The organism is Paenibacillus bovis (genome assembly GCF_001421015.2).
Classification (GTDB): Bacteria; Bacillota; Bacilli; order Paenibacillales; family Paenibacillaceae; genus Saccharibacillus; species Saccharibacillus bovis.
Genome location: NZ_CP013023.1, coordinates 1,266,028 through 1,323,698, shown reverse-complemented (window position 1 = coordinate 1,323,698; position 57,671 = coordinate 1,266,028). Strand labels below are relative to the sequence as shown.

Here is a 57,671-nt window from a genome sequence, read left to right as displayed (position 1 = left end):
CAGGCCCAGGATACCGATGGCGAGCAGTTCGCTTCCTTCTTCCGCCATATGCTGGATCGCGGTATCTGTCTCGCCGCTTCCAAGTACGAAGCGTGGTTCCTGACAACCGCCCATACGGATATGGATATTGATCTAACGCTGCAGGCGGCGGACGAGTCCCTCAAGCTGGTAGCAGAAGGCAAGTAAAATCAGCCTATTCACCGGCCAGTGTATGAATCAGCATAATTCTGTCTTTACCTAAAAAAGATCGTTCGTTATCAGCTATCTAGCCAGTTTGCCAGATAGCAAGTGTGTCTTGAATGGTCAAAATCCCCTTTTGCATCCGGTCTCGATGTTCAGAGACAGATAGCAAAAGGGGATTTTGGTTTGGGACAAAATAAGAGGTCCTGCCAAAGCAAGGCATCTGGACGCATCATCAAATTTAGTTGAATAACCTTTTTAGCACTTTTAAGAGCGGCTGATCTGTATTTCCAAATACATAAATAAGGAAGTACCATAAAAAGTTCGCATTAAATCTGTAAGTTCTGCCGGGTCAACCTCTTTGTCTCCATGGACCATAACTTCATACACATCAAACCGATCCCTAAAAAAGAGTCCCGAGCTCGCATAGCCATTTCGTACATAAAACTTTTTACGGGTTACCCTTTGTCCATAATTACCGGTATTTGCATCAACCACTTCGATATTGAGTACGATTTGATAATCGCCATATTCTTCTTTGATTCGGGAAAGAATGGCGCCTCCGTAGCCTTTTGATCGAAAACGACTGTCTACCGCCAAGTACTGGACATACATCAGCTTTTTATACGTGACTACATAAGTAAAACCTATAAAAATACCTTCATCATAAATGGCCAACAAATCTATACCTTCGAAATTGGATCGATACAATAACAAATCCAGTGGTAACCGTTCTATTTTAGGAAATGTCTCGTACAATAAATTACTGACCTGTTGAAGATCGGGCGAGTTACCGGTCAATGACTTCATTGTTAAACGCATGGTATAGCCTCCTGCTTATAGTAGATTCCGCATCAAACGGAACGATTTCTTGGTAAAGTCAAACAATGTGCTGCCGAATCCTCGGTCTTATTTCAAAACTACGCCAGCATCATCGTTTGCCGGTATCGACTGTTTTTGGGCGGCTGCGCTCGTTTTGGCCATACAGCCGGTAATACAAAAGGGTAGAGACCAGCACCAGCCATCCGAGTATGGCATATAGCCCTTTATAGCCTGTAACGGGAATCAACAAGCCTGTTATAAAAGGACCAAACCCGTTGCCCAGATCGTAAAATATAAAGAATGTAGCGGTGGCCAGGCCAATTCTGTGCGGCTGGGAGAGGCGAATGGCGATAGATTGAGATATGGATGAAATGTTCCCAAATCCCAAAGCGACCAATGCTCCTGCTGTTAACAGAAACATACTCGTCGTCGCGGAGCTTAAAAGAAACATCCCTGCACTGAATAGCAGCAGAGCCGGATAGACAATAATATTGGCGCCTCTTTTGTCCATGATCCGCCCGGTGAAGGGTCTGGAGATTAACACAAATAGGGTATACACCATAAAGAAAAAACTGGCCGTATCCAGCAATCCGATTTCTGAGGCATACACATTCAAATACGAAACGATACCGGAGAAAGAAAAAGTCATAATCAATATTAAAATGGAAATCGGCACTGCTTGGGGCTCGATAAAATCCGATATTCTCCATCCTGTTTTTTTATTTAACCCGGCTGTACCGGAAGCCGGAAATCGAAGAAATAAAGCAAGGATCAAATTAATGATTCCCAGAAGAAAAGAAAACAAAAACAGCAGATCAAAATTGGCATTTTGGCTTATTCTCAATCCGATAAAAGGTCCTATTCCTGTCGCCAGAGCCGTACTGATTGCAAAATAGCTGATTCCTTCCCCTTTACGCGCAGCAGGAAGTCCAAGCACTGCCCCTGTACTTACAATAGTAGTGACCACGCCTACGGTGATTCCGTTCAAAAATCGACTGATCATCAAAAATCCGGTATTAAAATGAAGAAAATAAAGCAACGTGGTGAATATAAAGAGAATCAGCCAGATGACCAGTAGTTTTTTGGTTTGCAGGAGTCGCCCTACAAGTAACCGCCCTAATAATGAACCAATAATAAAAATTCCGGCAATTACACCGGCCTCGCCGGTAGAAGCATGATATTCATGGATGGCATACAGGGTGATCGTAGCATTTAACAAGAAAAAAACTAACGTCATGGTAAAATTGACCGCGGAAAAAGAAATAAAATTTCGCGTCCACAATTGGGATTTGGCTAAATTCATCATTGTTCTCCTGTTCCAATCCTATACTTTATTAAAAAGTATAGGATTGGCCATCTTCAGGAATGAACAAACTGGAGGAGAAGCCTTTTTCCTCTGCATAACGTTTCAGTTCGGCTCGGGATAACGTCCAGTGGTTCACGGCCTCCATATGGACAGCTATAATTTTTGCCTGTGGAGCGGCTTTGTATACTTCGTGAACATCTTCTTTTCCCATAATCAGAGAGCCGAATTCCTGCCATACGTTATCGCCTGCATTGACAACAATAACGTGCGGGTTATGGGCATCCATTTCATGTTGAATCCCTTCATACCAGACAGTGTCCCCGGCTACATATAATTTCTTTTCATTCGGATGGTTGAAGACAATTCCGCAGACTTGGCCTGTGATATCGAGCAGCTCTTTTCCTCGTCCATGCTCCCCCTGTGTTTTCACTAACTGAATCCCTTCAAAAAGGGTATTCTCCGTCAGCAGCTCTACCTGCTCAAAACCATCATTCCTCACTTGTTCTGCGTCATTCTCATTTTGAACAAAAATCTTCATGTTTTTGGGAATGGCTTTTTTGGCGGCATCATCATAATGATCTTCATGCAAGTGAGTCAAAATCACTGCATCCACATCCCTCATAATATCTTCTATCGACATAGGCAAATCAACGATTGGATTACGCAGTTCTTCTCTGATCCCTGCAAGGAATGGAGCATATGCCCCTTGATCGGCGAGCATTGGATCTATCAGAAATTTTCTCCCTGCAAATTGTACAGTGATGGTGGCATTTCGAATTTGTTGAATATTCATTATATAGACTCCCTTTTTCTTTTTGTGTACAAGATTAATTTTATGCCATGTACAGGATGCTTATACACCGATTAAATAAAGTGTTTTGCCCCATTCACTTTACTTTTGAAAATGTTTTGTTTCATTCTGAAAAAAAGAGGATTTTTGCAGCTACTGTGGACTTTATTGATTTGCTGCACTACCGATGTGCTGGATATGTATAATAGTCAAACGACTATCAAATGACAAAATATAATATTTGTCATCAAATAGCCAATATGATATGCTGTTGCCATTAGAACTACAACCCAGATCGACATCCATTCCTCAGGAAAGCAGGGAATTATCCATGTCAAAAGAACTTCATCACAAAGTCGCTATTGTGACCGGTTCCTCACGCGGAATCGGACGCATGATTGCTCTACAGCTCGGTGCCATGGGCGCACGCGTAATCGTGAATTATGCAAACAGCCCGGCCAAAGCCGAGCAGGTGGTACAGCAGATTATCGAAGCAGGCGGGGAAGCAGCCGCCGTGCAGGCCGATCTCAGCCATATCGACGGCGTGAACTCCCTGTTTGATCGCACTCTCGAACGATGGGGACAACTGGATATTCTGGTCAACAATGCAGGTGTGAATATTTACAAACCGCTGGGTGAAGTGACGGAAGAGGACTTTGACCTGCAGTTCAATCTCAATGTCAAAGGAACCTTTTTCGCCTGTCAACAGGCCATGAAGCATATGAATGAATATGGGCGAATCATCAACTTCTCCACCTCGGTCGTCGGCCAGATGTTCCCGACCTACAGCGTATACGCAGGGACCAAGGGCGCTGTCGAACAGTTCACCCGCCAGCTCGCCAAGGAAGTAGCCGTGAAGCAGATTACGATCAATGCCATCGCTCCGGGACCGGTAAATACCGAGCTGTTCAATGAAGGCAAAACCGGGCAGCAGATTGAGGCCCTTCGCAAAAGTGCCGCTCTGGGCCGCATCGGTGAGCCGGAGGATATCGCAAATGTGATCGAGTTTCTCGTAAGCGGGAAATCGCAGTGGATTACCGGACAGACCATTCGTGTAAACGGTGGATTCATCTGATTCCATAGAATGAATGGTTCGTTCGCTGTCTATATTTCTTTGCGTTCATTGCGGGGATCGATATCCTGATACAACCGGCTAGTGCCGGGGGCTTATCAGCAGACGTCCGATTTCGTGTGCGACGGTGCGCAGAGCCGGGTCAATCTGTGACGCCGGTACATTCGATACGTTGATTCGCAGTTGATTGGAGCGGTACGAACTGCCGCTCAGGAAATAGCGATCTGTGGAATCGACCGTAATCTGCTGTTCGGCGAGCCGCCGGATCAGGGTGCCAGTCGGAAAGTTGACAGGAAGTGGCAGAATCGTATGAATCGTATCGGTCCGTTTGGCGCCGGCAAATACCGGATGGTCGGCTGCCAGTTCCTTCAGACTGTGACGAAGCTGCTGGATTCGTTCCCGGTACGCCTCCAGGACAAGCCGGCGGTAATGGGCAAACATGCCATTTTGGATATAGACATGCAGTGCCGCCTGGGACAAGACCGAGCTGTCCACATCCAGCATGCTTTTGTACCTGGCAAATGTATCGATCAGTGCGTCAGGTAGTACAGCAGCCCCGATGCGCAGACCAGGGAACAGGATTTTGGAATAGCTTTTGAGATAAATGACGTGACCCGACATATCGTAGGCATACAGCGGATCATTGGACGACTGCGGCTCCAGATCGGACAGATAGTCATCCTCGACCAGATAGACGTCGTACCTGTGCGCAAGCGCAACGAGCTTTTTCTTTTGCCGCTTCGTAAGCGAGGTGCCGAGCGGATTGTGAAACCGTGGCATAACGTAGAAAAACTTGATCGCTCCCTGTTGAAATAATTCTTCCACCCGCTCCAGATCGAGTCCTTCGGAGGTGCGCTCTACTTCTTGTACCGGTACCTTGAGCGTCTCCAGCATCTCGATCAGCAGATGATAGCCGGGCTGCTCGATCAGGATCGTCTCCCTACCGGACGGAAATGGCATCATCGTCAGAATGGACAGCGCCCGGTGTACACCGGATGTAATATGCAGCTGTGACGAACGGGCGAATACCTGCACTTCTTCCAGCTGCTGACGGATCTCTTCCAGCAGCGGCGGCAATCCCTGCGGCATCCCATAGGTAAACAGCTGATCCCGGTAAATATGCATCGCTCCCTGAAGCGAACTCTGAAAATCCTCAAACGGGAAAATCTCCGCAGCAGGCGCAGCCGAAGCCAGATCGATCCGCTGTGTAGACTGGTCATGCTGTATATCCAGCTGCTGCCGGGCTACATAATAACCGCTGCGATTCATAACGTAGACCCACTGGTCTCGCGCCAGCTGTTCATAGGCACGTACAACGGTAGCCGGACTGCAGCCATAGGCTATCGACATTTTACGGATCGAAGGCAGCTTCTGTCCGGCTGCGAGTGAACCATCACGTATCTGCTGTTCCAGTGCAGTTACAAGCTGCTGATGCTTGGTCATACTCCCCTTCCTCCCCGTTCTCTGTTCTCTGTTCTCTGTTCTCTGTTCTCTGTTCTCTGTTCAAGTATAAATGATTCTCTGAACGATTACGTGATACTCTCCAACGAATTGTACTGGTACAGTTGACTGGTAAATGCGTTGTCGCTTCACCTGATAGAACTCTATATTGAAGAGGCGGTCATCATTAGGATGCAGCCGGTAGATCATCTGCTGGCATACTCCTTGGTAGATGATCCGCTTCATTCTGATATGGAGGTATATTATGACCACTCAACATCCAATAGCATCTTCTTCCTCATCGACTGCTTCAGCCGCTCCTTCCGGAACTTCGCTTCAGCCAGAATCTGCACAGAAACAGCACCGAAGCGATAGCCGAATGCCTGCCTACTTTGCTGCTATGGGCTATGCGTTGATTATTGGATTCTCCTTTTTATTCGTGAAAATGACTGTCAATATCGCCAGTCCGCTCGATGTGCTGGGGCACCGGTTCCTTATTTCTGTAATCGGTCTGGGTATCCCTATTCTGCTCGGCTGGGTACGTATTCGGATCAGCTGGAAGGATGTATGGCGAATTTTACCGCTGGCTCTGCTATCGCCGATATTATTTTTCACACTGCAAGCCTACGGGCTGCTCAGTGCTTCCTCTTCGGAAGCAGGTATTATCCAGGCGATGACGCCGGTGTTCACATTGCTGCTGGCTGCTTATTTTCTCAAAGAAAAAACATCTCTCCTGCAAAAACTTTCCCTGCTGCTATCTGTAGCAGGTGTCATCTTCATGTTCACGATGAAAGGGGGAGCCAGCTTCTCTGCAGCCAGTCTCACTGGCATTGCCTTGCTCGCAGGGTCGGCACTGAGCTTTGCCGGATATGGCGTATTGGCTCGTCCGCTGACCTGCAAATACAATCCGCTGGAGCTGACCTGGGTAACCATGGTTATTGCCTGCATCGTCTTCAATGCGCTGACGCTGGGCAGACATGTACTGCAGGGTGATCTGACTGCCTATGTTGTTCCCTTGCAGCAACCGAGCTATATTCTGGCTCTGCTTTATCTGGGTATCCTGTCGTCTCTCGTCACAACGCTATTATCCAGCTATGCCCTGTCCCGGCTCAAAGCGACACAAATGAGCGTATTTAGCAACTTTGCCACGGTCACTTCCATGATCGCCGGTACGGTCTTTTTGCAGGAACAGCTCTATTCCTACCATATTATTGGGGCCATACTTATTATCGTTGGCGTGCTTGGTACCAACTGGGGAGGTAAGCGGTCCCTTGCTTCCGCTCCACCAGCCCGCATCAGTAACAATTCAATAGACTCCTCGAAAAGCAGGCCATAAATGATCCTGCAGAATGGATTACTTTTTCGCTGCTCAATAGAGTATAGTTAGAGTACAATTACATTGCCTACCTAACTAACTATCTGGCTAGCTATACACCTATTGACCCGAAAGAAGGAATTCATCATGAAAAAAGCCGCTTTACTGCTTCTTGCTCTGACGCTTGTGCTTCCTCTATCTGTTCAGGCTGCGCAAGTGCCAGCCACGGATAAAAGCAGCCTGTCGACAGAACACAGCAGACTGCCTGCGGATCTGCAGTCCTTTCCGGAAGATTTCTATATCCATACGGATATTATCAGTCTGACCCATGGACAGGCTCTGTTTATCGATACAGACCGTCAGCACATCTATATGGCGGATACCGGAGCATCTACAGAACAATGGAATCAGTCCTACGATCATATCTACAGCTGCAAAGTTATGCCTGGTAATGCCAAAATTGTACTACTGGTGCAAAACAACAACAAATTGCAAAAGATCGTCCTGTCTATCACCGGCAAAATACTGTCCCAATCCAGCTATCCGGATGCTCTGCTCAAGCTGCTAAAAAGCGACCCATCCGCCCAAATCGGCTGGTCCGCTCCGAACAAATCCGGACAAAAGGAAAAAGTAGCGCTTCAAGCAGGCGACCGGATTTACATTTACCAGTCTCCATGGAAAAAGCCGATTCAGACATTCACTTCACCAACCCGCCAAAACCGTGATTACGACCATGCAACCAGCATCCAGGTGGAATATCAGGGTAATGATCTGGTAATTGCCTATCAGGCAGACCGCCTGATGCAGACGCAATCTGTATTTGAGCTGTTCGATACGTCAAAAGCGGGCAGCAAGCCGCATATCATCAAGACACCATGGAATCTGAAAGCGCAGCTGCAGCTGGAAAATGGCCAAGCCGTTATTTACACCAGCAATATTTTGCGAAATTCACTCGGACTGAATACCGAAGTGCCGTATCCCCTATATGTCAGATACAATGTAAAAACAGGCAAGCTGCTGGCAGAGGTAACCCGTACCCTGGCCGATCAGAACAGCAAGTGGGAGACCGATTACAGTCATGGTCAGCTATTCCTCGCCGACAAGGCTGCCAACATGCTGTATCTGTATGACAGCAGTGGCAAAAAAATATGGGAAACCGCCGAGCCTTCCCAGCGGATCAGCTACCGGTATATCAATTACGAGCAGGGTATATTGTATCTGCTAGTTGAAAATATAAATCGGGAGTTCACTATCGCCAAAGTACCGTTGATGTGACGGAGAAGCTGCTACATAGCGAGGAGTTTGGTAGCCGACCCGAATATAGCCTTGGCCGCCTCTGGGCAACACGCTGGTTGCTGTAGATCAAGCTCCATTGATAAAGCGCCTGCTCTATTCATATTGCAAGGCACCTATGATATGGTCTGTAACTGCAAACGAAAATCCCCCTTTTCACTAACGATACCGCTATACTGCGGATCATCTGTGCGAAGGGGGATTTATTTTCAGTAGAATCTGTCAGCGTACTGATTGATGCATGATGAATAGACTGCCTGTAGTAGTCAACGGTTATACTTTGAACAAAATAATGGGTTCTGGTGTAAAGCTTCTCTACAACGCTTGTGGCTTAGAGCGTTTCTACACCGCTTCTCGCTTCGGACGACTCTGATGCCTGCTCCGTCGAAGCAGACATCTCCGGAGCAGTGGAACGAGACACTTCGGGAGCAGCCGACTTGGTCATCGTTTGTCCGTACAGGTCTTCTTTGGTACGCAGAATCTGTGCCAGGAAAGCCAGCGTGAGTCCCTGTCCCCAGCCCTGAATACGCTTCTCCGGTACCTGACGGTAACCGTCGATATCGTTCATGACTGCTGTACCTGCCGATACGCCAGTCACTGTGCCATCATCCTTGATCCGGGCGAGAATACCGTCGATCGATTTCTGTGTATATTTGTTATACATGCGTCCCTGGGTCAGCAGAGCAGCAGCGATACCTGCCGAACCCGACGTCTCCAGATACGAGGATTCGTCGTCCAGCACTGTATGCCATAGTCCCTCCGGTGATTGCAGGCGTACCAGTGTACTGAGCTGATCCCGCATCGAACCGTCGATAATCATATAGGACGGGTGCTGCACCGGAATATACTTGAGTGCTTTGGACATGGTGAGAGCCGCCCAGGAGTTGCCACGCGCCCAGTAGATCGAGGACATATGATTCTGGTTCATATGATCCCAGCCATGATAGTACAGGTTGGTATCCGGGTCCTGCAGCAGCTCCTCGTGACCATGATACTGCCGTAGCCCATCGTCAAAGTAGCGCTGGTTGCCCAGCAGATGTCCGATACGCAGCAGATAATAACCGGCCATGAACATCGTATCTACCCACGCCTGCTGCGGAAATACATCTGTCACCGAATTGACCGTATGCTGGAAAATGCCTTCGGCAAAACGTTCGGCCTTTGTATCGAGGAATTCGGCCATTTCCTTGGCTATCTGCAAATACTGCTCTTCGCCGGTCGCTTCATATAACGTGAGCAGGCAGTGACCGATCGATACGCCGTTTACCGACAGCGGCGGCAGCCCATCAGCAATATTCTCGTCGACCCAGACACGCAGCCGGTCCAGATATTCACGCTTGCCGGTTGCTTCATAGGCTTCACATACTCCATAAAAGGCTACGCCTCCCGGCCAATCCCAATGAAAGTCCATATTAAATGTACGGTCTACCACACGATCGATTACTTGCTTGATATGCTGTTCATCAAATTGCAATGCTGGCACACAAATCATCCTCCTTGGTGAATGAAGTAGTTTCGAGCTTTTATCTGAGATACATAGTCAGTGGCTGCAGATTCAATTCGCGGATACCCTGGATAACCAGATCCGCTACCCGGTTCGCGCCGTATTCCTGGAAATGGGTATTATCCTGCGACCCCGCCGGGAAGTTCATATATTCGCCGGGATGCAGCCAGACAAACAGCTCCTTGCTAGCCTCGGGCCCCAGCTGTTCGAGCAGCTCACGGGTTCGCTCGGCAAGGTCAATCAGTGGAACTTGCTGTTCATCCGCCAGTTCGCGCATGGCTATCAGGTAATCGCCATGCGTATCTGCCAGTCGTCCCTCATTATCAAAAGAACGGCGGCTAACCGGAGTGAGCAGCACAGGAATTGCCTGCTTGTCCCGGGCAGCATTAATGTACTCGGTCAGGTACTGCTTATAGGTGGTAAAGGGATCGGTATGACGCGCCGCATCTGTTTTCTCATCGTTATGACCGAACTGGATGAACAGAAAATCACCGGCATGCAGCACTTCACGGATACGATCCAATCGCCCCTCCTGAATAAAGCTCATGGAGCTGCGTCCGGATACCGCATGATTATCGACACAGACATCATGTCTGAACCGAGCAGGCAGCAGCTGCCCCCAGCCAGCATAGGGATATCCGTCTGCTGGCTGATCGGTCACCGTGGAATCACCTGCCAGCACCAGCTTCAGCGTGTCCGGTACCGCTGTAATCTGCAGATGATTCAGCCTTGGCGCTCTGCCGCCAAATGACAAACGCAGCTGTCCGCTGCGCACGGCCACCGTACACAGCATTTCGATCAGCTGTCCGGCCTGTGTATAGATCGGCGGCAGCAGTAATCGCGAGCTGTCAAACCGGATAACGGTATGAGTCGCTGCCAGCAGATCGCCTACTGTCAGCTTCACCTGATAATAGCCATCTGGTACATCCAGCGCAAAAACCGCTCCCAGCAGAATGCAAAAGCTGGTCTGTACATGACTGACCAGCTCTGCCTGCCCGCTGTCCAGCATCCCTGACCGGTCGCGACCGTACACTTCGCCACCAGGCAGGAATCCATACCCGTATTCCGGTGTATACAGGCTGTCCGGCGAGATGCCGATGCAGCCTGCTGCCGGTTCACCGGGCCCGATATCAAAATGCCATTCCTGCGGAACGACCGGAGTAACAATGGGATCTGCAGTGGTATCTTCTTTTGCCTGCATAGGCGGTGATCCTCCTGAGATTAGAGACTATATCTGATACATCGTGCGATATAAGCATCATGCCATATCAATAGGCTGTTAGCCCTTGATACCGCTGCTGCTGATACCTTCTACAATATGCTTTTGGAACAAGAAGAATACCAGAATAACCGGCAGCAGACTCACCATCGACATCGCGAACATGCCGCCCCAGTTGGAGGCTGATTCGCTATCGAGGAACATTTTCAGACCCATGGATACGGTGTACTTATCCGGTGAATTCAGATACAGTACCGGACCGAGCAGATCTTCCCATCTCCAGTAAAAGGAGAAGATCGCTGCCGTCGCCAGTGAAGCTTTGATCAGCGGCATAATAATCTGGATGAACAAGCGGAATTTGCCGCAGCCATCGATTGTCGCTGCTTCATCCAGCTCTTTGGGAATCGTGCGGATAAACTGCACCATTAGGAAAATAAAGAACGGTGCGCCGAAGAACTGCGGAATCACGATTGGATTGATCGTATTCAGCCAGCCCAGCTTGGTGAAAATGATGTACTGAGGTACCAGTACGACATCATGCGGCAGCATCAGCGTCACCATCATCACGCCAAACCAGAAGTTGCGTCCGACAAAATTCAAACGGGCAAATCCAAAAGCGATCAGCGCAGACGAGATGACCACACCCAGCGTCGACAGTACGACGATCACCAAGGAATTCCACATATAATGACCGAACGAGTAACCGCCAATCCCCTGCCAGCCGGTCACATAGTTGGACCAGACCCAATCTGCAGGCAGCAGTGTCGTCGCGGTAGTGAATATTGTACGGCTCTCCTTGAACGAGCTGAAAAACATCCAGATGATCGGATAGAGCATGAGCAGTGCCAGCGCACCGACGAGGATATGATAGACCGGCCATTTGACCTTGCGCCAGACTGCCCCTTTTTGCAGCCGGGCACCGGCCATAGCGCCGTATTCGCTAACAGGAGCTTTGGGTTCAGCCATCACTTAGCGCCCTCCTTCCGATTCGTAGAACACCCACATCTTGGACGTTTTGAACAAAATAAGTGTCAGTACACCGATAAAGATCAGCATGACCCATGCCATCGCCGAGGCATAACCCATATTGTTGAACATGAAGGCCTGACGGAACAGATACAGGGAATACAGCATTGTACCATCCATCGGACCGCCTTCGCCTTTGGAGATGATATAGGCTGGAACGAATGTCATAAAGGCACTGATCGTCTGCATAATCAGGTTGAACAGGATAATTGGACTGAGCAGCGGCAGCGTAATACTGAAAAATTTGCGTACAGGATGTGCGCCATCCACGCTTGCGGCTTCATACATTTCCGGGGAAATATTTTTGAGACCGGCGAGGAAGATCAGCATCGACGATCCGAACTGCCATACCGACAGGGTAATCAGCATGCTGAGTGCAGCACCCGGATCACCGAACCACTGCACTGGAGCAGCTCCCAGCGCCATCAGTAGTCCGTTCACAATCCCCTGCTCACTGAAAATGTTACGCCACATGATCGATACAGCTACACTGCCGCCAATGATGGATGGCAGGTAGTAGATCGTACGATACGTGCCGATCATTTTGGAGCCGGTATTCAGGATCATCGCTACGAACAACGCAAAGGTCAGACGCAGCGGTACGCCGATAAACACGTAATAGAGCGTAACTTTGACCGAGTTCCAGTACTTGGGATCACCGGTAAACATCTTCTCAAAATTATCGAGTCCTACCCAGCGCGGCGGACTGAACAGATTGTAGCTCGTAAAGGACAGATACAGCGAGATGAACATCGGGATCAGCGTAAACGCCAGAAATCCGATAATAAACGGACTGATAAAGGCATAACCGGTCAGGTTGGCTTTGAGGGAATGATTCCGCATGAATCTGTACACCTCCTTCAGGGGATACGTGCGTGACAGTCTCGGATAGATGGACGACTATAGACATGATGAACATGCCGGGAAAAGGAGAACCCTGCCGCCTGGCGATCACTCCGCCCTGCTGCCGCTTCTCCTTCCTCCCTGATCATCTTTGCATGTTTGGTTCCTGCTTGGTCTGGCGGTGATTTTCTGCTACGAATCCTAGCTGGTTAGGTCTATTCAGCAATTCCTGTCGATAGATAGCGCATGGAATTGTGTTTATTCGTTAGAGGCAGGTGATGGCACGTTACGGTTGATTGTTGGACAGGATTGCATTGGCATCTGCACGGAACTTCGGTGCGGCTTCGGCGGCTGTCGTCTGTCCAAAATTGATCTGCTCCACATAGTCGGCCAGTGTCGCAATGACTTCTGCCGAACCTACTGGTGGCGGCGGGCTCATTGGCGACGCTTTTGGTTCCATTTCGCTTACGAAATCAAACACCTGCTTTTCCGCTTCGGTCAGATCCGGTGTAACGGATTCCTTGATTTTGGCGGAGATCGGTACACCGCGCTCACCTTTGATCAGCTTGTTGGCTTCTTCGTTATTCACCCAGAAGTCGATAAATTTGGCGGCTTCATCTTTGGACTTGGAGCTGCTGGCAATCGACCAGTACATACTTGGCTGCATGTAGATTCCTTTTTCCATATCCGGTCCGAGCATTGGAGCGAGTGCCATCGGACGATCGGCTACTTTTTGCAGGGCAACGAACTGGTTGGACCACTGCCATGTACCAATACCGGTACCTTTGACCACTGTGGATTCCTCCAGGATTCCTTTGTTCTGGCTCAGTGTTTCCTGGGAAGGAACCGCACCTTCTTTGATCAGCTCGGCCAGTGTACCGAAGAACTCGGTAAATAGTGCATCGTCTTCATAACCGAGTGCAGTACCCTCTGCATTGTACAGGGAGTGTCCTTTGGTTCTCAGGAAGTAGTTGAAGAAAATATCGGCTGCCATGGATTCGTCAAAGTACACGCCTTTTGCTTTGGCTTGCATGGCCATTTTTTTGTAATCATCCCATGTCCAGTTGGCAGGGATTTCGTTAATACCTGCTTTTTTGAGCAGCTCCGGGTTGTACTGGTAACCGAGTACGTTAACCCCTGTCGGGATACCGTACTGCGTGCCGCCGATCAGGCCGGTGCTGAGTACATTCTCGCTGACATCGTCCAGCTTGATTTTGCTGCCGATGTAGGGCTTGAGATCTTCCAGCTGACCGTTTTTGGCATACTGGCTAATGTAGGAGATATCCATCTGCATAATGTCAGGCAGCTGGTTGGCAGCAGCTTGCGGAGCGAGCTTTTTCCAGTAATCGTCAAAGGAAGCATATTCGATATCGATATTCACGCCGGGATTCTGCTTCTTGTAGAGATCGATAACTTTCTGCGTATATTCATGACGCGCATCCGATCCCCACCAGGCGATCCGCAGCGTCTTGCCATCCTGGGCGCCACTGCTGGCATTGCCTCCGCCGGAATTGCCGCATGCTGTAATCAGGAGTAAAATCGCGACCATCGTCGCCAGTGCTATTGTCTTTCTCATCTTCATTTCAGTCTCCCCTTTCGTAGTTAGGCAGCTGTGCAAGTGTGAACATTCAATCTGGAATCAAGTATAAACAGTGTTATGTAGCATTTTGTTAACGCTTTCATATTGGGTACGCCTTTATTCTCTCAAATGCTGGAAAGCAAATGAATACACAAATCCGATGTTTTGGTTTAAAAAACAGAGTGTTCTAAAACTTCAAATGTATGATATTAGAATGTAGAACCTATTAACTTGGCTATTCCGGACTCAAATTTCTTCTGAATTCCAAAGGAAAAATAGTAATATAATCACGTTGTTATGCGTATTTTTATGTTTACTTTTCCATAATGAAAGTGTAAATTAATTCATGAAGTTACAATAAAGAGAAAGAGTTTCACTTGCCAATTTTTAAAAAATAGTACCAATCATAACTTATGATAAGAGTACATATGATTTTATTACTCGGATTTGAATATAATTCGGGTGCTACAGATGGTATAAGATTATGCACAGCTGCTATTGAGACTCTCTTATTCCAATAATTTAGGATGTAGTCAAAACTGTTGGAATGGAAACCTATCATTGTCATAATCGATGTTCGTTAATAAGTTTAGCTGCTTATTATAGCAGTCGATTAACAATAAAATGATGGAGGTTGAAAAATGAAGTACCTAAAAGTTCTATGTACTCTTATGATGTCAGTAATACTGCTTCTCCCAATTTTCAATGTTGCTGATGCTTCTCGTGATTATCCTGGAATCTATGTGAATAATGAGAAAATGGATATTTATGCTGCGGTTTCGGCAATAGGTGTTACCTATGTTCCATTCAGACCAATCTTCAGTAAATTCAATATGACTGTCAATTGGGATAACACTAAGAAATCAGTAACGGCTACGGATGGCAAGACAACGATCGTATTAACTAATAATTCCTACACAGCATATGTCAATGGTAAAGCCGTGCAATTAATCAACCCTCCAGTCTACAATCCAGACACCAAACTATTTTATGTGAATTTGCGTTTTGTTGCTGAATCCACAGGTGCAGTTGTGAACTGGTCTAAAAATGAAACAGATGCCAACATTTACATCACAAATCCTAATTTGAAATAATGAGCAATATGAGCTAAATAAAAAATCACATCATACTATCAACGATATATTGGTCATTTTGACATCAAAATAGGATGAAATACTTTTTGATTGCACTATGTAACGTTTCATTATTAAAAAAACTGTGGAGGTTCTAATGAAATCGCCCAAATTATTTTTTGTTCTTATCCTATCCGTTATACTGCTTATCCCATCTTTAAATGTTGTCCATGCCTCGCGCGAAAAACCAACGGTTTATGTAAACAATCAACAACTCAATATCTTTGCTGGAATAGGCTCAAAAGGCGTAACTTATGTTCCTTTCAGACCCATTTTTGAAAAACTTAATATGACCGTAAATTGGGATAGCAATAAAAAATCAGTAACTGCCAAAAATGATAAAACAACGGTTACATTAACCAACAATTCTTATACAGCTTATGTAAATGGTGAAAAATTGGATTTGTTGGCTCCGCCATTTATTGATCCTAATGATAATACTCTTAATGTAAATTTACGCTTTGTAGCTGAATCTTCGGGAGCCAAAGTCACTTGGGTGAAAAAAGGAAATGATGCTAGTATCTATATCACAGATCCTAATCTGAACAAAAATTAAATACTCCTATAATTGCCATGTCATCTCCAGCAGCTACATTTGGAGATGACATGTTTTTATTTCATCATATAAAGTTCTTCTGGAGAGACAGACATTGCGAAATTTAAAATGATAATACTTCCTCTTCCCTCTATCTACTCCCCGCACTTCCTGTACTCCGTCGGTGTCATGCCGGTCACCTTTTTGAACACCTGGCTAAAATACTGCGAATTCCCACCAAAGCCGAACAGCTCCGCCAATTCAAACACCTTCACATCCCCGCTGCGACGAATATGCTCGGTGGCACGCTCGATCCGGTAGCGGTTGACGTACTGGGAGAAGTTGTCGCCGGTCACTTTTTTAAAAATTTTGCCCAGATAATCGGGGTTCATGTACAGCATCTGATGAGCCACACCATTCAATGACAGCTCGGCATTCACATAGTTCTCCTCGATAATCTGCAGCATCTTGTTCACCACCGAGGACTGGCGATTGATATTGCTGCGGTAATAACCCGCTGCCAGCTCCGAAGCAGCCTGCCGGATAAAGTCATGCAGTCCGGTAAGTGTCTCCAGCACCGACAGATCGGCGAGACGGCTGGTGAACCGGGAGCGCTCCTCGGCCGGATAGAGACGGATCATGACCGCATACAGCTGTAGCACATACGAGCGGGTTACCCCGATATCCAGACGCATCGCCGACAGTTCAGCGAACAACCGGTCAATCTCGGTCTCTACCTCCTGCACCTGTCCCGATTTCATGAGCAGGATAAAGCTTTCCTCGTCCAGCTCAAAGCCTGTACTTTCCCGTGAATCCGCCAGTGCCACATCCTGTCTCGTGATCACGCTGCCCTCGCCCACATAGAAGCGGTGATTCATATATTGCTGGGTATCCCGGTACATCCGGCGCAGATCGACCATACGGTCTGGCTCGCTGAGAGCGATCGTGACTTCCAGCTTGTAGAATCCACCGAATACTTCTTTGACCTTTTGCAGTCCATCGATAAGCCCGGTCAATGTCTGCGGATCATCCAGCAATAGCAGCAGTTCATCCTGCATCTGGATCGTCGTGCCCATCAGCACGCCTTCGAGAATATCTTCGGCGATATTTTTCAGGGCAAATAAATGCTCGTATTCGTGAGAGTCCTCGACCCGCATCAAGACCATGCGAACCGGGCGGTTCTGCAGATTGATATGGAACAGCCGTTCATAATAGTCGAGATCCCGGCTGCCGTACATTTTGTTGGAGATGAATTCCTTGAGGAACTGTTCCTTGACCTGCGGAAGCATCCGGTTGAACTGCTCGCGCATGCTGGTGACGAACTGTTCGCGTTCTTCCTCGGCGGCGCGCTCCGACAATAGCTCGCAGATCGCTTCCTGAATCTGATGCTCGTTGCACGGTTTGACCAGATAATGCTTGACGCCGTATTGCATGGCGCGGCGTGCATAGTCAAAGTCCTTGTAGCCCGACAGCATAATAAACCGGATATCCGGGAAATGCTCATACGTCTTGGCGACCAATCCGATCCCGTCGAGACCCGGCATGGAGATATCGCTGATTACAATATCCGGACGCTTCTCGGCAATCCGTTCATACGCTTCGATCCCGTTACGGGCAGTACCGACCAGTTCGGTTCCGCTGCCCTGCCAATCCACCACCTGGGAAATGCCCTCCAGGATCATCCGCTCATCATCCACCAACAGCACTTTGTACATCGCACAGCTCCCCTTTCTCATATGGAATACGAATATGAAATGCAGTGACCACGTCCGGCTCGCTCTCAATACTCAGTCCATATTCGGGACCATAGGTCAGCCGGATTCGCTCCATAATGTTGTTAAGTCCAATGCCTTTACCCCGTGTGCGGATCTGTCCCTGATGCAATCGCTCCAGAAATTCCGGTGTCATACCGGGACCGTCATCCTCTACCGTAATCTGCACCACATCCTGCTCCAGTCGTGCCGTAATGCGGATATGGCAGACCTCGATCTTGGGTTCCAGGGCATAATGAATCGCATTCTCGACCAGCGGCTGCAGCGTCAGCTTGGGAATCGGTGTATCCAGCAGTTCATCTGGCACCTCAATTGTAAAATCCAGCCGTTCTTCGAACCTCATCCGCTGAATCGTCACATAGCTACGGACAATATCCAGTTCATCCCCAAGCCGGATCAGCTTGTCCGACATATTGACTGAGCTGCGCAGCAGGAATCCCAGCGCCTCTACCATACGGGAGATCTCGGTCTGCTTGTTGACCTTGGCCATCCAGTTGATCGACTCCAGCGTGTTATACAGAAAATGCGGATCAATCTGTGCCTGCAGTGCTTTGAGTTCGGTCTCGCGGATAATCAGCTGCTTGGCATAATTCTCGTCGATCAGCTCCCGAATCCGCCGCAGCATCCGGTTAAAGGTACGATGCAGCAGTCCGACCTCATTCTGCGCACTGGCTGTTACCGGATCGGTCGTCAGCTCACCCAGCTGATCGAGATTCCCGGTCTCCACGGTACGCATCTTCTGCAGCAATCGCTCCATCGGCCGGGTAATACTGCGTGACAGCTTGGTACCGAAGATCAGCGCCAGCAGGAAAATACCGATAAATACAATCGTCACCATGCGTTTGATCCACACCATTCGCTGGAACATCTCGTCAAACGGTGTAATATGCAAATACGTCCAGCCTGTATAGGCCGACTGAATCCGCGCAGAGAAGTAGCTCTCTTCCGGCAAAGTCACTACACCATACGGCTGACTGCGCTGCAGTTCCTGACTGATCGCCTCTTTATCCAGCGGCGGTGCCAGTTCGGCCGGATAGACAATCTCCTGGCCATTCGAGATAATCAGCTGACTGCCGGAGCTGCTCTCCATCTGCTGCTGTACGATCCGGTCGATGCGGATGCGGACAATAATCGTCCCCAGATCGTTCAGGGTAAAGGTAGATCCACTGAATTCCTTGAACTGCCGCACTGCGAGCAGCGATCCCTGTTCACCTACATACCACGAGTTGGAACCGGCTTTGTCTTTGGCCAGCTTGATCAGATCGGTACGCAGTACAGCCGGAATACCTTCACGATTCCCCGCTGACATCACTTCACCCTCACGATCTATTGCCATCATCGAGTAGACGAATTTCTCCGAACCAGCAAAAGCGATCAACCGATTCGTAATCTTTTTACGGATAACATTTTTCTCGTATACAGATGATTCCTGCTGCAGCTGGGACAGATAGCGCTGCAGCTGCTCATCCGTCACGACCCGAAAAGACAGATTCTCGATATCTTTGAGCTGATTCTCAATCTCGACCGAGGACATATTTAGCAGCTCTGACGTCTTCTCGTACATCTGACTGTCATAGGTGTTATAGACGGTATTGAGTACCAGCAAATACGAAGCAAAACTGCCCAGCATCAGTACGGAAATAAGCAGCAGCATCTGTCGATGAATCCCGAGATTAATGTAAGCGCTTTTAAAACGGGTGAGCATAGTACCTTCCTCCATTACCGTAATGCAGTACGTGGTAGTTGTTACTTGCTGGTGCAAAAGTTGGTCAGGGAATCATTAGACGCGATGATAGGTTTATATAAGCAGCGAAAATCATTATCCTTTACAAATATATAAATTAAATGTAATTAACTGTATATTATTATAGCTTGGATTTTATATGAAAAACAGCAGATTTCCTGCAAACAGGGCTAATTAACCAGAAAAAACAGCCGAACTCAACGTACGGCTGTTTTTGTTTTCCACTATGAATAAATAATGAATAGATCATCATTTAGCTTTTTATTAGGCTTGCTGCCAAAGGATAGTATTTTAGTTACGGATAAAAACAGCTTTCCAGCGATTGACGTAATGAACCTCGTAACCGAGACTGTCCGCCAGCAGACTGAGCGGCACATAGACTTTGCTTTTGCTGCCGGTGCCATTCATAAAAGCAGCTGCATCTGTGCTCACCTGTTTGCTGTTGATCTGAATCTTCTTGCTGTTCAGCGGGATCGTGATCTGCTTGTCCTCGCTGCTAATGACTGCCGAGCGATTGGACGCAGACCAGCTGACCTGTGCGCCCAGTGCAGCAGTTACATCACGCAGAACCACGTACGTACGGCCATTTCGCACGATTGGCTGATCCGCTGTTTTCAACTGGCTACCATTGGTATAAATAACTGATTCACCTGTCCCGCTCGTAGCTGGAGTCATATAACCGCGATCTCCCCAGATCGCCTTGCTAAAAGCGACAGCCATAGACTCGTAACCGGCTGCATTCGGGTGAATATCGCCTTCGGAGATATGAGTCATCGCCAGCTCCTGACCTTGAAAAGCAGCGGCCACATGGGCGACACGTACATCTATCCCCTGCTGCTTGTAATGATCTGCCGTCTCTTCTACGATCTGGCTGAAGCTGGCGGCAGCCTTGTTCAGATCGCGATATAACCCGGCTCCTGCCAGCATTGGAACCGGCTGATACTGATCGGCAATTACGATCACTGCCTTGGGATTGAGTGTGGTCAGTTGATCTACAATCGAGGTAATATGAGTGCGGTAGCCCTGGGTGATCGGTGTCAGATCAATCGATGACAAATCCTGCGGCAGAGCGGTCAGCGACCCCAGTGCATTCAGAAAATCATTGCCGCCAATGGTGATCGTGATCAGATCAGCACTACGAATATCACGTGCAGTCTGCGCACCGTCAAGTGTACGACTGCTGCCTGGCAGACCGGTCTGGATATTGGCTGTGCTGATCGAGCGGCCCGCTGTGATTGCATTCATATAATTGTTCAGCCCTTCACTGGTTAGACCGAGTATGCCATTATTGACTGCCTGACTGCGACCGCGAAACAGCTCCTGTTCTGCCAGTCGGGTTGTGAATCCATCATACTCGCTGTACTCTACGTCCGGCTCATAGCCAGCAGTCAGTGAATCTCCAAGAAAGACCATATGTTCATACGCCTGCTGGTGTCCGGTATCTCCAGCTGCCGCTCCATATACCGTCGAAGCCGCACCTCCACTTCCGGAACCGAGCAGCAGCAGTATCATCATATATTGAATAAAAATAAATTTCCCCTCCCTCGCTGGTTGATGACTCCGATTGTCGGAAGCATCGGCTGATAAATAAGATAATGCCGTATTTTTAACGTTCCTGATGTAGGATGATAATAAAATGGATATTCCGAACCTGCTGGACATCGAGGCTTCTCCTTTTCCGTTTCCCTATTTCTTCTTTCTTTCCTTTTGGTTTATTAGGCAGAGTCTCTTATATAAAAAAGCTGCTGCAGTCCGGGTGGACTACAACAGCCTTTCATTCCTGTCGGTGCTGAAGATTACTCTTCGCCCTCGGGGTCCGGACGCTTGGCCTTGTTCAGGTAATCATCATAACGTCCATCCAGCTCCTTGGCCATTTTGCGGTATTGAAGGGTCTCTTCTACAATGGGATCGTTCTCCGTCTGGATTCTCACTTCGTATTTGGGCGGAATCATACGGCGTTCCCGGCTGTCTCTTTCTTCTTCCTGCATCTGTCCTTCGGTTAATCGCTCGCTGAGTTCACGTTCCAGTTCATCGGATGATGGCATATTGGTTCACTCCTTATCACGATCATCTGACAGGCGCATGTGCACCTGAAGATAGACTCTACCTTTTATTTACCCTTGCTGCAGACATTTCATTCAATCCGGTTCAATACAATCAAACAGGCAGATCGGTCAGACCTGCCGTATGCAGTTCACGAATCAATTCATCATGGATATGACCGTTGGTCGCCGCTACATTGCGGACCGTCAGCTTGTAGTCTTCTCCGGAAATATCGCCGATCCGGCCGCCGGATTCCTGCACAAGCAGGGCTCCTGCTGCCAGATCCCATGCATTCAGACCAACTTCCCAATAGGCATTGAGGCGTCCTGCCGCCACATAGGCGAGATGCAAAGCTGCCGAACCGCCGTTGCGGATACTGCGTACTTTGGGTACCATTTCCACGAGTGCCCGAGTGTTGCGTTCCAATCCGGCATTGGCTGGAAATCCAGTTGCCACCAGACTCTCGGCCAGTGTTTTTTCGCCGGCGACTTTCATCAGGTTGCCGTGTACATAGGCTCCTTTGCCTTTTTCGGCGACAAATAATTCATCATGGGTCGGATCATAGACGACGCCGACAATTACTTCCCCTTTGTGAGCTACAGCAATCGATACACAATAGTATGGGAAACCATGCACAAAGTTGGTCGTTCCATCGATCGGATCTACGATCCATACATACTCGGCATCCAGTACATTTTCGGTCGCCTGAATAGAAGCTTCCGCTCCAATCCCTGCGCTTTCTTCGCCGAGGAATTCATCTTCCGGGCAGTAGGTCAGTACGAGCTTGCGGATCATCTGCTCGGCGCCTTTGTCTACTTCGGTCACCAGATCCTGGGACGACGTCTTGGTATCCAGCTGCTTGTAGCTGCCCAGCTTGGTTTTGATCCATTCGCCGGTTTTGGAAGCGGCGTTAATCGCTACTGCTACCCGGCTTTTACTGCTTACGACATAGGGCTGCTTTTGGTTATCTTCCATGTTCAATCCCCCTGCATATTATGAAATAGCTATGATACGGCTTTGACTTTACGGTAATACCTCGATACTGGCCTTGTCGATAATCCGTACACCATCGCCCTGATAATTATGCAAATCCTTCATCAGCTGGAACAGCGCCACATCTTTGTGCTTGGCCTCCAGCATCACATCGATATGGCTGGATGTACGCGCCGCCTCCCGCAGAAAGTCGAGTAAAGGTCCTGCTTCAACGCCATCTGCATGGCTGCGGCGATCGGTCTCGCTGCGCGGACTGGACGCATGGATTTTGGGCGGCAGATGCACACCTTCCGGTACGTCGGTCATTGCCAGCGGCGATTCCCACGTACGGGCCACTTCCGGCCACCAGTAGGATGCCGGTTCGCCGGCGCAGTTTACCATATGATGGTGGATATCCAGCACCATCGGCAGTCCCGTACGCTGGGCGACGGCCAGTGTTTCTCCACTGGTAAACGTTTTGTCGTCATTTTCCAGCGTAATCCGGCACTGGATATCCGGGTCCAACTGCTGGAAATGCTCGATAAATCGCTCGGATGCTGTTGGCTTGTCTCCATAGGCACCGCCGATATGGATATTGTTTTTGGAACGCGCATCCAGCCCCATCGCTTCCAGCATCTTGACGTGGTAACGCAGATCGCGGATCGACGATTCCAGCACTTCCGGACGCGGCGTACTGAGCACGGTAAAATGATCCGGGTGAAACGACACACGCAGATTATGCTTGCGTATATACTTGCCCACCTCGGCAAATGAATCGGCCAGCGCCGGATACGGGTTCCAATCGCTCAGATCCGTATGGGTCGCCAGCGGAATGATTTTGGACGTCATACGGTACATCTGAATATCTTCGGCTACATTATGACGCAGCAGTCGAAGGGTATTATGCAGATTGGTACGAGCAATCTGCTCCAGGGCACGGAGCCCGGCTTCGCGGTCGGGCAATTTTTTGAATCTGGCCATGGTCATGGTTTTGGAAGGCGATGAGTCCTTGACTTCAAGCGACATCGCGACATATCCGAATCGTACAATCATAGGGCTGAGTGCCTCCTCTGGGTTCGCTGTAATATTGACACCGAAGCCGGAGACAGGCTGCTGTTGCAACCCTGTTATTGGAGCAGCCAGATAGTTATTGCTGCTCTCCGAAGAACATCTCGTAGGCAAGATCCGTCTGTACTCTGGATTCTTCCGGTGTCAATTTGCGGATTAATTGCATCTCCACTTCTGTTACCTCATTACCCTGAAAGTTAATCTCTGCAATGCATCCGGTTATTTTCACGATCGCAACTGCGGTGTTATCCGGCGTATAAGCAATAACCTTTTGTCCGGTCGGAAATACGCGAAAGCCCTGCTTGACCATTTTGCCTTTGCCGTATTCGAGCAGATCGAGCAGTTCCTGCTTGTTCTTGAATTTGCATACGGAATTGAATTCGGTCTGGAATCCCATCGTCTCGCCTCCCTGAAAATCATGATTGTTCTGTACAATGAATCAGACTGCACCATAAGGTATAACAGTTTCTGCACCGTCTACTGTGACGATGCGGTGCAATTCTTTTTGCACCATGTGCAGCGGCCAGGGAAAAAGCCCTATTTTCCGGCTGTATTCCCCTGCTGCTGCTTTATGATAGCTACTGCATGGAGCAGGATAGTGCCTGCTTTGTAGACAATAATAAATTACGGTATTAATCGCGGCCGAATTGCAGCTGGCGACGTTTGTTGTAGCGATCCATACCCAGCTGAATCAGTTCGTCCAGCAGTGCAGGATACGACTTGCCGGTCTCGCGCCACAGCAGTGGATACATGCTGAATGCGGTGAAACCAGGCATCGTGTTGACTTCATTGATCATAACGGTACCATCGGTACGGCTGACAAAGAAATCGGCACGACATAATCCATTGCCATCGATAGCTTTGAAAGCACGAAGTGCAAGTTCACGCAGGTTCTCGGCCAGTTCGCTGTCGATCTCGGCCGGGATCACCATACGGGAATTTCCGTCGATATACTTGGCATCATAATCATAATAATCACTGTTTGAGACGATTTCGCCTGGTACGGATGCGAGCGGCAGTTCATTGCCGAGTACGCCGACTTCCACTTCGCGCGCGTCGATATTTTCTTCGACGATCACTTTGAGATCGTAGCGGAAAGCATACTCAATCGCACGCTCCAGTTCTATGCGGTCTTTGGCTTTGGTAATACCTACACTGGAACCCAGATTCGCCGGTTTGACGAAGCATGGGAAGCCCAGATTATGTTCGATAGAGCTAAGAATCTCATGCTCGTTCGCTTCATATTCAGCAGAGATAAAGCTCTCGTATTTGCACTGCGGCAGACCTGCCTGGGCAAACAGCTTTTTCATGATTACCTTGTCCATACCGGCGGAAGAAGCCAGTACACCAGCGCCCACGTACGGCATATCCATCATTTCAAACAATCCCTGGATGGTGCCGTCTTCGCCGTATGTACCATGCAGCAGCGGGAACAGTACATCAATCGTGCTCTTCTGTCCGCTCAGTTTCTGCCAGAGGATGCTCATCGCCTGGGAAGTGGCTTCCGGTCCACCGCTGATCTGCAGTTCTTCTGGACGGGAAGGTGCTGCTGTATACGTCTGGCCCATATTCCAGCGGCCTTCTTTGTCAATGTATACGGGTACTACGTCGTATTTGGTATAGTCGATTGCATTCAGTACGGAAAATCCGGTCTGAAGAGATACTTCGTGTTCTCCGGATTTACCTCCGTAGATCAGGCCTACGGTCAATTTTGCTGCTGTCATTTTGGAACCCCCGTTAGTCATTTAGGCATGTAAAAATATATGGTTAATCGTCACAACTATCATCGTCTGCATCATCTCATCATCGATATTAAAACAAGAATGCAGACAGGCCGAATTACGGTCTCTATTCAGTATAAATGTTCATGGGAGAGGCTGCAAAAAAACTTTGGTTATCATTTAAATAATTGAAACATAAAACAGAGAAGCTTGTTCATAGAGCAAGCTTCTCTGAAAATCATGAAATTGAAAGCATTATTTATAAAGTAAAAGAGTTATAGGACAAACGTTCACCTGCATGATCTTTAATGGCCATATTCAAGTATTTACTTATTTCTATTCCTCTCAACTCGTTTTCGTCTTTTGTTAAAATAGACATTTCTGTTTCCCTTTTACCTAAAGAGTTAAATGAGGTTCCTAATCTAATTCCTGAATTATCAGTAATCCACCACCGATCATGTATAGGCAATATATTTTGAGATGCATTTCCAACTACTACTATTTTAGTAAAAGGCGGATCTTGATCAGATAAATGTATTCTCCAATAATCCTGATAACTACTTTCTAATGAGTTTTTAATTTCAAGCTGGTGTTTTTTACTTGTTAATATTTCCACTTCGCAATCAGGGTTAACAGATTGTACGAGTTGGAGGACTTCTAAATCTTCCGGGCCAAAGTAAGGTTCGCAAATTTTCAACGTATTGCCTAAATTTTTTATAAGCCAATTTTTTATAAATTGTATAGCTTTTTCTCTCTCACCAATCTTAATAAAAATACTTGATTCATCAATACTTTTAACTTCTAATTTCATTTTCTGTATTTGTTTCATACTTTTGCTTGATAACTTTAAAGAAACTTCTGTTGCAATCAAACAAGCCTCAAATATAGGTCTTATCTGAGTAGAAACTTCTTTTGTATTGGAATATTTCTTTACAATATTCTCCACTATCCATGCATAGGTAATATAGTTTTTTCCAAATTCATTTTTGGAAGCTATCAACAAATATTCTTTAATCTGTTCAAATTTTATAGTTTCTATTCTTCCTGCGTTAAGAGAAGCAAGTAAACGATGGGATGCTCTTATATATTGCTCTGAGGTGTAATGCTCACTCTTTTTTTCACTTTTTTTCCTATCTAGCATTTTTTTGCGTAGTTCTAATACTTCAAGCTGTTTATTTAGTTCTAAATTTGCTTGTTTACGTGCATTATCATCATCTGTCAAAGATACTAAAGAGTTAGCTAAGTCTGGATCAAGTCTATGAGCAAAATCTATAATTCGTCTTTGTGCTGAATTTATTTCATCATTTTCTTTAATCAAAGTTAATTCCATAGCTTTTTTTAAATATCTCTTACTATGCATTGTATCTATATCAACAAACTCATTAGACATAGCTTCTAAGCACTGAATTTTATCTAACATTATTGGAACTTTTTCTATTTCTTCTTCTATTTCTTCTAACAATTCTTTATTTTTATCAAACTCTTTTCTATTCAAGCAGGCCAAAAGTATTGATTTAACAAAAATTTTATCGCTAAGATTTGGTATAGCGTTAGCTTCACACAGAAGATCATTCCAAGTGTTTTTAATTTTATTTCTATCAACTTTCCAGATATTAGCTAAACATACTATTTTAAATCCATTATGTTGAATATGAAGATGATTTGGTAATTTACTTTCAATAATTCCATTAAGTTTTTGTACAATACTAGCATTTTGCTGTTTTGTAAATAAATCTCTAGAACCCAAACTTGTAGTAAGCATTTTGATAACTTCGTATATGATACTATCAAGGTCAATTTTATCAAGAATTTCACATATATCGAGTACTTCTGCGTAAGTTAATTTATATGCTTGACCATGTACTTCATCATATGGATTTGAAGGCAACGTTTTTCTCATAATAAATTCGCATATTTTTAAATAAGAAATATCTCTATCGAATCTTGGCAACTGATTTATAATCTCAAATGCTGAAAGTTTATGATCAAGGTACAAAGAAACACTAATATTGTTTATAACAAAATACCTATAACGTTTATCTTCATGAGATATAGCATCTAAATTACATTTTACATAGTTCTGTATAATTTCTTGAGCCTCACTAATTCTAGAATTGAGGAATAAACAAATAGCTAATTCTGAATATAATCTTGCTTTCTCTCCACAGGAAGGGATAACATCGATTAAAGCGTATATTTTGTCGATATCTTGTTCAGTATTATTATTACTATTTATTAACCCGGAGTATCCTCTAATAGTGAGCTTTAAGGCAGAAATAAAGGTCCATGAGCCATTGGGATCATCTAATGATATTTTATTTCTAAACTTTTCATTTAAATCCAAATATTCTTTGGCCAATTCTAAAGAATTGCTCGACAGCTCACTAATAATTTTGAATCCAATATCAACTTTTCTCCATCCAATATCTATGCATTCCCAACTTTCTTTTAATTTCAATTTAAATTTTTCGTATAGATTTTCTTGATGCTCATAATTATTAAGGACATTCAATATTTTAGAGTATGCTACACATCTTAACTCTGATTCAGTAATTTTACTAATATCAAATAATAGGGAAATTGCGCTATCAAATTTTGCTTTATCCATTTGTACTATTTGCTCAGATACAACATTTGCAATATCATATATAGCTTCATTCACAAAATCAGGATTAGTTATTTTCTTCAACAAATTCTTTATATGTTCAAAATTTATATTTGAAATCTCATCAGATAATAAAGAATCTATAAGCATTGAATAAGCTACATTTCTTTTACTTTCAGTATTTATTTTTTCTATTACTTTTAGTATAAAATGAGTATCTATACTACCTAGTGTTTTTATAATGCTTTTTAAACAATGAATTTGCTCTGCAGATATAGAAAAAAGAATAACTAAGTTTTCATCTAGTTCATTTTTCACTAGTTCATGAAACCCATCTCTTTCTTCTAAAATCATTTCTTGATCTATTCTTATTGTTCCTCTAAGCAGCATAGCTAATGCTCCCATTTTTGTTTCAATATCCTTAATTTCATTGATATAAAAATAGATTTCAATAAGTCTATTAAATGCTTTCTCTTTATCAATATCACTTTCATTTTCAGCTAAAACTAGTTGAAGGGAAATAACATCTTCTGTAGGACCAGAATCTTTAATACTTTCCATTTGAACGTCAAAAACATCTATATATTTTTGCTTACTTTGCGAACTATCAGTATGTGCAATTAACTGAGCAATATTTACGTATACTGATGCATTGGGAGAGTAAGTTGCTTTGTTTACAATTAAGTTCAGCGCATAATCTAACACATTTTCTACATTCACTTTTTTCTTACTTCCTCTTGCCCAATGACCCAAAAAATATAATTTATCCGTATTTGAATCCAGTTTTTCTACTTCTTTTAAAACTTCTATTGAATTGTAATCACTTATTAAAATTGAAGCTTCTGTTGAAAATTTTTTAATTTCCGGACTTTTTATTCTTTCTCTAATATCTCTTAAAGTTTCGCTAAATTCGGTATCAATTTTTGTATTTTCTGCTGAGTTCATAGCTGCTAAGGAAAGGGTTGCCAGAGCCCAATCAAGCTCGTTTTCTCTCTTCCCTGTCCAAGCACCACTTAATTTCTCCATAAGTTCTATTCCTAATTCTGGGAAACAATAAAGGAGGTTTGAAGCAATCACAATTGCCCGATTTCCTAAATGTCTGTAATCAATTTGCAGATATAAACTTTTTATTTCCTCTAATATTTCCAAATCTGGTGATAAACCTTGTTCCTTTTTAATTTTAGCTATCACCGTAAACATATGCAGTCTTTCCTCTAGTAAATTAGTAGATTGAGCCAAGGCTAAAACTCTACCATAGTCATTTAATTGCATACGCGCTTCAATCTCTGAAATCCAGATTTTTGGACCATTATTCTGCTTAATCAAAGAATTATTCAAGCAAAAACGCATTAGATCACCTTGTTTAGATAGTGAATCGGCAATGCTAATAGCTTTTTCAGTTTTGTACTGAATAGAATATAAACTTTGTGCATAACTTAACATTTTTCCGAATACTTCTGGAGATAAGTAATTTAGCAATTCTTCAAATTTTCCAGCTTGTTCAAGATAATTAGGTAAGTTCTCTATTGACAATTCGCTATCAGGATCATTTAGAAAGTAAGAAATCAATTTATCATTGATACTAGCTTTTTGATGTGATAATTTTTTTGCGACTAATTTTTTTATTTCTTCAGAAATAAAATAAATTCTATTACTAGAATCTTTACTTAAAAAGGTAATCTCATCCACCATATTTTCAATGTTTTCACCACTTATTTTTAATAGATTTGCATAAAAAATACTATCATTTTGTTTTTTATCAAATGCTACAAGGGCTAAAAATTCCATAAGGTTTAAATTTTCCTCATTAATTTGTTGCTTCCATTCTATTTCAAATAAATTTGCCATTTGATTATCTATTTGAAAAATTATATCTTCTGGATTCAAGCCAGAGTTAATAGTCCGCTTTATAGAGGCAAATTTTTCTGGCACTCCTTTACAAATTTTATATAAAGATTCTAACGTGTTATTTTCAATACTAACTTCATTAAAAAACATGTTAAATTCATTAATGGAAAAATTAGGTAGCGTTAAGGACTTAAGTTTTATAGAATCATCAAGAAAAGAAGAAATACTTCCATCAAAGCTCGAGAAAATAAATCTAAAATATTCTCTATTTAAAGGCAACATTTGTATAATCGAGTTTTTAATCAAACTATTTTCAGATGGTATATGCTCTAATCCGTCTATCACAAAATAAATATATTTTCTATTTTTTTTTACTGATTTATGCAGTTCGAAAAACTTACTTTTCATAAATGCTTCGTCAATTTGAGAAGAGTTTTGTAATTCAGTTCGGTAAAGAATCCAGTTTAATTGATTACATAAATCATACATAATTAAATTAGGATCATATCCATATGAGTTTCCAGGTCTAATAAAAATTGAAATGGTAGTATGAGCATATTTTTGAGCAATTTGAGCTAAGAAAATTGTCTTACCGTATCCTGCTTTAGCTTCTACGACAATTGTTTGACAACGCTCGTCAAATAAATTGTCTAATGTATCAATAAGATGTTCTCTATTAATTATATCTTTCGGCACGCTTGGAAAGCTTTCACATACTAAAGTAACATCCATAATTTCATTATTTTCCATTCTTTACTCTCCTTCACAAACTTATTGTAAATACTTAAATTTATTATTTTAAGTAAGGTCTTTAAGACTGGTTCTTTAGTTACATATTTTACCTTCTTAAATATAAATTTGGAACCCTTATAATTAGTTTTATTTCTCTTAAAAAAATTAGTGGTTTATTTCCGAATTTATCCAAAAACCACTTTACTACCTCACATGTAAACGGTATACTTAAAGTGTTGATTGATTTTGAAATCAAGTTTCATTCTGCGAAACAAGCATTCTGTATATACAAGATTGTTTCCTCGAGATTGATACTTTTTTCAATATGATTATCTTTTCTTGTAACCAGTAAGCCGTATTTCATTCAAGGAGGTTCATCTATGTCCGTTAAAGACTCATTTTCCGTTGGCCGTGAACTGAAAGTGAAAGACAAGACTTACCGTTATTTCAGCCTCGAAGCGCTGAAAGAAAAAGGCTATACCAGCATCGACAAGCTGCCGTTCTCTATTCGGGTACTGCTTGAAGCTGCTGTTCGTCAATTCGATGGTCACGCGATCACCGAAGAACACGTAAAACAACTCGCGGGATGGGCTGAGGGCCGTGAGGAAAAAGAAATTCCATTTATCCCTGCACGTATCGTATTGCAGGATTTCACTGGTGTACCGGTTGTCGTTGACCTGGCAGCAATGCGCGATTTCGTCAAGAAATCAGGCGGCGATCCAAAGCAGATCAACCCGCTCGTACCGGTTGACCTGGTTATTGACCACTCTGTAATGGTAGATGCATACGGTACTCCCGATGCACTTGAACATAATATAAATGTTGAATTTGAACGTAACGAAGAGCGCTATCGTTTCCTGCGCTGGGCACAGACTGCATTTGACAACTTCCGTGCCGTTCCACCTTCCACCGGTATCGTTCACCAGGTTAACCTGGAGTATCTGGCTTCTGTAGCTGCTACGAAGACGGTAGATGGCGAGACTCAGGTCTTCCCTGACTCCCTCGTAGGTACCGATTCCCACACTACCATGATCAACGGTCTTGGCGTTGTTGGCTGGGGTGTCGGCGGTATCGAAGCCGAAGCAGGTATGCTCGGTCAGCCATTGTACTTTGTTATGCCGGAAGTTATCGGTTTTAAACTGACAGGCAGCCTGAGCGAAGGCGCAACAGCAACTGACCTGGCGCTGACGGTTACCGAAATGCTCCGTAAAAAAGGCGTTGTCGGCAAATTCGTGGAATTCTATGGTCCGGGTCTTGCCAACATCAGTCTGGCTGACCGTGCAACAGTAGCCAACATGGCTCCTGAGTACGGCGCAACCATCGGTTTCTTCCCTGTCGATGACGAGACACTGTTCTACCTGCGCAATACCGGCCGTGCCGATGATCAGGTTGAACTGGTAGAAGCCTACTACAAAGCACAAAACATGTTCCGTACATCCGAGACACCTGATCCGGTATTTACCGATGTGATCGAGCTGGATCTGGCTTCCGTGGTACCGAGTCTTGCCGGTCCAAAACGTCCTCAGGATCGTATCGAACTGACTAATATGAAACTGAGCTACGACACAGCGATCCGCACACCGGTTGAAGCTGGCGGTTATGGCCTGTCGGATGAGAAACTGGCTGAGAAAATCACCGTTCAACATCCAAATGGCAAAACCAGCGAAATGGGTGCAGGCGCTGTCGTGATCGCAGCGATTACCAGCTGTACGAATACGTCCAACCCAAGCGTTATGCTGGGTGCCGGTCTACTGGCCAAAAAAGCGGTAGAACGCGGACTGAAAGTGCCTGGTTATGTAAAAACAAGTCTGACTCCAGGTTCCCTGGTAGTAACCGAGTATCTGCAAAAAGCAGGTCTGGATAAATCCCTGGAAGAACTCGGATTCTATCTGGCAGGCTACGGCTGTGCAACATGTATCGGTAACTCCGGTCCATTGCCTGATGAAGTTAGCCAGGCTATCGCAGATAACGATCTGACGGTATCCTCCGTACTGTCCGGTAACCGTAACTTTGAAGGACGTATCCATGCCCAGGTGAAAATGAACTATCTGGCATCTCCGCCACTGGTCGTTGCTTATGCACTGGCTGGTACTGTAGATATCGACCTGACCAAAGATCCTATCGGACATGACCCGGAAGGACAGCCTGTATACCTCAAGGATATCTGGCCATCTTCCCAGGAAATCCGCGATGCGATCGGTCTGTCGATCAGTCCTGAAATGTTCCGCAGCAGATACGAGCATGTATTTACTGCCAACAAACGCTGGAATGAAATTCCGGTTCCACAGGGTGAACTGTACGAGTGGGATGACAACTCCACTTATATCCAGAACCCGCCATTCTTCCAGTACCTGGCTAACGGCATGACCGATATTGAAGATATCCGCCATGCACGCGTACTGGCACTGATGGGCGATTCCGTAACGACTGACCATATTTCTCCAGCTGGTAACATTTCTCCATCGTCCCCAGCCGGACAATATCTCAAAGAGCGCAATGTAGAACGCAAAGACTTCAACTCCTACGGCTCCCGTCGTGGTAACCATGAAGTTATGATGCGTGGTACATTTGCCAACATCCGTATTCGTAACCAGGTTGCTCCGGGTACAGAAGGCGGCGTAACCAAGTTCCTGCCTACGGATGAAGTTATGTCCATCTACGATGCATCCATGCGTTACCAGGCAGAAGGCCAGAATCTGGTCGTTGTTGCCGGTAAAGAGTATGGTACAGGAAGCTCGCGTGACTGGGCAGCCAAAGGTACGTTCCTGCTGGGTGTCAAAGCGGTTATCGCTGAGAGCTTCGAGCGTATCCACCGTAGTAACCTGGTAGGTATGGGCGTACTGCCACTGCAATTCCAGGAAGGCTACAGCTGGAAACAGCTTGGCCTGGACGGTACGGAAGTATTCGATATCACTGGCCTGAGCAATGATGTGAAGCCAGGACAGGTATTGAATGTAACTGCACAACGTGAAGATGGTACCAAGTTCGAATTCCCTGCTATTGTCCGTCTGGACAGCGCAGTAGATGTAGACTACTACCATAATGGCGGTATCCTGCAGACCGTTCTGCGTCAGATGATCCAGAACAGCAATAAAGGTGAGACTGTATAAATCTCAGCATTCGCTGTTGAATAAAGTAAACCAATAAAACAGGTGACTATCCATCGCTTCCCGGACAACCGGTTAGCGACAGGATAGTCACCTGTTTTTACATATAAAATCCAGCTTACTGTCGCAGGGATCGTCGTCGTGTCCACCATATCGCATAACCTGCTGCCAATAGTCCTGCTCCAATAAAAAATGCAGTCATTCGGTGTCCGCCGAGCATTTCGGAACGGCCTGGCAATATAGTAATAGACTCACCCAAGTGATGTAGATTCATACCGTTGGAGCTGCCGAATTCCGAGGTTCCCGGGACTATTGCTACCTGACTCCCTCCTCGTTCTACGACAGGCGAATTGCTGCTGCACCTATCGGTTTTCAGATCACCTTCGGATTGTCGGGCGAAAATAAGGTACCTTGCGCCTTGTTCAAAAGTTATACCACAGGATGCAGATTCACTGCTGGCAAGAATAGAGGTCTGCTCATATACCTTACCTTTCCATGCAGACTGAACGGCAAAAGTATACTGTTTGGTAGAAGGTTCTTCCCCAGATAAAGCGGGACGGATCGAAGTCACTTCACCTGTGAATACAGCATCCGCCATTTTTTTGCTTTCTTGTATAGGCACGTTGGCAGCGTAGCTGCAGGCAGACACCGGTCTGGCAAACAAGGGAAACAGCAGGCTAATTAGCAGCAGAATTAACAGACTTCCAGCCAGATGACGTTGGATGGGTATCTTCTCCCCTCTTTGATAGGATAATTAAATTCCACATTTAGTATAAATTGAATAGATTGTATATATTCACAGACGCCTATGTTCAGGTATTGTTGCTGCTCCGCTCTACTTTTGTCTACTGGTTCCAAAATGATAATATCCTATCGTTATATGATCAAGCACGAAATGGTATTTTCTTTTTTTCATTGTCTGATGAGTCAATAATCTGTTCCAGCAGCACAGGGCTGGTACGTGTGCTGGCTGTCGTTCAAGCTGGAATCGTATTTATTTCAATAGAGTGGTATACAAAAACAAAGAGCACTTCTCTTCGTCAGAGAAATGCTCTTTGGTGTACATTCATTATCTGTATCGTATATATCCGGTTATCCCAGTGTTCAATATGCCGGCATTTAGCGCAGCTTGATGCCCATCTCGCGAGCAACTGCGATCAGTACAGGCGCATACTCATGCAGCTTGTCGATCGACAACCGGCTCACAGGGCCGGACAGTGATAACGATGCGCGCAGCTGGCCAGCACTGTCGAAGATCGGTACCGCTACAGCTGCTGCACCCGGTTCACGCTCTTCATAACTGGTGGAGTAGCCATTTTGGCGTACTTCCTCCAGCTGCTGGCGATACATATCCGGATCGACGCTTGGCGGCCATTCGGCACTACTCAGCAGCAGTTCCTGCTCGGCTTCGCTGGAAAAGGCGACCAGCACTTTGCTGGATGCGCCTACAGTCAGCGGCAGTCTGGCCCCCACCTGAGCGACCCGGCGGATTGCCTGATTGCTCTGTACCGCCTGAATACGCAGACGCTCGTCTCCATCGCGGATGTACAGACTGATCGTCTCGCCGAGCTGTTCACGCAGCTGCTCCATATCTGGCAGCAGCATCGTCGCGGGATCGTCATTTTGTGAAAGATGGGTCGACAGCTCCCATATTTTGATGCCGAGACGGTATTTGTCAGTGGCGCTGTTGCGCACAACAAACCCTTTCTCCTCCAGCGTAGCCAGCAGACGGTGCACGGTACTTTTGTGCAGTCCAATCTCCGAAGCAATTTCGGTGAGTCCCAGATCACTGGATCGGGTAAAACAGAGTAATATGTCTAATGCACGCTCTACAGCACGCACGGTTAATTTGCGATCTTCCATTTCTCTCGCCTCCCATGGCTGGCTGATCCTACAGCCCTGTGTTAATGACATGGACTCACAGCACTTTACCACACTATTGTTTCACTCAATGAAACATGGTTACATAAATTATATCGAAGCTGACTCTAAAGGTAAAGGGAAATACGTCGATAATAACAATGTAGTCTATTCACCGATCTATTCATCAAAATTGACTTTATCTACACCGCATCTTACCATAATACACGAATGTGGATAAGGCTAAGGAATGTTTGTTTTTTTATTCATCGTATGTATGACAGCATGACTTATTTATGAAATCAGGAGGGGCATTATGTCTTCAACTGCACCACGTCACACGACGCCCCGCTCATCCGAAACGGACGAAACGTATCTTATTCAGCCAAAGCAAGTCCGTCTGAAACATGTCATCGTAGCGCTGTTGCTATCTGTGGTATTTTTCTTTCTGTTCTGCTTTATTGCACTGCATGCCTACATTGCCTGGGTACTGTCTTACCCGTCAGTCGCCACAGTCTATTCCAATCCGATGCAGGCCAAAAATATGGCTTACGAAGACGTTACGTTCCCTGCCCATGATGGCAGCCGGATGATGCAGGGCTGGTATATACCAGCAGAGAACCATTCGACCAAGACGATTATATTCAGCCATGGTTATGGTGCCAATCGTGAGGAAACATGGATTCCCATGTACGATCTGGCTCATTATGCTCACCGGCTGAATTTCAATGTGATTATGTTCGATTACGGATTCGCCTCCAAGACCAATCCGGAGGTCGCGACCGGTGGTAAAAAAGAATCCCAGCAGCTGCTCGGAGCAATCGATCTGGCCAAGCAGCGCGGTGCCCAGGAGCTGGTCGTCTGGGGATTCTCGATGGGAGCCGGGACCGCTCTGCAGGCTGGTCTGCTGACGGACCAGGTAGATGCGATGATTCTGGACAGTACATTCCTGCTGGAGCCGGATACGCTTTATTATAATATCCGCCAGCAGATGGCTCTGCCGCAGCATCCGTCGATCGAGATTTTGGAGACGCTGCTGCCGGTCGTAAACGGCACCAGTCTGAACCAGATTCCTTACCAGACCGTCAAGAAAAAGGATTATCCGTTTCCGATTTTCTTTATTCACGGGACACAGGATAACAAGGCGCCTTATCAGATTGCCGAACAGCTCGCCGCCAACCAGACCAACCCGGATTCGGAAGTCTGGATTATCCCGGGCGCCCACCATGAGTTGGAATTCCGGGAGCATCCGCGTGAATATTTGCGTTATGTATCCAATTTCCTCAGCAATCTGGATCTGGCAACCGGAAACGAGATGGATACCGATCCGATGCTGAATGGAACGACCGAGGATAGTGGATTGAACTCCGGTGCCGCTAAGCCTTCGCCGCCCATTCCTGCGTCAGAAGCAGGCAAATCGTCCACCAAGGAAAAAGAAAGCTCCGATGCAGCGGATTCGAATACGTCGGGTTCGAAATCTACCGGCACTTCAAAATCCAGCAGCAATACAGAAAAAGAAAAAGATTCCTCCGGCAGTACTGCTCCATCGACTGATTCTACACCATAACTTCCTACAGGCAGGCATCGATTGTATACGATAGCCTGCCTGTAGGAATATTATTCTGTCTTTTATATGCAAAATAATAAGGCATGATCTCTACCGGCTATCCGGAGAGATCATGCCTTATTGCTGCTATATGCCAATTGATTCAACGTTTAGTCATTCCATTCGTTAGAATTCATATAGGGATGAACCCGATTGATTGATTCAGGAAGTGTGTCTGAGCCTGGCACCCGAACGGACGCTTACACTTTCACAGTGCTCGCAGTGTCCGTTTAAAACAAATTTTACGTGTTCCAGTACATTTTCTATTTGATGGCCGCATTTGCTGCATACGACGTTTTTTTTGCTGTTATATGTGTTTTTCATGTCCTCACCTTTTGTTTATCAGAAGTTGTATACGAACCGAACCTTCGCATGGAAGCGTGTGTTCTTGTTTGTCCCTTCTAGTATTAACCTTTGTCGAGGAGAGTTAATCATGATATTTACGATATTTCTGGAATTATTTTGTAGCCCGGCGAATGATCCATTCCAGCCAGCTCCAGGGCAGCAGCTTGCGTGCAAGAACGAGCAGACCGCTTCCTTGCCCGACCGGATAGCGCAGGCGTGGACGTCTCTGATGAACAATGCGTCCAATCAGATCAGCGACCTGACGGGGGTCCGGTGCATGTTCGGCAGAATGCCTTGAATAGCGGAGCACGGCGTCCAGCTGCGGCTGATAGGGAGAATCCGGCTTCGTATGAATACTGCCCAGCCCTTTGCTCCAGATATCGGTTCGATACGAACCCGGCTCGACTAGAACGACCTTGATCCCGAACGGCGCCATCTCATGACGCAGGCTCTCGCTGAATCCCTCAATCGCGAACTTGGAGGTCGCATACGGTGCATAGCCGGGAAATGCAGCCAGACCACTGATACTGCTCATATTGATAATCAGGCCGTTGCGCTGCTTCCGCATGATCGGCAGTACTGCTCGGGTGACAGCAATCAGTCCAAACACATTGGTCTCCAGCTGATCCCGCCAGGCGTGCATCGGCACATGCTCGACAAAGCCTCCCGCAGCATAACCGGCATTGTTAATCAGTACATCGATCTGCCCATGCTGCCGGAATATGGTCTGTACAGCAGCTGTGATACTATGCTCTTCGTTCACATCCAGCTGGAGATACTGGATACGGTCAGCTACTCCCTGCCGGGCTGCCTGTTCTTCCAGCGCTGTCCGCCGGGCGAGATCACGCATCGTCGCGATCACGACAAATCCCTGTTGTGCCAAGTTCAGCGCGATCAGCAGGCCAAATCCGCTGGAACTGCCGGTAATAAGAGCGACTCGGTTAGGAGCAGAGCGGTCGATAGATGAATTCATGAGGATGTGCTCCTTTGTACTGGAATCAAGAGAAGATAACGATGGATTCCGAATGATGCATGGTCGTAAAACTGTAACTGTAATTTGCCAGGAAATAAAGATGCGGTTATGCAGTGATTCGGTGATATGCTGTCCACTGTCCATTCTTATTCGGTCATTGTGCAGCTAACAGCTATATGTTCCATCGTCTCTCTACTCGGCGCAGCTTTACTGGCCCCGGTGTAAAGTCATAGGCGGTAAATCGGATATGAGGCGGAATACCATGCAGCCCCTGACAGATTGTCTCGATCCGGTTCTGTATTGACTGCTCCACGACTGCGCTGGCTTCATCTGTATCGGTCAGCCGGTAAGCAATCTCCAGTCTATCTTCTGCCTGCTGAATTACACGGTAATGACTAATATGCGGAGAAGCCGCAATAATCGCCCGGGTGACCAGATCAGGGAATAACGGGATTTTTTGGTGGTGCTGATTGTGCCGGATATACAGGATATCATCGTATCGTCCCTCAATCCGCTCGATCGCAGTGAACGGCGAACCGCATAGACAGGGTGCGGCAGATTCTGTCAGAATATCATTCAGCCGATACCGGATAATCGGCTGCGTGATCCGTGAGAAGTCGGTAATGATCGGCATAAAACGCCTGCTATCCCGATCGATATATTCCTTTTCGATACAGACCAAATCTTCATTCAGATGAATCGTGCCGTGTGCACAGGTAGCTCCCAGAAATCCCTCTGTACATTGATACACCTGATGTACTGTCTGTTCAAAGGTCTGTTCGATATACTGCTGATCCAGAGGGTCCAGTACTTCGGCAACAGCAATTATCCGCTGCGGCTGGACATTCAGTCGTCCAGCTGCATATTCCTCCGCCAGCAGTCGCAGCATCGAAGCCGGAGCGACCCAGATGGTGGGACGATACTGGTTCATCTGCTCCAGATGCTCCTCCAGCGGACACATCAGGTCAAAGTAACGAAACTGCAGCTTACCCTTGCGAACCGATTCGTATAGATTACTGTTGGCACGCAGGAAAAAGGCTATCCGTGCTTCCCGTTTCAGTCCGCCGGGCAGCAGCTTGGCCAGCACCGTTCCTGTCCAGGCAGCCTGCTCCTGCGGACTGACCAGAAATAAGCCCCGATTCCCCGATGTACCCGAGGACAGCCCTACGGTTACGCCATTCAGCAGCGGCTGAAAATCTCTCGTCTGCTCCGCTTGAAGCGCGAGCTTCATCGCTTCTTCACATCGGATTCCCACTGTATTCAGTCTGTCAAAATGCTCCATCATGATCTGTTTGTCAATGATGGGGAATTGGCGCCATGCATGATCCGGCAGTCCTTTCCATAGATCACGGTAAAAAGCGGACACCGCCCGAATCCGGCGTATTTGCCGAATAATCCGTCGTTCCTGCCAACGCTCCAGCGCTTCGCGACCCGACCAGCGGTGCAGATGACGAGTTTGCATATAATGATACAGGATGCGTAGTGTGTCGCTATTCATGTTAGCCACCTCCCTCCCCATTCAGCCAGCACTTCCCTGCAGTGGCTCGGTACGATACGCAGCTCCGGATTCGTACTCGACCACTCGCGCAGACGATCCATGCTGCGGACATACTCCCTGCGATCCGACATGATAATCCCGGCCAGCGGATGCGGCCGGCGATTCTCGCGCAGCGCCCGGCTGGACCAGACGGTGTCCGCACAGAGCAGATAATCATGCGAAGAAGTTGACAATAACAGGCCTATCATTCCTTCGGCATGACCGGATAGCTCTATCGCGAACAGGCTGCCGTCTCCAAATAAATCATGCTGCGGACCATATGCTTCCCTGGATACAGACCATTCACCTGATGCAGACGACTTGCTTGATACAGATAATTTTCGTTCTACAGCCCGTAGCTGGCCAGATGTACTCGGATGTATCAGATCTTTTCTGTAAAAAGGCAGGGAGCGCTCTATCCAATCCTCCGGCAGCAGGCCGCTCAGAAAGCCTGCCTTGACCGCGCGCAGTGTTCCGAGCTTACGTACAGCTTCATATGATTCCGCCAGATAGATAAAACGGGAATTGGGAAAGTCCTGAACAGCCGCAATATGATCCCCGTGAAAATGCGACAGGATCACATACTGTACGTCAGCAGCATCTATCTCCATACGACCCAGCTGATCAGCTGCGCTGTCCTGCTCCTCATATACAACAGGCGTAATATAACGATAAGCGGCCTGTGGAAGAGTAGCCGTTTCTGTAAAAAAGCGGCTGCTATAGCCCGTATCAAACAGAATGATCCCATGCTTCGGATGACGGATACAGGCAAACCCTGCCGGAAAAGCGACCGGACGTAGCGTTCCGCCACGGATTGTCAGCACTTCGGGATGGGTGCAGTAACCTGCCGCTCCCAGCCACAGGGATACTGGCGTAGATGTCAGCATATCTTTTCTCTCCTTTTACCCAGGAACAGACAATAGACGGTTCATCCGGGTTATTCCATATGATGTTCCTGCCGCCACCAGCGGGCAAAGCGCTGCAGTCCCTCATCAACCGTCACAGCCGGTACGTAGCCCAGTTCTTCCCGGGCGCGCTGAATATCCAGTGTATGCGGTACAGCAATAGAACCTACCGTATACCGGGTGAGCAGCGGTTCGCCGGACAATGGTAGCAGCCGATAGGCGGTCTCCAGTATGCCTGCAGCCGTATAGGCTGCTTTGACCGGAATTGAACGTGTACGCAGAGGCAATCCCAGTTGTTCGAACAAACGGGTGAGCAGCATACCAAACGGCATAGCTTCTCCATTGGAAATATTATAGGCCTGCCCAAGCACACCAGCCGGGGCAAAAGCGGCCAGCAGCATCGCATCCAGCACATTATCCACATACGTCAGATCGATCTCGGCTTGCCCGCCATTCAGCAGCGGCACACCGGACTTGCGATTTGCCTCCAGCAGCCTCGGGAACAGTGTCTGATCCATGGGTCCGAAGATTGCCCGCGGACGCAGCATCACGACCGGCAGCTCTTGCTGCTGCCAGGCTTGCTGCAGCAGTTGCTCCGCCATCAGCTTGGTAGCCGCATAATGATTGGCAGGCTTGCGCGGCAATGGATCACTTTCCCGAATCCCGTAGCGTGTCCGATAGTCAAAATAAATACTGGGCGTGGAAATATGGATCAGCCGCTGTACTCCATGCCGCAGACAACCATCTGATACATACCGGGTAGCCTCTACATTGCTGGAAAGGAAATCACGATACGAGCCCCAAGGCGAAGACAGGGCCGCACAGTGAAACACATACTGCTGCTCCCGGCAGACTTCTATAACCTGCTCCCGATTGCTCAGCTCGATCGGAATAAATTGTGCGCCTGCTGCAGCCAACTGACGGCCAGCCTGTTCATTTCGTCCGGTTGCGGTGACCTGCCAGCCTTGTGCCAGCAGTCGTCTGGTCATATGTCCGCCGAGAAAGCCGGTCGCTCCGGTAACTAATGCTTTCTTCATGTTCTGCCTCTTTTCGTGTCGATCATGGTTGGATCGGCTGTCCGTTCCATTCGATATCGTGGGTTAATGCTTCGGTGACCGATATGCGCTGCTGCCTGCTCAGTCGCCAGGCCGCCCGAACCAATCGGAACTGCTCTATATAAGGTCCTCGATCCCGGGCATGATAGATTGCATCTCTTGTTCCTCGCATAGCTGCGAACCATCTTTTCCAATCCTGCCCTGACCAACGCTGGCGCCAGCCGCTAATCAGCATGGGCAGTGTCAGCATCGCGCGGCTGCCCGGCTGCGGCTGAATGATCCGCTGCGCGGCAACCAATTGATCCGGGCAAAGCAGCGCCAGCTCCAATCCATCTTCTGGACGAAATAAATGCACACCGCTTGTGGTTCGTGGATTGCATTCGATCGGATAGAGCTGCTGATCGACAGCCGAGCTAATCAGATCGAAGCTGATTTGCCCGCTGAACTCGTTCCCTTGCGTCCTCTGCTGTCCTTCGATAAACTGTCGTACCCAGGCCAGCGTGTCCGCTCCATCCAGAGCTTCAAAATGAACACTGGCTCCCGCCTGACTGCTGCGATACTGACTCCGATACGCTGCATGGGCCACGACAACACCTTCGTGCACAATGCTGTAGGTACATATATTTCCCCCTTCCAGATAGCGCTGGGCGATCCATGGCTCTGCGGCAGATAATGAAGCAGGTACCGCTGCGGACAGGGTAGATTGACGATCTGTACGCCTGCCGCGATCCCGGTATAATTGCCGAAAAAAAGCAGGCATCAGCACACGGGAAGCAAAGCGCGAATAAGCCGGCTTTAATACCACCGGCCCATCGTAGATCCCGTCGCTACATTCACTTCCATCCTTATCCTCTGCTTGGCAGCCTGCTCTCCCGGCCGACGGGGTCTGCACGGTAGACAGTGATTTGTCAGCAAATCGGGATGGTTTAGAAGCTTGTAAACTGCTTATAGGCATGTCGGCATTTGTTGCGACCGGCTGCTGGAGCCAGGTAGGGTCTACCAAGTCCTCCGGTAGAGACTCTACAGATTGTACCCATTTACGGATACTTTGCTGGGCCTGCTGCCATGCCACTGCATCGGTAATCAACCGCGTCACCGGTGCTGCCAGTCCTGCCTGACGTACCTGCCGGATAAAATCGCCTTTGTGATGTAGAGGTCGCAGCGATTCCAGGGGAGGAGACAGAACCCGGCAGATCCGGTTAAGCTGTTCATACCCGTGGGCAATATAAAAGATTTCTTCGCATGTAGGCAGCAGCAGCTGAATCTCCAGCTCTACCAATAGCTGCGATAGCTTTTCCAAATACGCTTCCGGTTGCTGGCGCGGCGGCGGCAGACGAAAACTGGCCGTTACTGCATTGGACGTGCGGCATAGATGATAGGCTGCGCTCTCTGCTACATATATCGTATGTCCACCGGCATGCAGCTGACGAGCCAGCTCCAGGGCGACCGGAGCACGGCCGCCGGTGAGCAGAATACGCTGCGGAGCGGCAGTTTTAGTAATCAAGCACCATGCCTCCCAGCGACAACCCGGCTGCCGTACCGAGCAGCATGATCCGGTCGCCGCGACGAATCCGCCCCTGCACAATCGCTTCATGCAGTCCCATCGGGATCGAAGCCGCAATTGTATTGCCATGATTGGGTGTAATATTCATAAATTGTTCCTCTTCGATCCCCAGCTTGCGGCGCATCAGCCGCATCGCCATCGCACTGCCCTGATGTGGAATTACCATCCGAAAATCGTTCATCACCGTCCGAGATTGTGTCAGCAGATCCTCGATAAATTCCGGCAGTAACCGGGAAGCCATCCGGAAAATCGCGGGACCGTCCATTTGGAACAGATAAGCCGGTGCAGCTGCCTGCTCATGCCCATGCGGGAAACGGGTACCGCCGGCTGCCACCTCCGAATAACGTGCTCCTTTGCTATACGTATGAAGTGAAGTATGTATAATCGCTGAAGATTCATCGGCGGCTGCCGGTCCGATCACGACGGCAGCAGCTCCATCGCCGAACAGTACGGCGCTTTCCTTTTGACTCCAGTCCAGTCCTGCCGAAGCTACCTCTGTCGCTACCAGCAATACATAACGATAGCGTCCGGCTGCTACGAGATAGGATAACGTATCCAGACCAAAAACAAAGCTCAGACATGTACCGTCAATATCAAAAGCAGGTATGCCGGAATCTTCCTGCCCCATCGCCTGCTGGATAAAAGAAGCCGTGCTGGGCAGCGGCTGCTCCTTGGTGCCGCTCGTGCACACGAGACAATCGATATCGTCAAATGTCAGTCCGGCTGCTTCAAGCGCAGAATAAGCCGCTGCCGCTCCCATCGTAGAGGCTGTCTCGCCTTTATCCACGTAATACCGCGTACCGACACCGCCTGCTTTGGCAGCCCAACCGGGCTTGACGCCCAGACGCTGATCTACCTGTGCATCGGTTACGGCCTGACGCGGCAAATATTTGCCTGTTCCCATAATTTTCACTTTGCGAAGCTGCATAATAATCCCTCTAATCTATTGATAGAATAAAGCTATTCGTCGTAGCGTTCATGCAGATAAGTCATCATCTGCTCTATTTCATCCTTGCTAAATACTTCTGATCCATCCCGTATATCCGGCAATTGTCCATTATTCAGCAGTCGCTGCAGCTCTGTCTGGTAGGCATCTACAGAAGGCACTCCTGCCAGCTCACCCAGCCCTCCCATCGTTCCCTGACGCACGACCGGATAGCCCTGATCTTCGGGACCCGCTGCCCGCTCGTAGAACTGCCTGATCTGCTCGGCCAGCTCATCCCCTTGCCCATTCACAATCACAAAAGCGGTAATAATATAGGCTTTGGCCTGGCGACGCTGGGCGATCCCACAGAATTTGCGACCATGAATACCGATATCGTAATCTCCCGGGCAAAAGGCACCCTCCACTTCTCCGGTATATACCTCACGGCTCCATGGATAAACGGCCTGGCTAATCCAGTCGGCCATAAATTGAAAGTCTTCATGAATATTGATACGATGCTTGGGATTAGGCAAAATAATCGATAAGTTCAGGATACCCGGATGCAGGGGTACAGCTGCACCGCCGGAAGGGCGTACGCAGATCGCTGTTCCTTCCTGCTGGATCTGCTTCATGGCAGCAGCTGCATTCGACAGCCTGCGATCCCGTAGACCGATAGTCATACCATCCGTATGACGCCACATATGTACGACCGGCGGATGTCCAATGCCTACCTGGCGGCACATCAGTTCTTCCCATGCCAACGGCTGCAGCATCGGTACCTCTTTGCCGAGCAGCGGCGTCTCATACCACACCGCCTGTTCCAATCCTTCCGGCCAATTGGTTTTCCCGCCCCCGGTAACTGTGGGCTGTACCTGCTGATTATCTGTCAAACTGCTCCCTCCATTTCCAGCAGTACCGTCTTATCCGTACTCTGTCTGATACTTGTTATTATACCAGTTCTATCCGCAGAGCTATAGCGGGATAAAACAAGGAATATCTAGCGCACTTCTTTTTTCGTTGTATGCATCGGAATCGGACCGCATCTGCCTTAGCATCCTTTGCTGCACAAAAAGCATCCGTTTGTCCGCGGATGCTCTATCTGTAAAGTCTAGTATGAATGGTCAAGTACTTGCCGCACAAAACCGCCGCTGCTTTGCAGCAGTTCGGCTGCAGCATCGGCATCCACCTGCAGCAGGATCATCACAATAGCAGTCTTCACATGACCTCCAGAAGCCAGATAAGCCTGTTCCACCTTATCATCGTCCGCTTCGGTCGCCAGCTGGATCAGCCGCCGGGCGCGCAGTGCCAGCTTTTCGTTGGTCGCCTGCATATCCACCATCAAATTGCGGTATACTTTGCCGGAGCGAATCATGGAGGCTGTAGTCAGCATATTGAGAATCAGCTTCTGTGCGGTTCCCGCCTTCATGCGTGTGGAGCCGACGATAGCCTCCGGGCCGGTTACCGCCTCGATCATAATAGAAGCGACCTTGCCCATCTCCGAATCAGGATTATTGCTGATTCCAACAACTACTGCGCCACGTTCCACAGCCTCCTGCATCGCTCCGAGTACATACGGAGTGCGTCCGCTGGCAGCGATTCCCACTACCACATCCCGGCCAGATACTTGATGTTCACGAATATCCCGCCGTCCCAGCTCCGGATTGTCTTCGGCGCCTTCAACCGCCTGCTGAATCGCCCGGCTGCCTCCTGCGATCAGTCCAATGACCTGCTCGGGATCACTGCCATAGGTAGGTGGACATTCCGACGCATCCAGAATACCAAGCCGTCCGCTGGTACCTGCTCCCGCATACAGCAATCGTCCGCCTGTACGGAAGCTCTCTGTAATAGCTTCGACGACTTTGGCAATCTCGGGAATACAGCGTTCGACTGCTGCCGGTACTGTACGATCTTCTTCATGAATTGCTCGCAAAATCTGTTCTGCTGTCATATCGTCGATACCTGTGGTACGCGGATTTTGCTGCTCGGTCAGCAGCTTGCCTAAGGATGGATTCATCTCCTGTTGCCCTCCCGATTTTTATAAAATCAATGTTCTGCCAGCCTGTTCATGATCAGTACAGCTGCACCATAGGCTGCTTGTTGCTCCGCCAGTCTTACCTCCGGCAAACGAGCATAGCCTTGCTGCAGCTGCTGGACAAATGTCTCCCGGTACAGCACGGAATAACGGAATATGGAACCGGCCGCTGCGATGCCTGTCTGCTCCAGCTCTGGATACCGGTTCAGCAGAGCCTGTACCAATTCAGCCATATCAACGGCAGCCTGCGTAATAATTTGCTGTGCCAACACGTCTCCCGACTGTGATGCTTCTATACAAAGCTTTGCCGCTGCCGCGATCTGTCTTTTGCCTATATGCGGCTGATATACAATATGACGCAGATCTTCGGCAGAACGTGCATCATAATGCTGCAGTACCTTGTCCGATAATCCGGTCACCTCCACGATACCATCGTAGCCAAGCATCACCGTCTGCAGCGTTCGCTGTCCGATCGCGTATCCACTTCCCTGATCTCCTAAAATATGTCCCCAGCCTCCGGCGCGCACCCTCTCTCCGGAAGGCAGAACACCCAGCACGATCGACCCCGTACCTGCAATAGCCACTATTCCGCGATTAGTACCAAAAGCTGCTGCCAGAGCAGTCTCGGCGTCACTGACGACCCGTATATCCGGTGCCTGTTGTCCGCGTTCCTGCCAGTAACTGTGCAGCACTTGCTCAACGACTCTGCATTCCTCCGGGGTATAGACTCCGGCTACACCTGCACCTATCCCCCGGCACTGTTCAAGCACCAGCGCAGAGTCGCTTAGCAGCTGTGAAATTACATTATGTATATTGCTCCTGTAGTCTGTGCCAGCCGACGATTTGGGATTGCTTGCATTACCTTCTGCATAAGCGATTTGCTGCCCATTTCCATCTACAGCCACTGCGGTTGTCGAGGTACCGCCTCCATCTATTCCTATCACATATTCCATATACTCATCCCTTGTATTTGATTGTCAGCAGATGCAAGATGTGTTGTGGTCAGACCCTGTATGTTGATGTCAGCTATGTTATAGACTTTTGGATATACCGTTATAATTTGCACTTATTATAACATGTGCAGGATAGTGGGAAGACTGTAATCGAAATTATATTTCATCATTTTGCTATTATATAAAATAATTATTTTTTGATGTATAAATGAAATGACATCGCTAATCTTTTGTGGTTATATTAATTAACAATACAGTGACATTTTAGTATCACTACTTATCGGGATCATATGTTATTGCATGTGTATCATTTCCATCTTAACTCATGGAGGGAATACCATGAATGAATCTGTACCTTCCGTACCTTCTGTACCTACAAGGTACACTACTACCCATTCGGCTGTAGAACCTTTATCACCAGATCAGCTCGCTCAACTGGAGCATATGTGGAATCCGCTGTATGCAGCCTGTCAGCAGCGAATCGTTCCGGGTGCTTCGGCTGCTATCTACTGGCAGGGTCATTGTCTGTACAAAGCAATTGGCTGGGCGGTCGATACAGCCGATAGGCAGATTCCTGCCAATACCGATACGATATACGACTGTGCTTCATTGACCAAAGTAGTCGTTACACTGCCACTGATATTGACGCTTGTCCAGCGCGGAATACTGGAGCTGGATCGCCCGGTATCTGTAGATATGGCTGAATTACGAACAGGACCTTATCAGCAGATCACGCTTCGTCAGCTGCTCAGTCATACCTCCGGTCTGCCTGCCATAGCCGATTTCTATTCCGGTACTGTCCTCACCATGCCGGAAGCCATTCAGACGATCAGTCAGATGCCGCCTGCTTATGCCACAGGACAGGCATGTATGTATAGTGATCCAGGGTTTATGCTGCTGGGTGAACTGTTCACCCGGGTAAGTGGACTCCCGCTGCCAGCCGGCGCTGCGCAGTATATTTGGGAGCCATTGCATATGAAGCAGAGCCTGTTCGTACCAGCCAAAAGTCATATCGCCAACATCGCTGCTACTGAATACGATAGACCTACAGGAAGTCATCTGCAGGGCATAGTTCATGACGAGAATGCACGGGCACTGGGTGGTATATGTGGACATGCCGGCTTGTTTGCTACCGCAAGCGATCTGCTGCGATACGCAGCGTATTGGCTGAATGCTGTGAGTGGCAGCATGATAGATGACCCGTCCGAATTATCCCATGTCTCTCCTCCAGCGCTTTCTCTGTCCGATCGGCTTCTACAGGAAGCCGTCACTCGGCAGACTCCGCCCCTTCCCGGCACCCGGCGCGGACTCGGCTGGGTACTGCAAGGTGATGATGCGGATGTCTCCGGTCCTTCTTTCTCTACTGCTGCATTTGGTCATACAGGATTCACCGGCACGAGTATTCAAATCGATCCGCAGCAGCAGCTGGCGATCGTATTATTGACTAACCGGGTTCATTATGGACGCAGACAATCGATCCAGCAGCTGCGCAGAGACTTTCATACTGCTGTATCTTCAGCACTGCACGATCGGACTGCACCGTCTTCATCCCACTGACAAAGGAGCAACCGTATGAATGGAGGATTAGTGAGACTACGCGAGATTATTACAATGATTACCCCGTCCGAACGCAAAGTAGCCAGCTTTATCCTGGAGCATCCGCGCCAGCTGGTTGGCTTGTCTGTCGCCCAATTGGCCAAGCAAAGCGGTGGCAGTCAGGCAGCGGTGATCCGGTTATGCAAATCCGCCGGATTCAAAGGGTATCAGGAGCTGATGCTCAAAGTAGCCGGTGATCTGTACGAAGAGCCTCCGATCAGCGGCTATCAGGAAATTCACCCTGCAGATCCCATCCAGCATCTGATCGAGCAGGTATCCGCGAATACGATTCAATCGATTCGGGATACAGCCAAAATACTGAATCCACTATACGTGGAGAAGGCTATCAAAGCGCTGGAGCAGGCCCGGAGGCTATTTTTTCTGGGTACAGGAGCTTCCTACCTCGTAGCAAGCGATGCCCAGCACAAATTTCTGCGTATCAACAAACCGGGATTCGCTTTTAGCGATGCGGATATGCAGCGTATGGCCTCCAGCATGCTGACCCCGGAAGATACCGTAATCGGCATCTCCTATTCCGGTCAGACTGCCGTAACTATCGAGTGTATGCAGATGGCCCGCGATGCCGGAGCGACCACTATTTCCCTCACCCGGTACGGCAATAATCCCGTCAGTAGTCTGGCGCTGATTCCGCTTCATATCTCTGCCCTGGAGCATGATGCTCGCAGCGGAGGCATTTCTTCAAGGATTACCCAGCTGCATGTGATCGATATGCTGTATCTGGGTGTAGCGAACCGCAGCGAGCCGCGCTTGCTGGATGATCCGAAACAGGAATACAGGGCAGTCCACCGCATGAACTTTTAGCTTAACCGCTTTTGTTTTCCGATCCGTATATCCCGGCGGCGCAGCGAGTCTGGTTGTATGAACAGACATAGCGACACTCTGTTTCTCCGCTATCAGACAGCACAAATACTCCTCTCCGTTATGGAGAGGAGTATATTGACAAAATAAAGAATCTTATTGCTGCTGTGCCAGCTCATAGCGTTGTACCAGCTCATTGACCTTAGCACGTACGATCAGATCCGAATTGTTGCGGTTGTATAGGATCAGACAGACTTCCTTGATAAAAGCAGTCTTTTGCTCCTCATTCAGCTCGGTCAGTCTCTGATCCAGAAATTCACGAATTTCCATATAATCTCCTCCACTCATCCAGTTTGTCTGTAGCAACCTTGCATATGAGTCTAATCTACAATGCAAGTATTGAGCAAGCCTTTCATTAAAATATACATGCTATACTACCGTATTCCTGTCTGCTGTGACATCAGGCACAATGTAGACCAAAAAGCAGGCAGCCGGGATGACGGCTGCCTGCTTTTGGTTTGTTGTTTGTTTGTGTGATTCAGCAATTCGGTATTTAGTGATCCTTGATCAGCGACAGGAACTCTGCGCGCAGTGGCGCATCATTCTGGAAGCCGCCGCGTACAGCAGACGTGATCGTCTTGCTGCCCGGCTTTTTGACACCGCGTGCGCACATGCACAGATGTTCACCTTCAACGACAACCATTACACCGGTTGGCTTCAATACTTCGTCGAGAATATCAGCGATCTGGCTTGTGATCCGCTCCTGCACCTGAAGACGGCGGGTAACCGCTTCGACCAGACGGGCGAATTTGCTCAGACCGGCGATTTTGCCGCTCGGTACATAGCCAATGTGGACTTTGCCGAAGAATGGAGCCATATGATGCTCGCACTGGCTGTAATAGACGATATCCTTGACGATGACCATCTCCTGATGATTCTCGTCAAAAGTAACGCCCAGCGCCTCGCGCGGGTCTACACTGTATCCGGCAAAAATCTCCTCGTACATCCGTGTTACCCGTGCAGGTGTCTCCAGCAATCCTTCCCGTTCGGTATCTTCACCGATCAGGTTCAGGATTTCCTTGATATGATATTCAATCTGGTCGCGATGTGCTGCGACCTTCAGGTTGGTATAATCCTTAATTCCAGCCATGCTGACCTCCTTCCACATTCAAGGCCTTCATGCACTGATGCCTGTCATGTAATTATCTTCTACGTTTGCCCTGATTGCCACGGCCCATTGGAGGCATTTGTGGCTTCGCGCCTTTTTTGGGAACGCCGCCGCCATTTTTCATCATTTGCTGTGCTTGCTGCATCTGCTTCGGATTCAGATTATAGCCCATTTGCTTGGCCATTTTCTGCATCATCTGCGGATCGCTCTGCATTTTTTCCAGTTGTTTGCGCAGGTAATATGCGCCAATGAAGAAGCCCCCGACGAGACCCACGATAAGAGTCACGATAGGTATGACCCAGTTCCACCACATAATAAGTGCCACCCCTGTATATTCATTGTATTTCGTTCCCGGAGAGCTCTGGCTTTCCTTGCCGTTGCAGGCATGAACAGCACTTATCATACCATTTTAACGCCTGCTCTAGCAAACATTTTCATACCGGAAATTACGTCCTGTCTAATTCATGACCGCTTCTATGAAAACGGTTGTAGCATTTGCCAGATCGACTTCTTTGACATCGAGTGAATCGCCGCTTCCGCGTACGATCCGCACGACTGGACGCCCTGGCAGCCCTCTATGCTGGCTCACGACTACCCCGGTTTCCCTCGTGGACAGGCGGACTCCCGTCCCATTCGGATAAATGGAAATGATCCGGGTAAACTCGACCAGCAGATCATGATCCAGCGCCGTACCCGACATCGCCATCATCTCTTCGCACGCTTCATGCGGCAGCAGACTCTTGCCGCCATGTTCCTTGGGCGTAATCAGATTATCGTACGTATTGGCAATCGTCACGATCCGGGCATACCGGTGAATCTCATCGTGACTGAGGCCACGCGGCTGCCCGGTGCCATCCATCCGTTCATGGTGCTGCAGGGCCACATGCGCGATCATCAGATTGAAATCGCGCTTGGACTTGATCAGCTCAAACCCTCTCCAGGTATGATGCATTTTGGAACCGGGAATCAGATCAAAAGCCTCACCGCCGGACACTTTGCCTACATCATGCAGCAAGGCGCCAATCGCCAGATCGCGCAGCTGCTGCTGATTCATTCCGATATTCATGCCAATAATCGCCGATAGCAGACAGACATTCATCGCATGCAGATAGCGGGCATTGTCCGCTGTCTTGATATCGGTCAGCTGTACCTGTACTTCCCGCGCCCCAATAATATCTTCCAGCAGATTCTCGACGCTGAGCGTAATCCGTGCCGGATTCCATTCCTTGCCGGACCGTACGGCATCAAAGGTATCACTCATTTCCCGGATCATGTGCTGTTTGGTCGCTTCGCTCAGGATTTCTTCCGGCTCTACGTCGGCAAACTGCTCGTCCTGAATATAGATCATGGTGACTCCAATCCGGTTCAGCGTGTTAATCATAAATACGGTCAGCTGCACACCTGCCGACAGCAGGATCGTACCATTACTCGAATAGACAGACTTGCCCAGATGCTGCCCGGTCTCGACATTGTCTATGCTTACGTATCTCATCAGCAATCCCCTTTGGCTTACAATGATAGATACTTCATTTGGACCGAATCGTGCGGACTTCCTCAGAACGGTCTATATTTTTATTTCAGAAAAGAACAGGCTGGCGCAAATACCCTTCCAGCTCCAGCAAAAGTTCCTTGCGATCCAATCCCCCGCCGTATCCAACCATCTGACCGTTCATGCCGATGACCCGATGGCAGGGTACAATAATCGATACCGGATTGCGATTATTCGCTCCGCCTACCGCACGGACAGCCGATGGACTGCCAATATGCACAGCAATCCATTTATATGAGACGACTTCGCCATAAGGAATAACCTGCAGTGCCTGCCAGACCTGACGCTGAAAAGCAGTCCCCTGCAAATCCAGCTGCAAATCAAACGCCTGACGTTCACCGGCAAAATACTCATTGAGCTGATCGATCGCTTGGCCGAGCTGCGTTGGAGAGTGGACAATCTCATGTTCTCCATACCAGCGGCGGGACCAGGTGGATAGACCGGACTGCGCCTCACTATACGTTTTGAATTCCAGATGACATAATCCATATGCCGATTGCAGTAGCGTCACCGGGCCTACCGGCGACTCCATTTCGGCATAATACAATACAGCTCCATGCTGTTCATTTTGCAGCATTGCCGGTTCGTACAACTGCTCGTCGGTCACGCGGACTCCTCCTCCAGTATTCTTTTCGCTTCGATCAGGCGATCGATCACATCCTGTTCCTGCTCCCGTTCCAGTCCACGCTCTACAGCAGCCAAAGCATCGGGACCGCCGATTCGGCTCAGCGCCCAGGCGATAGTGCCACGAATCATCGGACGCACGTCTTTGAGCAGCATCTCGGTCAGACGAGGCACTGCGCTTTTATCCTTAAAATTACCAAGGGCGATAATCGCATTGCGCTGGATCGGGTTTTTGCCGCGCCAGGCAGCAGATGTATCACCAAACTCCTGCTTGAACTCTTTGTTGCTCAGATCGAGCATAGGCAGCAGCAGCGGCTTGGCTTTTTCCGGATCAGGACGCAGATCTTCCTGATGATTCCAGTGTTTGCCTTTATTTTTGGGACAGACGATCTGACAGGTATCGCAGCCATACAGCCGGTTGCCGATCTTGCGCATATGCTCATCCGACAGCATCCCCTTGGTCTGCGTCAGAAACGATACACAAATTTGTGAATTCAGCTGTCCCGGGCCAACCAGCGCACCTGTCGGGCAAGCATCAATACATTTGGTGCAGGTCCCGCAATCTTCGGTCACCGGCGTATCCGGGGGAAACGGAATATCCGTAATCATATCCCCGAGAAAGATCCAGGAACCGAGCGTAGGCGAGATCACTGCGCAGTTTTTACCAAAAAATCCGATACCTGCGCGCTGGGCAACTGCCCGGTCCGAGAGCGCACCGGTATCGACCATGCTCTCGATTCTCGCTTCCGGCACCCGCTCATGAATAAAATCTTCCAGCCGCTGCATCCGGTCCCGCAGCACATAATGATAATCCCGGCCCCAGGCCGAGCGGGCCATAATGCCCCGGTATTGTCCGGGTTCCGATTTTGGCGGATTTTCCATTTTGGAATGATACGTCACCGAGATGGCGATGATCGAGCGTGCGCCTTCCAGGGTTAGTGACGGGTTGATTCTTTTCTCCAGATCCGGCTCTTCAAATCCGGACTCATAGCCTTTGCGCCGGTGTTCCTCCAGCACTTCCTTCAGAAAAAGAAAAGGATCGGCGGTCGTAAAACCGATATCGTCAATTCCCAGCGATGGCGCAGCTGCCTTGATCTCAAGCTTGAGCTGTTCCCATCTGGATGTTGGACTTGGTATCATATATTCCTGCTGCGTCACTCACTGTCACCTCCTGCCGACTGTTGTCGGCTATCTATTTCATAATTATACCTGATCTAACTGGAAATACGTCTAAAAAATAGAAAAACACACCTGCATCCCCCACGAAGCCGGAAGGCAAGATGTGTCCATATATACAAAACAGTATGATATAGTCTGTAGTTATCCCAAATTTATCTCTATAATTATTATGCGTTAGCTGCAACGATGCTTAATTTCTCGTACGTACGAAGAATCTTGCTCTCATCATAGCCCAGAGCTGCATACAACGGCATTACCGCCTCGTTATGCTCGTCTCCTGCGATCATAATTCCACTGACATTACGCTGCTGGAAACGTTTTTCCATTGCTGCGACCAGCGCTTTGCCAATTCCTTTGCCTCTCATATCCGGATGAACGGCAATACGGTAGTAACAACCGAAATTGCGGTCAATCGTACCAATTAACAAGCCAATAATTTCTTCTCCCTGCTCCGCAACCATAATCAGTTCGGAATCCCAGGACAATTGTCTCGCAAAAGGTCCCATAGTATGCTCATAGCATTCTTCCGACAGAGCTACCTGCAGCAGCTCCTTCACAAGGTTCAAATCACTTAGCTTAAAGGAACGAATTTTCATGATCCAAACTCCCTTTTCATCAGCTTGATAAATACCGTTTCATTAATAACCCCTGACAATCATGTTCCAACACAAAAAAGAAGGACATCTGCGTAGACGAGCCATACGCCCTACATAAAGAGTTGTGTAAAATCCTGCTGTACAGGAAAACGATAAGACGGCAAAAAAGTGCAAATAATTGCACAATATAATCTCAGTGTTAATTAAACCACAATTTTCGAGGAAATACACCACTTTTCTTATGAAAGCGCTTCATATCTCCGTTTTTCGTCTATTTGCTCTGAAATATACAATTATTGTTAAAAAACATACATGTATGATTATTTAACATAGTAAATAAATATTCATTGCAAAAGTGACATCTTGAATTGAAATTATATTAGCAACAAACACAAGTATAACACTACCATCACCATGTCACTATACTTTTTGTCATAATTAAGCATTATGGCTTATATTATGTCGATAAAAAATAGCTCTACCGGACAGCAGACTTACTCACCGAGCAGGAATTTAATATTTTGCATTTACCCATTCCTGATCAAAAAACCTTATTATTCCATTTATCATCATTCGACATCTGTATCCATAAGCTGCTCCTTCTTCCAGATTGGAGCCTGTAATGTATTGATTATGTAAGTTGTTTCGGTTGGATCGGCCGTTTCCGTAATATAGAAATAAAAAATAAAATCGCCCGGATCCCTTGCTGTATGGACTTTCTAAACACAAATGTTGCTTTAGTCCGAAATATACGGTTTAATAGAGACAGTAACATGTTTATCTACATAGGGGACTTCTTTTATCGGTATTCCCCAATCCAAATCTCAGGAGGTATTTTACGATGGCATTCGAACTACCAGCATTACCGTACCCTAACAACGCTCTGGAACCACACATCGACGAACAAACGATGATGATTCACCACGATCGTCACCATAACACATACGTAACCAACCTGAACGCTGCTCTGGAAAGCGCTCCTGAACTGCAAAGCAAAAGCCTGGACGAACTGATCAGCGATCTGAACAGTGTACCTGAAAATATCCGCACAGCTGTACGCAACAACGGTGGCGGACATCACAACCACAGCCTGTTCTGGGAAGTTATCGGCCCTGACGCTGGCGGCGCACCTACAGGTGAACTGGCAGCTGCAATCGATAGCGAACTGGGCGGCTTCGACAAATTCAAAGAAGATTTCGCTAAAGCAGCAACTACACGTTTTGGTAGCGGTTGGGCTTGGCTAGTTGTCGGCAAAGACGGCAAACTGGCAATCACAAGCACACCTAACCAGGACAGCCCGGTAATGGAAGGTCTGACTCCACTTCTCGGTCTGGACGTATGGGAGCACGCTTACTACCTGAAATATCAAAACAAACGTCCTGATTACATCTCCGCTTTCTGGAATGTAGTTAACTGGGATGCTGTAAACGCTCGTTACACTGCTGCGAAGTAATCGGAAGATCCCCTTTCTTACGTAACAGCAATGATACGACATATATACGAAAGGCTGTCCTGTCTATACAGGGCAGCCTTTTTGTGCTTTTTCGGATTTTCATAGTATTGGGGTTGATTGCTTCATTCACTTTGGAGTTGATCGCTTCATTCACTCCGGAAAGGAATAAGAGCATGTCCTCCGGTTAAGCTTGGAGATCCTTTAATAGGGGGAGAAAATGAGGATCTCCAGGCTTAAATGTCGTCCTTGCTCTTATTTCCTTTCCTGCGTTATGTGCTTATGCATCATGGGCAAGTCACTAATATCATCAGGCAGCTCCACCATATAGATATTCGCATAGCCTGTACGGTCGCTGGTGAAAAAGAGTCTACGGCTATCCTGACTAATTCGCGGATAGGCATGAACTTTGGGTGAATGGAAGCTGCAGCGCAGTTCGCAGAGTACATACGGTCCGTTGTAGGCTTCCTCAGCATCAGGAGATGCTCGCCAGAGATTCAGGGTCTGCACGTCTTCTCTGCCATCTGTAATCGCCTGATACTTGCCGTCCAGATAGGCATGATGGATCGCAAAAGGGATCTCCTGCTCCTGCTGATCCGATTGATCGTAACGGATACTTCCCCAAAAGGATATGCCGCTGCTTCGTACTCCCTGATAGCCGATTGTCTCGCCGTCATTGAGGAAATAAGGTCGGCCGACAACTTCGTCTGCTTCGCGTCTTGCCCGGACTGGACTGATTTTGCCGCTGCGTCGATCCATGCTCCAGATAGGGTAGTCTCCTAGCTCCCGGCTATCTTCCTGACAAAAGGTCAGCAGCCAGGGATGAACCGGAGAAGCCTGCACATGGGCAATCACGCTCTGATCTTCATGGATGATCTCTGACTGTCTCGTATGAAGATGAACCGCAATGATCTGACTGAACGAAGAAGAAGATTCCGGCATAAGCTGCTCTGCTGCTTGACGATCTATACCTGTATCTTTATTATTGGTCACATTGTGAAATGTATCTTTGTGATTCCATTCCTGGTTGGCTTCCGGGTCGTTCTCTGGATCATTTTTGGCAAATGGCTTCCGCCGGATACAGACCAGTACCGACTCTCCATCCGCTGTACAGCTGATATTCCCCAACCGGAATCCTTCCGGGCAGCGGTATTTGACCCGCTCGCGAAAAGATGTCAGATCCAGCAGCGAGATCGTATCTTCTTTTTGCAGCAGTGCCTGCTGTCCATCCGGGGTCAGGCATACCTGCAGATCGTCATTGTTTGC

Annotated in this window: 45 protein-coding genes and 2 pseudogenes (2 of these 47 only partly in view); 11 read left to right on the top strand and 36 right to left on the bottom strand. The window is 47.7% G+C overall.

Features of this window, described 5'->3' with window-relative positions; translation table 11 throughout:
• Positions 1-186, top strand: the final stretch of a protein-coding gene (locus tag AR543_RS05635) for a glutamate-1-semialdehyde 2,1-aminomutase (RefSeq protein ID WP_087071249.1). It extends 1,131 nt beyond the left edge of the window; the window shows 186 of its 1,317 coding nt (coding positions 1,132-1,317); its start codon lies off the left edge, out of view; it ends in the stop codon at positions 184-186.
• Between the two features lie 261 nt (positions 187-447).
• Here the strand turns inward: AR543_RS05635 and AR543_RS05630 are convergent, their stop codons facing one another.
• From AR543_RS05630 to AR543_RS05620, 3 genes are all read right to left on the bottom strand, one after another.
• Positions 448-1,002 (bottom strand): GNAT family N-acetyltransferase, encoded by a 555-nt coding sequence (locus tag AR543_RS05630; RefSeq protein ID WP_060532545.1) that lies wholly within the window; start codon positions 1,000-1,002, stop codon positions 448-450.
• 109 nt (positions 1,003-1,111) lie between these two features.
• Positions 1,112-2,308 (bottom strand): MFS transporter, encoded by a 1,197-nt coding sequence (locus AR543_RS05625; RefSeq protein WP_335582708.1) that lies wholly within the window; start codon positions 2,306-2,308, stop codon positions 1,112-1,114.
• Between the two features lie 28 nt (positions 2,309-2,336).
• Positions 2,337-3,101 (bottom strand): MBL fold metallo-hydrolase, encoded by a 765-nt coding sequence (locus AR543_RS05620; RefSeq protein ID WP_060532541.1) that lies wholly within the window; start codon positions 3,099-3,101, stop codon positions 2,337-2,339.
• A 328-nt stretch (positions 3,102-3,429) separates the two neighbouring features.
• Between AR543_RS05620 and AR543_RS05615 the strand changes: the two genes are divergently transcribed.
• The gene (locus tag AR543_RS05615) at positions 3,430-4,173 is read left to right on the top strand and encodes an SDR family oxidoreductase (protein WP_060532534.1); all 744 of its coding nucleotides are present in this window, start codon (positions 3,430-3,432) and stop codon (positions 4,171-4,173) included.
• A gap of 78 nt (positions 4,174-4,251) precedes the next feature.
• Here the strand turns inward: AR543_RS05615 and AR543_RS05610 are convergent, their stop codons facing one another.
• Positions 4,252-5,613, bottom strand: a complete 1,362-nt coding sequence (locus tag AR543_RS05610; RefSeq protein ID WP_060532532.1) for an aminotransferase-like domain-containing protein — start codon at positions 5,611-5,613, stop codon at positions 4,252-4,254.
• A 376-nt stretch (positions 5,614-5,989) separates the two neighbouring features.
• On the opposite strand from AR543_RS05610, the gene AR543_RS05605 reads away from it, so the two are divergent.
• Together AR543_RS05605 and AR543_RS05600 are read left to right on the top strand one after the other, a co-directional pair.
• Positions 5,990-6,946: a DMT family transporter gene (locus tag AR543_RS05605; RefSeq protein ID WP_060536659.1), complete on the top strand. Its 957-nt coding sequence runs from the start codon at positions 5,990-5,992 to the stop codon at positions 6,944-6,946.
• A gap of 126 nt (positions 6,947-7,072) precedes the next feature.
• Entirely contained in the window at positions 7,073-8,200 is a 1,128-nt protein-coding gene (locus AR543_RS05600) for a hypothetical protein (protein WP_060532530.1), read from the top strand.
• Between the two features lie 349 nt (positions 8,201-8,549).
• Here AR543_RS05600 and AR543_RS05595 read toward each other — a convergent pair whose 3' ends face one another.
• From AR543_RS05595 to AR543_RS05575, 5 genes are all read right to left on the bottom strand, one after another.
• Entirely contained in the window at positions 8,550-9,701 is a 1,152-nt protein-coding gene (locus tag AR543_RS05595) for a glycoside hydrolase family 88/105 protein (protein ID WP_060532528.1), read from the bottom strand.
• A gap of 40 nt (positions 9,702-9,741) precedes the next feature.
• On the bottom strand, positions 9,742-10,923 hold the full coding sequence (locus AR543_RS05590) for a rhamnogalacturonan acetylesterase (RefSeq protein WP_060532526.1): 1,182 nt from the start codon (positions 10,921-10,923) through the stop codon (positions 9,742-9,744).
• Positions 10,924-11,001: 78 nt separating this feature from the next.
• Entirely contained in the window at positions 11,002-11,778 is a 777-nt protein-coding gene (locus tag AR543_RS05585; protein ID WP_418304219.1) for a carbohydrate ABC transporter permease, read from the bottom strand.
• Positions 11,779-11,910: 132 nt separating this feature from the next.
• A complete protein-coding gene (locus AR543_RS05580) occupies positions 11,911-12,810 on the bottom strand; it encodes a carbohydrate ABC transporter permease (RefSeq protein WP_046216329.1) in 900 nt (299 codons plus the stop codon).
• A gap of 286 nt (positions 12,811-13,096) precedes the next feature.
• Positions 13,097-14,386: an ABC transporter substrate-binding protein gene (locus AR543_RS05575; protein ID WP_060536657.1), complete on the bottom strand. Its 1,290-nt coding sequence runs from the start codon at positions 14,384-14,386 to the stop codon at positions 13,097-13,099.
• Between the two features lie 644 nt (positions 14,387-15,030).
• Between AR543_RS05575 and AR543_RS05570 the strand changes: the two genes are divergently transcribed.
• A complete protein-coding gene (locus AR543_RS05570; protein ID WP_060532524.1) occupies positions 15,031-15,483 on the top strand; it encodes a copper amine oxidase N-terminal domain-containing protein in 453 nt (150 codons plus the stop codon).
• A 136-nt stretch (positions 15,484-15,619) separates the two neighbouring features.
• On the top strand, positions 15,620-16,078 hold the full coding sequence (locus AR543_RS05565; protein ID WP_060532522.1) for a copper amine oxidase N-terminal domain-containing protein: 459 nt from the start codon (positions 15,620-15,622) through the stop codon (positions 16,076-16,078).
• A 134-nt stretch (positions 16,079-16,212) separates the two neighbouring features.
• Here the strand turns inward: AR543_RS05565 and AR543_RS05560 are convergent, their stop codons facing one another.
• From AR543_RS05560 to AR543_RS05520, 9 genes are all read right to left on the bottom strand, one after another.
• Complete coding sequence (locus AR543_RS05560; RefSeq protein WP_060532520.1) at positions 16,213-17,772, bottom strand: response regulator transcription factor; 1,560 nt, start codon at positions 17,770-17,772, stop codon at positions 16,213-16,215.
• The gene (locus AR543_RS05555; RefSeq protein ID WP_060532518.1) at positions 17,747-19,534 is read right to left on the bottom strand and encodes a sensor histidine kinase; all 1,788 of its coding nucleotides are present in this window, start codon (positions 19,532-19,534) and stop codon (positions 17,747-17,749) included. Before AR543_RS05555 ends, AR543_RS05560 begins: the two co-directional genes overlap by 26 nt.
• Before the next feature lie 330 nt (positions 19,535-19,864).
• Positions 19,865-21,088: a stalk domain-containing protein gene (locus AR543_RS05550; RefSeq protein WP_060532517.1), complete on the bottom strand. Its 1,224-nt coding sequence runs from the start codon at positions 21,086-21,088 to the stop codon at positions 19,865-19,867.
• 281 nt (positions 21,089-21,369) lie between these two features.
• A complete protein-coding gene (locus AR543_RS05545; protein WP_060532515.1) occupies positions 21,370-21,618 on the bottom strand; it encodes a hypothetical protein in 249 nt (82 codons plus the stop codon).
• Positions 21,619-21,730: 112 nt separating this feature from the next.
• Positions 21,731-22,591 (bottom strand): inositol monophosphatase family protein, encoded by an 861-nt coding sequence (locus tag AR543_RS05540; protein WP_060532513.1) that lies wholly within the window; start codon positions 22,589-22,591, stop codon positions 21,731-21,733.
• Between the two features lie 48 nt (positions 22,592-22,639).
• Positions 22,640-23,641 (bottom strand): UV DNA damage repair endonuclease UvsE, encoded by a 1,002-nt coding sequence (gene uvsE / locus AR543_RS05535; protein WP_060532511.1) that lies wholly within the window; start codon positions 23,639-23,641, stop codon positions 22,640-22,642.
• Between the two features lie 94 nt (positions 23,642-23,735).
• Complete coding sequence (locus AR543_RS05530; RefSeq protein WP_060532509.1) at positions 23,736-24,053, bottom strand: hypothetical protein; 318 nt, start codon at positions 24,051-24,053, stop codon at positions 23,736-23,738.
• Positions 24,054-24,288: 235 nt separating this feature from the next.
• Entirely contained in the window at positions 24,289-25,380 is a 1,092-nt protein-coding gene (locus AR543_RS05525; RefSeq protein WP_060532507.1) for a D-alanine--D-alanine ligase, read from the bottom strand.
• Positions 25,381-25,636: 256 nt separating this feature from the next.
• Entirely contained in the window at positions 25,637-30,580 is a 4,944-nt protein-coding gene (locus AR543_RS05520; RefSeq protein ID WP_060532505.1) for a MalT transcriptional regulator family protein, read from the bottom strand.
• A gap of 362 nt (positions 30,581-30,942) precedes the next feature.
• On the opposite strand from AR543_RS05520, the gene acnA reads away from it, so the two are divergent.
• Positions 30,943-33,672: an aconitate hydratase AcnA gene (gene acnA / locus AR543_RS05515; protein WP_060532503.1), complete on the top strand. Its 2,730-nt coding sequence runs from the start codon at positions 30,943-30,945 to the stop codon at positions 33,670-33,672.
• Between the two features lie 115 nt (positions 33,673-33,787).
• On the opposite strand, the gene AR543_RS05510 is transcribed toward acnA, so the two are convergent.
• Together AR543_RS05510 and AR543_RS05505 are read right to left on the bottom strand one after the other, a co-directional pair.
• On the bottom strand, positions 33,788-34,291 hold the full coding sequence (locus AR543_RS05510; RefSeq protein ID WP_158523933.1) for a hypothetical protein: 504 nt from the start codon (positions 34,289-34,291) through the stop codon (positions 33,788-33,790).
• 497 nt (positions 34,292-34,788) lie between these two features.
• A complete protein-coding gene (locus AR543_RS05505; protein WP_060532499.1) occupies positions 34,789-35,532 on the bottom strand; it encodes an IclR family transcriptional regulator in 744 nt (247 codons plus the stop codon).
• Positions 35,533-35,845: 313 nt separating this feature from the next.
• On the opposite strand from AR543_RS05505, the pseudogene AR543_RS05500 reads away from it, so the two are divergent.
• Positions 35,846-36,823 (top strand): annotated as a pseudogene (locus AR543_RS05500) (alpha/beta hydrolase); the annotation flags it as partial.
• A gap of 769 nt (positions 36,824-37,592) precedes the next feature.
• Here AR543_RS05500 and AR543_RS05495 read toward each other — a convergent pair.
• The 9 genes from AR543_RS05495 to AR543_RS05455 all read right to left on the bottom strand — a co-directional run bounded on the left by AR543_RS05495 (position 37,593) and on the right by AR543_RS05455 (position 47,424).
• The gene (locus tag AR543_RS05495; protein ID WP_087071248.1) at positions 37,593-38,453 is read right to left on the bottom strand and encodes an SDR family oxidoreductase; all 861 of its coding nucleotides are present in this window, start codon (positions 38,451-38,453) and stop codon (positions 37,593-37,595) included.
• 172 nt (positions 38,454-38,625) lie between these two features.
• Positions 38,626-39,951, bottom strand: coding sequence for a F390 synthetase-related protein (locus AR543_RS05490; RefSeq protein WP_060532495.1), 1,326 nt, complete (start codon positions 39,949-39,951; stop codon positions 38,626-38,628).
• Complete coding sequence (locus AR543_RS05485) at positions 39,948-40,877, bottom strand: MBL fold metallo-hydrolase (protein WP_060532493.1); 930 nt, start codon at positions 40,875-40,877, stop codon at positions 39,948-39,950. The genes AR543_RS05490 and AR543_RS05485 overlap by 4 nt, the downstream gene beginning before the upstream one ends.
• Positions 40,878-40,927: 50 nt before the next feature.
• Positions 40,928-41,932 (bottom strand): NAD-dependent epimerase/dehydratase family protein, encoded by a 1,005-nt coding sequence (locus tag AR543_RS05480; protein WP_060532491.1) that lies wholly within the window; start codon positions 41,930-41,932, stop codon positions 40,928-40,930.
• Between the two features lie 22 nt (positions 41,933-41,954).
• Positions 41,955-43,454, bottom strand: coding sequence for an ATP-grasp domain-containing protein (locus AR543_RS05475; protein WP_060532490.1), 1,500 nt, complete (start codon positions 43,452-43,454; stop codon positions 41,955-41,957).
• Positions 43,444-44,442 (bottom strand): beta-ketoacyl-ACP synthase III, encoded by a 999-nt coding sequence (locus AR543_RS05470; protein WP_060532488.1) that lies wholly within the window; start codon positions 44,440-44,442, stop codon positions 43,444-43,446. Before AR543_RS05470 ends, AR543_RS05475 begins: the two co-directional genes overlap by 11 nt.
• A 32-nt stretch (positions 44,443-44,474) precedes the next feature.
• The gene (locus AR543_RS05465; protein WP_082472131.1) at positions 44,475-45,329 is read right to left on the bottom strand and encodes a lipoate--protein ligase family protein; all 855 of its coding nucleotides are present in this window, start codon (positions 45,327-45,329) and stop codon (positions 44,475-44,477) included.
• A 218-nt stretch (positions 45,330-45,547) separates the two neighbouring features.
• Entirely contained in the window at positions 45,548-46,453 is a 906-nt protein-coding gene (gene murQ / locus AR543_RS05460) for an N-acetylmuramic acid 6-phosphate etherase (protein ID WP_060532486.1), read from the bottom strand.
• Between the two features lie 29 nt (positions 46,454-46,482).
• Complete coding sequence (locus AR543_RS05455; RefSeq protein ID WP_060532484.1) at positions 46,483-47,424, bottom strand: BadF/BadG/BcrA/BcrD ATPase family protein; 942 nt, start codon at positions 47,422-47,424, stop codon at positions 46,483-46,485.
• Between the two features lie 339 nt (positions 47,425-47,763).
• Between AR543_RS05455 and AR543_RS05450 the strand changes: the two genes are divergently transcribed.
• The gene (locus AR543_RS05450; RefSeq protein ID WP_060532482.1) at positions 47,764-48,981 is read left to right on the top strand and encodes a serine hydrolase domain-containing protein; all 1,218 of its coding nucleotides are present in this window, start codon (positions 47,764-47,766) and stop codon (positions 48,979-48,981) included.
• Positions 48,982-48,996: 15 nt separating this feature from the next.
• Positions 48,997-49,842 (top strand): MurR/RpiR family transcriptional regulator, encoded by an 846-nt coding sequence (locus tag AR543_RS05445; RefSeq protein ID WP_060532480.1) that lies wholly within the window; start codon positions 48,997-48,999, stop codon positions 49,840-49,842.
• Between the two features lie 153 nt (positions 49,843-49,995).
• On the opposite strand, the gene AR543_RS24200 is transcribed toward AR543_RS05445, so the two are convergent.
• From AR543_RS24200 to AR543_RS05415, 6 genes and pseudogenes are all read right to left on the bottom strand, one after another.
• The gene (locus tag AR543_RS24200; protein ID WP_017812642.1) at positions 49,996-50,169 is read right to left on the bottom strand and encodes a hypothetical protein; all 174 of its coding nucleotides are present in this window, start codon (positions 50,167-50,169) and stop codon (positions 49,996-49,998) included.
• A 223-nt stretch (positions 50,170-50,392) separates the two neighbouring features.
• Positions 50,393-50,989 carry a GTP cyclohydrolase I FolE gene (gene folE / locus AR543_RS05440; protein ID WP_017812641.1) on the bottom strand — a complete coding sequence of 199 codons (597 nt, stop codon included), beginning with the start codon at positions 50,987-50,989 and terminating at the stop codon, positions 50,393-50,395.
• 52 nt (positions 50,990-51,041) lie between these two features.
• Entirely contained in the window at positions 51,042-51,320 is a 279-nt protein-coding gene (locus tag AR543_RS05435) for a YneF family protein (protein ID WP_060536654.1), read from the bottom strand.
• A gap of 144 nt (positions 51,321-51,464) precedes the next feature.
• The gene (locus AR543_RS05430) at positions 51,465-52,499 is read right to left on the bottom strand and encodes an HD-GYP domain-containing protein (RefSeq protein WP_060532478.1); all 1,035 of its coding nucleotides are present in this window, start codon (positions 52,497-52,499) and stop codon (positions 51,465-51,467) included.
• 85 nt (positions 52,500-52,584) lie between these two features.
• Positions 52,585-54,320 (bottom strand): annotated as a pseudogene (gene queG, locus AR543_RS05420) (tRNA epoxyqueuosine(34) reductase QueG).
• Between the two features lie 206 nt (positions 54,321-54,526).
• A complete protein-coding gene (locus AR543_RS05415; RefSeq protein ID WP_046216355.1) occupies positions 54,527-54,955 on the bottom strand; it encodes a GNAT family N-acetyltransferase in 429 nt (142 codons plus the stop codon).
• 841 nt (positions 54,956-55,796) lie between these two features.
• Here AR543_RS05415 and AR543_RS05410 point away from each other — a divergent pair.
• Entirely contained in the window at positions 55,797-56,408 is a 612-nt protein-coding gene (locus AR543_RS05410) for a superoxide dismutase (protein ID WP_017812635.1), read from the top strand.
• Between the two features lie 252 nt (positions 56,409-56,660).
• Here the strand turns inward: AR543_RS05410 and AR543_RS05405 are convergent, their stop codons facing one another.
• Positions 56,661-57,671 carry the 3' portion of an oligogalacturonate lyase family protein gene (locus AR543_RS05405; protein ID WP_060532476.1) on the bottom strand. The gene runs 252 nt beyond the window's last position, so the window shows 1,011 of its 1,263 coding nt (coding positions 253-1,263); its start codon lies beyond the right edge, outside the window — the gene reads right to left on this strand; the stop codon is at positions 56,661-56,663.

Excerpts from the sequence above, each read along its gene's own strand:
- AR543_RS05630 (WP_060532545.1), bottom strand. The coding sequence starts at position 1,002 with ATGCGTTTAACAATGAAGTCATTGACCGGTAACTCGCCCGATCTTCAA.
- AR543_RS05625 (WP_335582708.1), bottom strand. The coding sequence starts at position 2,308 with ATGATGAATTTAGCCAAATCCCAATTGTGGACGCGAAATTTTATTTCT.
- AR543_RS05620 (WP_060532541.1), bottom strand. The coding sequence starts at position 3,101 with ATGAATATTCAACAAATTCGAAATGCCACCATCACTGTACAATTTGCA.
- AR543_RS05615 (WP_060532534.1), top strand. The coding sequence starts at position 3,430 with ATGTCAAAAGAACTTCATCACAAAGTCGCTATTGTGACCGGTTCCTCA.
- AR543_RS05610 (WP_060532532.1), bottom strand. The coding sequence starts at position 5,613 with ATGACCAAGCATCAGCAGCTTGTAACTGCACTGGAACAGCAGATACGT.
- AR543_RS05605 (WP_060536659.1), top strand. The coding sequence starts at position 5,990 with ATGCCTGCCTACTTTGCTGCTATGGGCTATGCGTTGATTATTGGATTC.
- AR543_RS05600 (WP_060532530.1), top strand. The coding sequence starts at position 7,073 with ATGAAAAAAGCCGCTTTACTGCTTCTTGCTCTGACGCTTGTGCTTCCT.
- AR543_RS05590 (WP_060532526.1), bottom strand. The coding sequence starts at position 10,923 with ATGCAGGCAAAAGAAGATACCACTGCAGATCCCATTGTTACTCCGGTC.
- AR543_RS05585 (WP_418304219.1), bottom strand. The coding sequence starts at position 11,778 with ATGCTCTATCCGATCATCTGGATGTTTTTCAGCTCGTTCAAGGAGAGC.
- AR543_RS05580 (WP_046216329.1), bottom strand. The coding sequence starts at position 12,810 with ATGCGGAATCATTCCCTCAAAGCCAACCTGACCGGTTATGCCTTTATC.
- AR543_RS05575 (WP_060536657.1), bottom strand. The coding sequence starts at position 14,386 with ATGAGAAAGACAATAGCACTGGCGACGATGGTCGCGATTTTACTCCTG.
- AR543_RS05570 (WP_060532524.1), top strand. The coding sequence starts at position 15,031 with ATGAAGTACCTAAAAGTTCTATGTACTCTTATGATGTCAGTAATACTG.
- AR543_RS05565 (WP_060532522.1), top strand. The coding sequence starts at position 15,620 with ATGAAATCGCCCAAATTATTTTTTGTTCTTATCCTATCCGTTATACTG.
- AR543_RS05560 (WP_060532520.1), bottom strand. The coding sequence starts at position 17,772 with ATGTACAAAGTGCTGTTGGTGGATGATGAGCGGATGATCCTGGAGGGC.
- AR543_RS05555 (WP_060532518.1), bottom strand. The coding sequence starts at position 19,534 with ATGCTCACCCGTTTTAAAAGCGCTTACATTAATCTCGGGATTCATCGA.
- AR543_RS05550 (WP_060532517.1), bottom strand. The coding sequence starts at position 21,088 with ATGATGATACTGCTGCTGCTCGGTTCCGGAAGTGGAGGTGCGGCTTCG.
- AR543_RS05545 (WP_060532515.1), bottom strand. The coding sequence starts at position 21,618 with ATGCCATCATCCGATGAACTGGAACGTGAACTCAGCGAGCGATTAACC.
- AR543_RS05540 (WP_060532513.1), bottom strand. The coding sequence starts at position 22,591 with ATGGAAGATAACCAAAAGCAGCCCTATGTCGTAAGCAGTAAAAGCCGG.
- uvsE (WP_060532511.1), bottom strand. The coding sequence starts at position 23,641 with ATGATTGTACGATTCGGATATGTCGCGATGTCGCTTGAAGTCAAGGAC.
- AR543_RS05530 (WP_060532509.1), bottom strand. The coding sequence starts at position 24,053 with ATGGGATTCCAGACCGAATTCAATTCCGTATGCAAATTCAAGAACAAG.
- AR543_RS05525 (WP_060532507.1), bottom strand. The coding sequence starts at position 25,380 with ATGACAGCAGCAAAATTGACCGTAGGCCTGATCTACGGAGGTAAATCC.
- AR543_RS05520 (WP_060532505.1), bottom strand. The coding sequence starts at position 30,580 with ATGGAAAATAATGAAATTATGGATGTTACTTTAGTATGTGAAAGCTTT.
- acnA (WP_060532503.1), top strand. The coding sequence starts at position 30,943 with ATGTCCGTTAAAGACTCATTTTCCGTTGGCCGTGAACTGAAAGTGAAA.
- AR543_RS05505 (WP_060532499.1), bottom strand. The coding sequence starts at position 35,532 with ATGGAAGATCGCAAATTAACCGTGCGTGCTGTAGAGCGTGCATTAGAC.
- AR543_RS05495 (WP_087071248.1), bottom strand. The coding sequence starts at position 38,453 with ATGAATTCATCTATCGACCGCTCTGCTCCTAACCGAGTCGCTCTTATT.
- AR543_RS05490 (WP_060532495.1), bottom strand. The coding sequence starts at position 39,951 with ATGAATAGCGACACACTACGCATCCTGTATCATTATATGCAAACTCGT.
- AR543_RS05485 (WP_060532493.1), bottom strand. The coding sequence starts at position 40,877 with ATGCTGACATCTACGCCAGTATCCCTGTGGCTGGGAGCGGCAGGTTAC.
- AR543_RS05480 (WP_060532491.1), bottom strand. The coding sequence starts at position 41,932 with ATGAAGAAAGCATTAGTTACCGGAGCGACCGGCTTTCTCGGCGGACAT.
- AR543_RS05470 (WP_060532488.1), bottom strand. The coding sequence starts at position 44,442 with ATGCAGCTTCGCAAAGTGAAAATTATGGGAACAGGCAAATATTTGCCG.
- murQ (WP_060532486.1), bottom strand. The coding sequence starts at position 46,453 with ATGAATCCATCCTTAGGCAAGCTGCTGACCGAGCAGCAAAATCCGCGT.
- AR543_RS05455 (WP_060532484.1), bottom strand. The coding sequence starts at position 47,424 with ATGGAATATGTGATAGGAATAGATGGAGGCGGTACCTCGACAACCGCA.
- AR543_RS05450 (WP_060532482.1), top strand. The coding sequence starts at position 47,764 with ATGAATGAATCTGTACCTTCCGTACCTTCTGTACCTACAAGGTACACT.
- AR543_RS05445 (WP_060532480.1), top strand. The coding sequence starts at position 48,997 with ATGAATGGAGGATTAGTGAGACTACGCGAGATTATTACAATGATTACC.
- AR543_RS24200 (WP_017812642.1), bottom strand. The coding sequence starts at position 50,169 with ATGGAAATTCGTGAATTTCTGGATCAGAGACTGACCGAGCTGAATGAG.
- folE (WP_017812641.1), bottom strand. The coding sequence starts at position 50,989 with ATGGCTGGAATTAAGGATTATACCAACCTGAAGGTCGCAGCACATCGC.
- AR543_RS05435 (WP_060536654.1), bottom strand. The coding sequence starts at position 51,320 with ATGTGGTGGAACTGGGTCATACCTATCGTGACTCTTATCGTGGGTCTC.
- AR543_RS05430 (WP_060532478.1), bottom strand. The coding sequence starts at position 52,499 with ATGAGATACGTAAGCATAGACAATGTCGAGACCGGGCAGCATCTGGGC.
- AR543_RS05415 (WP_046216355.1), bottom strand. The coding sequence starts at position 54,955 with ATGAAAATTCGTTCCTTTAAGCTAAGTGATTTGAACCTTGTGAAGGAG.
- AR543_RS05410 (WP_017812635.1), top strand. The coding sequence starts at position 55,797 with ATGGCATTCGAACTACCAGCATTACCGTACCCTAACAACGCTCTGGAA.